Source organism: Candidatus Providencia siddallii (assembly GCF_964026685.1).
Classification (GTDB): domain Bacteria; phylum Pseudomonadota; class Gammaproteobacteria; order Enterobacterales; family Enterobacteriaceae; genus Providencia_A; species Providencia_A siddallii_A.
Map to the genome: position 1 here is coordinate 230,686 of NZ_OZ034688.1, position 57,671 is coordinate 288,356.

The 57,671-nt window shown below is 23.6% G+C and carries 56 protein-coding genes, 4 tRNA genes and 4 pseudogenes (2 of these 64 only partly in view); 12 read left to right on the forward strand and 52 right to left on the reverse strand.

The window, feature by feature from the left end; translation table 4 throughout:
* Nucleotides 1-658: the end of a Trk system potassium transporter TrkA gene (trkA, locus tag AAGD61_RS00930; RefSeq protein WP_341765168.1), read on the forward strand. It extends 716 nt beyond the left edge of the window; the window shows 658 of its 1,374 coding nt (coding positions 717-1,374); the start codon falls outside the window, past its left edge; the stop codon is at nt 656-658.
* 96 nt (nt 659-754) lie between these two features.
* On the opposite strand, the gene rplQ is transcribed toward trkA, so the two are convergent.
* The 33 genes and pseudogenes from rplQ to AAGD61_RS01095 all read right to left on the reverse strand — a co-directional run bounded on the left by rplQ (nt 755) and on the right by AAGD61_RS01095 (nt 16,371).
* Nucleotides 755-1,141: a 50S ribosomal protein L17 gene (gene rplQ / locus AAGD61_RS00935; RefSeq protein ID WP_341765169.1), complete on the reverse strand. Its 387-nt coding sequence runs from the start codon at nt 1,139-1,141 to the stop codon at nt 755-757.
* Nucleotides 1,142-1,166: 25 nt separating this feature from the next.
* Nucleotides 1,167-2,156, reverse strand: a complete 990-nt coding sequence (locus AAGD61_RS00940; RefSeq protein WP_341765170.1) for a DNA-directed RNA polymerase subunit alpha — start codon at nt 2,154-2,156, stop codon at nt 1,167-1,169.
* A 26-nt stretch (nt 2,157-2,182) separates the two neighbouring features.
* On the reverse strand, nt 2,183-2,803 hold the full coding sequence (rpsD, locus tag AAGD61_RS00945) for a 30S ribosomal protein S4 (protein ID WP_341765171.1): 621 nt from the start codon (nt 2,801-2,803) through the stop codon (nt 2,183-2,185).
* A gap of 34 nt (nt 2,804-2,837) precedes the next feature.
* A pseudogene (gene rpsK / locus AAGD61_RS00950) lies at nt 2,838-3,224 on the reverse strand (30S ribosomal protein S11); the annotation flags it as partial.
* 9 nt (nt 3,225-3,233) lie between these two features.
* On the reverse strand, nt 3,234-3,590 hold the full coding sequence (gene rpsM / locus AAGD61_RS00955) for a 30S ribosomal protein S13 (protein ID WP_341765172.1): 357 nt from the start codon (nt 3,588-3,590) through the stop codon (nt 3,234-3,236).
* A gap of 123 nt (nt 3,591-3,713) precedes the next feature.
* Nucleotides 3,714-3,830 carry a 50S ribosomal protein L36 gene (rpmJ, locus tag AAGD61_RS00960; protein ID WP_341765173.1) on the reverse strand — a complete coding sequence of 39 codons (117 nt, stop codon included), beginning with the start codon at nt 3,828-3,830 and terminating at the stop codon, nt 3,714-3,716.
* 29 nt (nt 3,831-3,859) lie between these two features.
* A complete protein-coding gene (secY, locus tag AAGD61_RS00965; protein ID WP_341765174.1) occupies nt 3,860-5,188 on the reverse strand; it encodes a preprotein translocase subunit SecY in 1,329 nt (442 codons plus the stop codon).
* The gene (gene rplO / locus AAGD61_RS00970) at nt 5,178-5,630 is read right to left on the reverse strand and encodes a 50S ribosomal protein L15 (protein ID WP_341765175.1); all 453 of its coding nucleotides are present in this window, start codon (nt 5,628-5,630) and stop codon (nt 5,178-5,180) included. Before rplO ends, secY begins: the two co-directional genes overlap by 11 nt.
* 4 nt (nt 5,631-5,634) lie before the next feature.
* Entirely contained in the window at nt 5,635-5,814 is a 180-nt protein-coding gene (rpmD, locus tag AAGD61_RS00975) for a 50S ribosomal protein L30 (protein ID WP_341765176.1), read from the reverse strand.
* A 4-nt stretch (nt 5,815-5,818) separates the two neighbouring features.
* Nucleotides 5,819-6,319: a 30S ribosomal protein S5 gene (gene rpsE, locus AAGD61_RS00980; protein WP_341765177.1), complete on the reverse strand. Its 501-nt coding sequence runs from the start codon at nt 6,317-6,319 to the stop codon at nt 5,819-5,821.
* A gap of 9 nt (nt 6,320-6,328) precedes the next feature.
* On the reverse strand, nt 6,329-6,682 hold the full coding sequence (gene rplR / locus AAGD61_RS00985) for a 50S ribosomal protein L18 (protein WP_341765178.1): 354 nt from the start codon (nt 6,680-6,682) through the stop codon (nt 6,329-6,331).
* Nucleotides 6,683-6,698: 16 nt separating this feature from the next.
* On the reverse strand, nt 6,699-7,238 hold the full coding sequence (gene rplF / locus AAGD61_RS00990; RefSeq protein WP_341765179.1) for a 50S ribosomal protein L6: 540 nt from the start codon (nt 7,236-7,238) through the stop codon (nt 6,699-6,701).
* Between the two features lie 14 nt (nt 7,239-7,252).
* On the reverse strand, nt 7,253-7,648 hold the full coding sequence (gene rpsH / locus AAGD61_RS00995; RefSeq protein ID WP_341765180.1) for a 30S ribosomal protein S8: 396 nt from the start codon (nt 7,646-7,648) through the stop codon (nt 7,253-7,255).
* A gap of 28 nt (nt 7,649-7,676) precedes the next feature.
* The gene (gene rpsN, locus AAGD61_RS01000; protein WP_341765181.1) at nt 7,677-7,982 is read right to left on the reverse strand and encodes a 30S ribosomal protein S14; all 306 of its coding nucleotides are present in this window, start codon (nt 7,980-7,982) and stop codon (nt 7,677-7,679) included.
* Between the two features lie 13 nt (nt 7,983-7,995).
* Nucleotides 7,996-8,535 carry a 50S ribosomal protein L5 gene (gene rplE, locus AAGD61_RS01005; protein ID WP_341765182.1) on the reverse strand — a complete coding sequence of 180 codons (540 nt, stop codon included), beginning with the start codon at nt 8,533-8,535 and terminating at the stop codon, nt 7,996-7,998.
* 15 nt (nt 8,536-8,550) lie between these two features.
* The gene (rplX, locus tag AAGD61_RS01010; RefSeq protein ID WP_341765183.1) at nt 8,551-8,862 is read right to left on the reverse strand and encodes a 50S ribosomal protein L24; all 312 of its coding nucleotides are present in this window, start codon (nt 8,860-8,862) and stop codon (nt 8,551-8,553) included.
* Between the two features lie 11 nt (nt 8,863-8,873).
* Entirely contained in the window at nt 8,874-9,245 is a 372-nt protein-coding gene (gene rplN, locus AAGD61_RS01015; RefSeq protein WP_341765184.1) for a 50S ribosomal protein L14, read from the reverse strand.
* Nucleotides 9,246-9,365: 120 nt separating this feature from the next.
* Nucleotides 9,366-9,620 carry a 30S ribosomal protein S17 gene (gene rpsQ / locus AAGD61_RS01020; protein WP_341765185.1) on the reverse strand — a complete coding sequence of 85 codons (255 nt, stop codon included), beginning with the start codon at nt 9,618-9,620 and terminating at the stop codon, nt 9,366-9,368.
* Entirely contained in the window at nt 9,610-9,807 is a 198-nt protein-coding gene (rpmC, locus tag AAGD61_RS01025; protein ID WP_341765186.1) for a 50S ribosomal protein L29, read from the reverse strand. The genes rpsQ and rpmC overlap by 11 nt, the downstream gene beginning before the upstream one ends.
* A gap of 2 nt (nt 9,808-9,809) precedes the next feature.
* The gene (rplP, locus tag AAGD61_RS01030) at nt 9,810-10,223 is read right to left on the reverse strand and encodes a 50S ribosomal protein L16 (protein ID WP_341765187.1); all 414 of its coding nucleotides are present in this window, start codon (nt 10,221-10,223) and stop codon (nt 9,810-9,812) included.
* A 12-nt stretch (nt 10,224-10,235) separates the two neighbouring features.
* A complete protein-coding gene (gene rpsC / locus AAGD61_RS01035; RefSeq protein WP_341765188.1) occupies nt 10,236-10,937 on the reverse strand; it encodes a 30S ribosomal protein S3 in 702 nt (233 codons plus the stop codon).
* Nucleotides 10,938-10,954: 17 nt separating this feature from the next.
* Nucleotides 10,955-11,287 carry a 50S ribosomal protein L22 gene (gene rplV, locus AAGD61_RS01040; RefSeq protein ID WP_341765189.1) on the reverse strand — a complete coding sequence of 111 codons (333 nt, stop codon included), beginning with the start codon at nt 11,285-11,287 and terminating at the stop codon, nt 10,955-10,957.
* A gap of 12 nt (nt 11,288-11,299) precedes the next feature.
* Nucleotides 11,300-11,578 carry a 30S ribosomal protein S19 gene (rpsS, locus tag AAGD61_RS01045; RefSeq protein WP_341765190.1) on the reverse strand — a complete coding sequence of 93 codons (279 nt, stop codon included), beginning with the start codon at nt 11,576-11,578 and terminating at the stop codon, nt 11,300-11,302.
* 16 nt (nt 11,579-11,594) lie between these two features.
* Entirely contained in the window at nt 11,595-12,419 is an 825-nt protein-coding gene (gene rplB / locus AAGD61_RS01050) for a 50S ribosomal protein L2 (protein ID WP_341765191.1), read from the reverse strand.
* 14 nt (nt 12,420-12,433) lie between these two features.
* On the reverse strand, nt 12,434-12,736 hold the full coding sequence (gene rplW / locus AAGD61_RS01055; RefSeq protein ID WP_341765192.1) for a 50S ribosomal protein L23: 303 nt from the start codon (nt 12,734-12,736) through the stop codon (nt 12,434-12,436).
* Nucleotides 12,730-13,338, reverse strand: coding sequence for a 50S ribosomal protein L4 (gene rplD / locus AAGD61_RS01060; protein ID WP_341765193.1), 609 nt, complete (start codon nt 13,336-13,338; stop codon nt 12,730-12,732). Before rplD ends, rplW begins: the two co-directional genes overlap by 7 nt.
* 16 nt (nt 13,339-13,354) lie before the next feature.
* The gene (gene rplC, locus AAGD61_RS01065; protein ID WP_341765194.1) at nt 13,355-13,984 is read right to left on the reverse strand and encodes a 50S ribosomal protein L3; all 630 of its coding nucleotides are present in this window, start codon (nt 13,982-13,984) and stop codon (nt 13,355-13,357) included.
* A 33-nt stretch (nt 13,985-14,017) separates the two neighbouring features.
* Complete coding sequence (gene rpsJ / locus AAGD61_RS01070; protein WP_341765195.1) at nt 14,018-14,329, reverse strand: 30S ribosomal protein S10; 312 nt, start codon at nt 14,327-14,329, stop codon at nt 14,018-14,020.
* 387 nt (nt 14,330-14,716) lie between these two features.
* Nucleotides 14,717-15,901: an elongation factor Tu gene (gene tuf, locus AAGD61_RS01075; protein WP_341765196.1), complete on the reverse strand. Its 1,185-nt coding sequence runs from the start codon at nt 15,899-15,901 to the stop codon at nt 14,717-14,719.
* Between the two features lie 95 nt (nt 15,902-15,996).
* Nucleotides 15,997-16,069: transfer RNA gene (locus AAGD61_RS01080), tRNA-Thr, on the reverse strand.
* A gap of 6 nt (nt 16,070-16,075) precedes the next feature.
* Nucleotides 16,076-16,147: transfer RNA gene (locus tag AAGD61_RS01085), tRNA-Gly, on the reverse strand.
* Nucleotides 16,148-16,191: 44 nt separating this feature from the next.
* Nucleotides 16,192-16,276 (reverse strand) — tRNA-Tyr (locus tag AAGD61_RS01090).
* A gap of 22 nt (nt 16,277-16,298) precedes the next feature.
* Nucleotides 16,299-16,371, reverse strand: a tRNA-Thr gene (locus AAGD61_RS01095).
* Nucleotides 16,372-16,682: 311 nt separating this feature from the next.
* Here AAGD61_RS01095 and coaA point away from each other — a divergent pair.
* A complete protein-coding gene (coaA, locus tag AAGD61_RS01100; RefSeq protein ID WP_341765197.1) occupies nt 16,683-17,642 on the forward strand; it encodes a type I pantothenate kinase in 960 nt (319 codons plus the stop codon).
* Here coaA and AAGD61_RS01105 read toward each other — a convergent pair.
* The 6 genes from AAGD61_RS01105 to purM all read right to left on the reverse strand — a co-directional run bounded on the left by AAGD61_RS01105 (nt 17,637) and on the right by purM (nt 24,309).
* Nucleotides 17,637-18,440, reverse strand: a complete 804-nt coding sequence (locus tag AAGD61_RS01105) for a biotin--[acetyl-CoA-carboxylase] ligase (protein WP_341765198.1) — start codon at nt 18,438-18,440, stop codon at nt 17,637-17,639. The genes coaA and AAGD61_RS01105 overlap by 6 nt on opposite strands.
* Nucleotides 18,441-18,530: 90 nt before the next feature.
* Nucleotides 18,531-19,565: a UDP-N-acetylmuramate dehydrogenase gene (gene murB, locus AAGD61_RS01110; RefSeq protein WP_341765289.1), complete on the reverse strand. Its 1,035-nt coding sequence runs from the start codon at nt 19,563-19,565 to the stop codon at nt 18,531-18,533.
* Between the two features lie 186 nt (nt 19,566-19,751).
* Nucleotides 19,752-20,588 (reverse strand): glutamate racemase, encoded by an 837-nt coding sequence (murI, locus tag AAGD61_RS01115; protein WP_341765290.1) that lies wholly within the window; start codon nt 20,586-20,588, stop codon nt 19,752-19,754.
* 316 nt (nt 20,589-20,904) lie between these two features.
* Entirely contained in the window at nt 20,905-21,534 is a 630-nt protein-coding gene (gene fabR / locus AAGD61_RS01120) for an HTH-type transcriptional repressor FabR (protein ID WP_341765199.1), read from the reverse strand.
* Nucleotides 21,535-22,633: 1,099 nt separating this feature from the next.
* A complete protein-coding gene (gene purN, locus AAGD61_RS01125; protein ID WP_341765200.1) occupies nt 22,634-23,266 on the reverse strand; it encodes a phosphoribosylglycinamide formyltransferase in 633 nt (210 codons plus the stop codon).
* On the reverse strand, nt 23,266-24,309 hold the full coding sequence (purM, locus tag AAGD61_RS01130; RefSeq protein ID WP_341765201.1) for a phosphoribosylformylglycinamidine cyclo-ligase: 1,044 nt from the start codon (nt 24,307-24,309) through the stop codon (nt 23,266-23,268). The genes purN and purM overlap by 1 nt, the downstream gene beginning before the upstream one ends.
* Before the next feature lie 835 nt (nt 24,310-25,144).
* Between purM and AAGD61_RS01135 the strand changes: the two genes are divergently transcribed.
* From AAGD61_RS01135 to purC, 4 genes are all read left to right on the forward strand, one after another.
* On the forward strand, nt 25,145-26,206 hold the full coding sequence (locus AAGD61_RS01135; RefSeq protein WP_341765202.1) for an AI-2E family transporter: 1,062 nt from the start codon (nt 25,145-25,147) through the stop codon (nt 26,204-26,206).
* Nucleotides 26,207-27,006: 800 nt separating this feature from the next.
* Nucleotides 27,007-27,891, forward strand: a complete 885-nt coding sequence (dapA, locus tag AAGD61_RS01140; RefSeq protein WP_341765291.1) for a 4-hydroxy-tetrahydrodipicolinate synthase — start codon at nt 27,007-27,009, stop codon at nt 27,889-27,891.
* 10 nt (nt 27,892-27,901) lie between these two features.
* Entirely contained in the window at nt 27,902-28,537 is a 636-nt protein-coding gene (gene bamC, locus AAGD61_RS01145; RefSeq protein ID WP_341765203.1) for an outer membrane protein assembly factor BamC, read from the forward strand.
* Between the two features lie 24 nt (nt 28,538-28,561).
* Nucleotides 28,562-29,266: a phosphoribosylaminoimidazolesuccinocarboxamide synthase gene (purC, locus tag AAGD61_RS01150; protein ID WP_341765204.1), complete on the forward strand. Its 705-nt coding sequence runs from the start codon at nt 28,562-28,564 to the stop codon at nt 29,264-29,266.
* A 43-nt stretch (nt 29,267-29,309) separates the two neighbouring features.
* Here the strand turns inward: purC and dapE are convergent, their stop codons facing one another.
* Entirely contained in the window at nt 29,310-30,440 is a 1,131-nt protein-coding gene (gene dapE / locus AAGD61_RS01155) for a succinyl-diaminopimelate desuccinylase (protein ID WP_341765205.1), read from the reverse strand.
* A gap of 366 nt (nt 30,441-30,806) precedes the next feature.
* On the opposite strand from dapE, the pseudogene AAGD61_RS01160 reads away from it, so the two are divergent.
* Nucleotides 30,807-32,090 (forward strand): annotated as a pseudogene (locus AAGD61_RS01160) (malic enzyme-like NAD(P)-binding protein); the annotation flags it as partial.
* Nucleotides 32,091-32,551: 461 nt separating this feature from the next.
* Here AAGD61_RS01160 and xseA read toward each other — a convergent pair.
* Nucleotides 32,552-33,901: an exodeoxyribonuclease VII large subunit gene (xseA, locus tag AAGD61_RS01165; RefSeq protein WP_341765206.1), complete on the reverse strand. Its 1,350-nt coding sequence runs from the start codon at nt 33,899-33,901 to the stop codon at nt 32,552-32,554.
* A 137-nt stretch (nt 33,902-34,038) separates the two neighbouring features.
* Here xseA and guaB point away from each other — a divergent pair, with 137 nt between their 5' ends.
* The 3 genes from guaB (at nt 34,039) to thiD (ending at nt 38,775) form a co-directional block, all read left to right on the forward strand.
* Nucleotides 34,039-35,502 (forward strand): IMP dehydrogenase, encoded by a 1,464-nt coding sequence (guaB, locus tag AAGD61_RS01170; RefSeq protein ID WP_341765207.1) that lies wholly within the window; start codon nt 34,039-34,041, stop codon nt 35,500-35,502.
* 19 nt (nt 35,503-35,521) lie between these two features.
* Nucleotides 35,522-37,099, forward strand: a complete 1,578-nt coding sequence (guaA, locus tag AAGD61_RS01175) for a glutamine-hydrolyzing GMP synthase (RefSeq protein ID WP_341765208.1) — start codon at nt 35,522-35,524, stop codon at nt 37,097-37,099.
* Between the two features lie 878 nt (nt 37,100-37,977).
* Nucleotides 37,978-38,775: a bifunctional hydroxymethylpyrimidine kinase/phosphomethylpyrimidine kinase gene (gene thiD / locus AAGD61_RS01180; protein WP_341765209.1), complete on the forward strand. Its 798-nt coding sequence runs from the start codon at nt 37,978-37,980 to the stop codon at nt 38,773-38,775.
* Nucleotides 38,776-38,829: 54 nt separating this feature from the next.
* Here thiD and yegQ read toward each other — a convergent pair whose 3' ends face one another.
* Complete coding sequence (gene yegQ / locus AAGD61_RS01185; protein WP_341765210.1) at nt 38,830-40,131, reverse strand: tRNA 5-hydroxyuridine modification protein YegQ; 1,302 nt, start codon at nt 40,129-40,131, stop codon at nt 38,830-38,832.
* Between the two features lie 703 nt (nt 40,132-40,834).
* Between yegQ and pssA the strand changes: the two genes are divergently transcribed.
* A complete protein-coding gene (gene pssA, locus AAGD61_RS01190; protein WP_341765292.1) occupies nt 40,835-42,190 on the forward strand; it encodes a CDP-diacylglycerol--serine O-phosphatidyltransferase in 1,356 nt (451 codons plus the stop codon).
* Nucleotides 42,191-42,613: 423 nt separating this feature from the next.
* Nucleotides 42,614-44,323, forward strand: a complete 1,710-nt coding sequence (locus tag AAGD61_RS01195) for a proline--tRNA ligase (protein ID WP_341765211.1) — start codon at nt 42,614-42,616, stop codon at nt 44,321-44,323.
* Between the two features lie 29 nt (nt 44,324-44,352).
* On the opposite strand, the gene tilS is transcribed toward AAGD61_RS01195, so the two are convergent.
* The 10 genes and pseudogenes from tilS to rseP all read right to left on the reverse strand — a co-directional run.
* Nucleotides 44,353-45,693: a tRNA lysidine(34) synthetase TilS gene (gene tilS / locus AAGD61_RS01200; protein ID WP_341765212.1), complete on the reverse strand. Its 1,341-nt coding sequence runs from the start codon at nt 45,691-45,693 to the stop codon at nt 44,353-44,355.
* 104 nt (nt 45,694-45,797) lie between these two features.
* The gene (gene accA, locus AAGD61_RS01205; RefSeq protein ID WP_341765213.1) at nt 45,798-46,736 is read right to left on the reverse strand and encodes an acetyl-CoA carboxylase carboxyl transferase subunit alpha; all 939 of its coding nucleotides are present in this window, start codon (nt 46,734-46,736) and stop codon (nt 45,798-45,800) included.
* 126 nt (nt 46,737-46,862) lie between these two features.
* A pseudogene (gene dnaE, locus AAGD61_RS01210) lies at nt 46,863-50,063 on the reverse strand (DNA polymerase III subunit alpha); the annotation flags it as partial.
* 45 nt (nt 50,064-50,108) lie between these two features.
* Complete coding sequence (gene lpxB, locus AAGD61_RS01215) at nt 50,109-51,260, reverse strand: lipid-A-disaccharide synthase (RefSeq protein WP_341765214.1); 1,152 nt, start codon at nt 51,258-51,260, stop codon at nt 50,109-50,111.
* Between the two features lie 45 nt (nt 51,261-51,305).
* On the reverse strand, nt 51,306-52,103 hold the full coding sequence (gene lpxA / locus AAGD61_RS01220) for an acyl-ACP--UDP-N-acetylglucosamine O-acyltransferase (protein ID WP_341765293.1): 798 nt from the start codon (nt 52,101-52,103) through the stop codon (nt 51,306-51,308).
* Nucleotides 52,104-52,110: 7 nt separating this feature from the next.
* A pseudogene (fabZ, locus tag AAGD61_RS01225) lies at nt 52,111-52,557 on the reverse strand (3-hydroxyacyl-ACP dehydratase FabZ); the annotation flags it as partial.
* 129 nt (nt 52,558-52,686) lie between these two features.
* Nucleotides 52,687-53,724: a UDP-3-O-(3-hydroxymyristoyl)glucosamine N-acyltransferase gene (gene lpxD / locus AAGD61_RS01230; RefSeq protein ID WP_341765215.1), complete on the reverse strand. Its 1,038-nt coding sequence runs from the start codon at nt 53,722-53,724 to the stop codon at nt 52,687-52,689.
* 3 nt (nt 53,725-53,727) lie between these two features.
* Nucleotides 53,728-54,222, reverse strand: a complete 495-nt coding sequence (locus AAGD61_RS01235) for an OmpH family outer membrane protein (protein ID WP_341765216.1) — start codon at nt 54,220-54,222, stop codon at nt 53,728-53,730.
* 63 nt (nt 54,223-54,285) lie between these two features.
* A complete protein-coding gene (bamA, locus tag AAGD61_RS01240; protein ID WP_341765217.1) occupies nt 54,286-56,697 on the reverse strand; it encodes an outer membrane protein assembly factor BamA in 2,412 nt (803 codons plus the stop codon).
* A gap of 22 nt (nt 56,698-56,719) precedes the next feature.
* Nucleotides 56,720-57,671, reverse strand: partial view of a sigma E protease regulator RseP gene (gene rseP, locus AAGD61_RS01245; RefSeq protein WP_341765218.1) — the 3' portion only. Its footprint extends 401 nt past the window's final position; 952 of the gene's 1,353 nt are visible here — the last part of the coding sequence; its start codon lies beyond the right edge, outside the window — the gene reads right to left on this strand; the stop codon is at nt 56,720-56,722.

A 57,671-nucleotide genomic window follows, 5' to 3' on the forward strand; every position in this document is an offset into this window, starting at 1 on the left:
AGGTGGAAATATTGGTTTTGGTTTAGCTAAAAAATTAGAAAAGAAATATAATATTAAACTTATTGAAAAAAATAAACAACGTGCTATTAAACTTGCTGAATTTTTACATAATACAATTATTTTTCATGGTAATGCATCAGATCAAGAATTACTATCTGAAGAACATGTTGAACAAATGGATATATTTATTGCATTAACTGATAATGATGAAATTAATATTATGTCATCTATGTTGGCAAAAAAGATTGGTGTAAAAAAAGTTGTATCGCTTATTCAAAATTCAGCTTATCTTGGTTTAATAAAAGATAAAACAATTGATATTGCTTTATCTCCTCAACAAGCTACTATTTCTTCTTTACTAAGACATGTTAGAAAAGCAGAAATTATTAATGTTTTTTCTTTAAAAAAATGTGCAGCAGAAGTAATTGAGGCTGTTGTTGATAAAAATAAAAATACATCAAAAATAATTAATAAAAAAATTTCAGATATAAAATTTCCTGAAGGAGTTATAATTGGAGCAATAATAAAGAAAGATGAAGTTATTATTGCATCAGATAATTATATTATTGAACATAATGATCATTTAATAATATTTATTTCAGATAAAAATTCTGTTTCAGATATTGAACAAATATTTCAATTTAATAATTTTTTATAAAAAACAAAAAAAATTATTAAATTGAAATATTTGTTTGTATATTTTTTAAAGAATAAAAAGTAAGAAGACCAAATATATGATCTTCTTTTTATTATATTAACTTTTATTATCTTTTTTATGTTTAATATTATAATTAGTAAAACTAATATATGCCATTGGTGCTTTATCACCAATTCGATATCCACATTTAAGAATACGAGTATATCCTCCAGTTCTATTTAAAAAGTTTGGTCCTAATATATTGAATAATTTAGTTACTGTTTTATTATTACGAATTTTAGCAAATGCCAATCGTCTATTAGATACATTATCTATTTTAGCAACAGTAATTATAGGTTCAATTATGCGACGTAGTTCTTTTGCTTTAGATAAAGTTGTTTTAATTAATTCATGATTAATTAAAGAATTTATCATATTTCTAAACATAATTTTTCTATGACTACTGCTTTTATTTAATTTGCAACGATTTTTACTATGACGCATAATTTAATCCTTAATTTCATTTTTATTAATCATCGGAAATACTTGCTGGTGGCCAATTTTCTAAACGCATTCCTAAAGAAAAACCACGAGATGCTAAAACATCTTTAATTTCAGTAAGAGATTTTTTTCCAAGATTAGGAGTTTTAAGTAATTCAACTTCTGTACGTTGAACTAAATCACCGATATAATGGATAGCTTCTGCTTTTAAACAATTAGCAGATCGTACAGTTAATTCTAAATCATCGACTGGACGTAATAATATTGGTTCAAATTCTGGTTTTTTTTCTTCAATTTCAGGTTGTTTTATATTACGTAAATCAATAAAAGATTCAAGTTGTTCAGATAAAATAGTAGCTGCGCAACGAATAGCTTCTTCAGGATCTATTGTACCGTTTGTTTCCATTTCGATTATTAATTTATCCAGATCAGTTCTTTGTTCAACACGAGCGGCTTCAATATTATATGAAATACGTTCTATAGGACTATAACACGCATCTACTAATAAACGACCAATTGATCGATTATTTTCTTCTAAATGGACTCTTGTGTATGCTGGAATATATCCACGTCCACGTTGTACTTTTATTTTCATATTAATAGATGCATTTTTGTTAGTAAGATTACAAATAACATATTTTGGATTAACGATTTCAAAATCTTCATTTTGATTTATATCATCTGCAGTCACAGGACCAATACCATTTTTATTTAATGTCAAAATAACTTCATTTTTATTAAAAACTTTTATTGCTAATCCTTTTAGATTTAAAATAATTTCAAGAATATCTTCTTGAACACCTTCTTTTGTACTGTACTCATGTAATATACCGTCTATTTCAACTTCTGTTACTGCGCAACCTGGTAAAGATGATAGTAAAATACGTCTCAATGCATTACCAAGCGTATGTCCAAAACCTCGTTCTAAAGGTTCGAGTGTTATTTTTGCATGTGTGGAACTTATTTGCTCTATATTTACTAAGCGTGGTTTTAGAAAATTTGTTACAGAATTCTGCATTGTCTCTTCTCCATTATGCTTAACATTTATTTAGAGTAAAGCTCTACTATCAGATGTTCATTAATATCTGCAGATAAATCAGTACGCTCTGGAATTCGTTTAAATATTCCTTTCATCTTTTTAGAATCTATTTCTAACCAAGATGGTTTTTCTCGTTGTTCTGATAAAAGTAAAGCTGATTTAATGCGAGTTTGTTTTTTAGCTTTTTCTCGAATGCTGATAATATCATTTTTTGAAACTAAAAAAGAAGGTATATTGATAATATTATCATTTACCATAATAGATTTATGATTTACTATTTGACGTGCTTCTGCTCGAGTTGAACCAAATCCCATACGATAAACTACATTATCTAAACGTTTTTCTAAAAGTGTGAGTAAATTTTCTCCTGTATTACCTTTTAATCTAGTAGCTTTTTTATAATAATTATGAAATTGACGTTCTAAAATACCATAAATACGTTTAACTTTTTGTTTTTCACGTAATTGAATTCCATAATCAGAAAGTCTATGTTTTTTAGCTCCATGTTGACCTGGTGCATGATTCAATTTACATTTAGATTCAATAGCGCAAATTCCAGATTTTAAAAATAAATCAGTTCCTTCACGACGACTTAATTTCAGTTTTGCTCTTAAATATTTTGCCATTTTTTTCTCCAATATTTCTTATGTAACATCATCAAACTCGTCGTCTTTTAGGTGGACGACAACCATTATGTGGGATAGGGGTTACATCAGTAATATTAGTGATACGAAACCCAGCTGTATTAAGTGCTCTAATTGTTGATTCACGACCAGGCCCAGGTCCATTAACCATAACTTCTAAATTTTTTATACCATATTCTTTTACTGATTCAGCACAACGTTCTGCAGCTACTTGAGCTGCAAATGGCGTTGATTTTCTAGAACCACGAAATCCTGAAGCAGCAGAAGAAGCCCAAGTTAGTACATTACCACTACGATCTGTAATAGTTACTATAGTGTTATTAAAAGAAGCATGGATATGAGCTATGCCATCTGAAAGTTGTTTTTTTGTACGTTTTCGTGTGCGCAATACTGCTTTTGCCATTTTAATACCTTATTTCTTGATTGATTTACGAGGTCCTTTGCGTGTTCTTGCGTTTGTTTTCGTTCGTTGCCCTCGCACTGGAAGATTACGTCGGTGACGTAATCCACGATAACATCCAAGGTCTATTAATCGTTTTATATTTAATGTATTTATTCTACGTAAATCACCTTCTATAATATATTTTGTAATTTCATCACGTATTTTATCTATTTCCTCATCGGATAAATCACTAATTTTAGTATATCTATTAATATTTTTTGTGTCGCAAATGTTTTGTGAACGACTTTTTCCTATTCCAAAGATCGATGTTAAAGCTATTACTGTATGTTTATGATCAGGAATATTTATGCCTGCTATACGGGCCATTTGTTTTGTTCCTAAGTTATTACATTATTGTGCTAAAAAGCCCGTTTCAATAATGTATTATATAAATAAAAGGTTAATTAGTTAATTTTATATTTTTTATTAAATTTTTAATAATAATATATTTTAACCTTGACGTTGTTTATGTCTTGGTTCAATTTTGCAAATTATTCGAATATTACCATTTCGACGAACAATTTTGCAATTATTACATAATTTTTTTACAGATGTTTTTACTTTCATTTTTTTTCCAATTAATAAATAAATTACATTTATTTACTTTTAAGGTTTGCTTTTTTTAATACAGATTCGTATTGACTAGACATCATTAATGTTTGTATTTGAGTCATAAAATCCATAATAACAACAACTACTATTAAAAGTGATGTTCCTCCAAAATAAAAAGGTACTTTCATTGCATCACGCATAAATTCAGGAATTAAACAAATAAAAGTAATATATAAACCACCTATTAATGTCAAACGAGTCATTACTTTATTTAAATATTTAGCAGTTTGTTCACCAGGTCTAATCCCTGGTACAAAAGCGCCAGATTTTTTTAAATTATCCGCTGTTTCTTTTGGATTAAATACCAAATTTGTATAAAAAAAACAAAAGAAAATTATTGATGATGCATAAAATAAAACGTATAACGGCTGTCCAGGTTGTAAATACATTGATATTGTTATTAACCAATTACATCCAATTCCATCACCAAACCAAGATGTTATTGTTCCTGGAAATAAAATTATGCTAGAAGCAAAAATTGCAGGAATTACACCAGCCATATTTACTTTTAGAGGTAAATGTGTACGTTGTGCTGCATAAATACGACGTCCTTGTTGACGTTTTGCATAATTAACTATTATTTTACGTTGTCCACGTTCCATAAAAATAACAAATGAAGTTACTGTTAGTATTAATATACTAACGAATAATAATAATATGAAATGTAATTCACCTTGACGTGTTTGTTCGATTGTATGTCCTATTGCTGGTGGTAATCCAGCTACAATACCAGCAAATATTATAATTGATATACCGTTACCTATTCCTCTTTCTGTTATTTGTTCACCAAGCCACATTAAAAACATAGTTCCAGTTACTAAACTAATAATAGCAACTGTATAAAATTGAAAACCTGGATTTATTATTATTTTTTGCATTCCTGGCATATTTGGTAAACCAACTGCAATTCCTATTGATTGAAAAATAGCTAATATTAAAGTGCTAAAACGAGTGTATTTATTTAGTTTTCTACGACCAGATTCTCCTTCTTTTTTTATCTCTGATAATTTTGGATGTATTACAGATAATAATTGTATAATAATTGATGCAGAAACATATGGCATAATTCCTAGTGCAAATATTGAAGCTCTACTTAGAGCACCACCAGAAAACATATTAAACATTTCAATTATTGTACCTTGCTGTTTTATTAATAATTTAGAAAGAACTCCAGCGTCTATACCAGGTATAGGGATAAAAGATCCAATTCTAAAAATAACTAAAGAAATTAATACAAATAATATTCTATTTTTTAATTCGTTAATTCCATTTTTAGAACTTTGAAAATATAATCCTGGTTGTTTAACAGTCATTATTAATTTTTTCCTCAATTTTTCCACCAGATTTTTTTATTGCTGCAATAGCACCTTTTGTAATACGAGTATTTCGTATAGTGATTGCACGATCTATAGTTCCTGATAAGATAATTTTTATATATTTTATATTATTATTAATAATTTTAGCTGATTTTAGTATATTTAAATCAATAATATTGCTTTCAATTTTATTGATATCTGATAAACGAATTTCTGAAGTAAATATTTTTTTTCTAGAAGTAAATCCAAATTTTGGTAAACGTCTATATAATGGCATTTGTCCTCCTTCAAACCCACGACGTATTTTACATCCAGAGCGGGATTTTTGTCCTTTGTGACCACGTCCACTTGTTTTTCCTAGGCCAGATCCAACGCCGCGACCTGTACGTTTTGATTTTCGTTTTGAACCTTTAGCAGGAGATAGTTCATTTAAAAACATTTTTTTATTCCTCAATTTTTATCATATAAAAAATTAAGTTAATCATACCGCGTATTGTAGGAGTATCATTACGTTCTACTGTATGAGATATATGTCGCAAACCTAAACCAATTAGCGTTGCTTTATGTTTTGGAAGGCATCCAATGGAACTGCGAATTTGTGTTATTTTAATAGTTTTTATCATTATTTTACCAAATAATTTCTTTTATAGTTTTATTTCGTTTAGCAGCGATCATTGTCGGTGTTTTTATATTACTTAAAGCTTTTAAAGTTGCGCGAACTACATTAATTGGATTAGTGGATCCATATGTTTTAGCTAATATATTTTTGATACCTACTACTTCTAAAACAGCACGCATTGCTCCTCCTGCTATAATACCTGTTCCTTCATAAGCTGGTTTCATAAATACATGTGAACTAGTATATGTTCCTTTTATTTGATGGAATAATGTTCCATTATTTAATATAATTTTTTTCATATTTCGGCGAGCTTTTTCCATTGCTTTTTGTATTGCTGCTGGAACTTCACGTGCTTTTCCATAACCTAACCCAACACGACCATGACCGTCTCCAACTACAGTTAATGCAGTAAAACTAAAAATACGACCACCTTTAACTGTTTTTGCTACTCTATTTACTGCAATTAATTTTTCTTGTAGTTCGTTAGCTTGTTTTTCAATATTAGTCATAATGCTACCTTAAAATTTAAGACCAGCTATACGAGCTGCATTTGCTAGTGTCTGGACTCTGCCATGATATTTAAAACCTGAACGGTCAAAAGCAATTTTTATTATACCTTTTTTTAGTGCTCGTTCTGCAATTAATTTACCAACTTTAAATGCAGCATCTTTATTTCCTGTATACTTTAGTTGTTTTTTAATATTTTTTTCTATTGTAGATGCTGTAATTAATGTTTCTGATCCGCTTGGTGCAATAATTTGTGCATAAATATGTCGTGGAGTACGATGGACAACTAGCCGATTTATATTTAATTCTTGTATTTTTCGTCTTGTACGTGTTGCACGACGTAAACGAGCTGCTTTTTTATCCATATTATTCCTTTTGATATTATTTTTTTTTGTTTTTAATTTCTTTTGTACGTATTATTTCATTAATATATCGTATACCTTTACCTTTATAAGGTTCAGGAGGACGATAATTTCGTAGTTTGGCTGCCACTTGTCCAACTATTTGTTTATCAATACCTTTTAATATAATTTCTGTTTGCGTCGGACATTCAGCTGTAATACCAGATGGTAAAATATATTTAATTGAATGTGAAAATCCTAAAAATAAATTTATTATATTATTTTCAATTGTAACTCGATAACCAACACCAATTGTTTGAAGTTTTTTTGTAAATCCTTTTTTTATTCCAAAAATCATTGAATTAAGTAATGAACGTGCAGTTCCTGCCTGCATCCAAGCATTATTAAAACCTTTTCTTATTGAAAAAGTAATATAACCATTTTTATATTTTACTTCAACTGCATTATGTATAATTTTAGTTAATTTATTATTTTTATCAAAAATTGAAACGATTTGTCCATTAATTATTACATTAACATCAACGGGTACAATAATATGTGTTTTAGCTACACGGGACATTATTTCCTCACTAATTAAGATACATAACAAATTATTTCGCCACCAAGTTTAGATTCTTTAGCTGTTTTTGCAGTCATAATACCTTTAGAAGTTGAAATGATTGCAATACCTAAACTAGAAATAGCTTGAGGTAATTCATCTGTTTTCTTATAAATACGTAAACTTGGTTTGCTTACGCGTTGAATATTTTCAATTACTGCTTTTCCTTTAAAATAACGTAAAGTTATCGAAAGATCTGGTTTTTTTATATTATTTTCAATTTTATATTCATCAATATATCCTTCTTCTTTTAAAATTTTACTTATAGCTAATTTTATTTTAGAATAAGGTATATTAACTTTAGTTTTATACGCATTTTGCGCATTACGAATACGTGTCAACATATCTGCAATTGGATCTTGTATACTCATTTACTACTCCTTATCTAATAGTTTAAAGTTACCAGCTTGCTTTTCTGAGACCAGGAATTTCACCACGCATTGCTGCTTCACGGACTTTAATACGACTTAAACCAAATTTTCTTAAAAAACCATGTGGTCGTCCAGTTTGTTTGCATCTGTTACGTTGTCTGCAAATACTTGAATCACGTGGCATAGTTTGTAATTTTAAAACTGCGTTCCAACGTTCTTCATTAGAAGAATTTATGTTAGATATAATAGTTTTTAGTTTTGTTCGTTTTTTTAAAAATTTTTTAGCTAATTTTATTCGTTTTATATCACGAGCTTTCATAGATTTTTTAGCCATGAATATTACCTATTTACTTACAAAAAGGAAAGTTAAATGCTTCTAATAGTGCATATCCTTCATTATCTGATTTTGCTGTAGTGGTAATTGTAATATCTAATCCTCGTATACAATCAATTTTATCGTAATCTATTTCAAGAAAAATGATTTGTTCATGTATACCTATACTGTAATTACCTTTACCATCAAAAGATTTAGGTGATAAACCACGAAAATCACGTATACGTGGTATAGCAATACAAATAAGACGTTCAAAAAAATCCCACATTCGTTCGCCATGCATAGTTACTTTACATCCTATTGGATGTCCTTGACGAATTTTAAAATTTGCAATAGATTTACGTGCTTTAGTAATTATAGGTTTTTGTCCTGATATTGCTGTTAGGTCAATCATTGCTTTTTCTAGTAGTTTTTTTTCGTTAATTGCTTTACCAACACCCATATTTAGTGTTATCTTCTTAATCTTAGGTACTTGCATGACAGAAGTGTAATTAAACTTAGATATAAGTTTATTAACTACTTTATTTTTATAAAAATCATGCAATTTTGACATTATATACTCCAAAAATTACTTAATAGTTTCGTTATTAGATTTGAAAAAACGAACTTTTTTTCCGTTTTCAAATTTAAAACCTATGCGATCTGCTTTGTTACTTGTTTTGTTAAAAATTGCAACGTTAGAAATTGAAATTGTTGATTCTTTTTCTATTATTCCACCTGGTTTGTTTGCAGATGGTATTGGTTTTTGATGTTTTTTTACTAAATTTATTCCTTTTACTATAATTTTATTAGAAAAAACTTTTATTACTTTACCTCGTTTTCCTTTATCTTTTCCGGTTAATATAATAACTTCGTCATTAAAACGAATTTTAGCTGCCATAATCACTCCATTTATAATACTTCAGGTGCTAGAGAAATAATTTTCATAAATTTTTCATTTCTAATTTCGCGAGTTACAGGTCCAAATATACGTGTACCAATTACTTGTTCATTAGTATTATTTAATAATACGCAAGCATTATCATCAAATCTAATTATAGAATAATCAGGACGACGTATACCTTTTTTTGATCGCACTATTACAGCTTTCATTACATCGCCTTTTTTAACTTTACCTTTTGGAATTGCTTCTTTAATAGTAATTTTTATAATATCTCCAATATTTGCATAACGACGTTTAGAACCACCTAAAACTTTGATACACATTACTTTACGTGCACCAGAGTTGTCAGCTACATTTAATACTGTTTGTTCTTGTATCATTGTTTTACTCCGTTTAAAAAGCAAACATTTTAAGTTATATTTTTATATAATAATATTATTTAATAGAAAAATAAACGGCTCTTTTTAATTGAGCCGTTTTGTTTATAAAAAATTGTTATTTTACATAATAGTTTTTTTTACAATTTTAATTAATATCCAAGATATAGTTTTAGCAATAGGTCGTGATTGTCGTATTTCTACTATATCACCAATATTACATTCATTATTTTTATCATGTACATGTAATTTTGTTGTTCTACGTATAAATTTACCATAAATCGGGTGTTTTATAACTCGTTCAATAGCAACAACGATTGATTTTTCCATTTTGTTACTAATTACACGACCTTGCATAGTATGTGTTTTATAGTTCATTACGTAATACCTTTTCTGTTAAAAAAGTTTTTACACGTGCAATATTACGTCGTGTTTTTTTTAAAAGATGAAAATTTTTTATTTGTCCATTTGAAGTTTGCATTCGTAAATTAAATTGCTCACGTAATAAACAAAAAAGTTCATTGTTTAGTTCTTCTTTATTTTTTTCTTTTAGTTTTTTTTTCATTTTTATTCTATTATTATTTTTTTTAAAAAAGTAGTTTTTATAGGTAGTTTAGCAGCTGCTAATAAAAAAGCTTCTCGTGCTAGTTCTTCTGATACATCATCCATTTCGTATAAAATTTTTCCAGGTTGAACCATTGCAACCCAATATTCTACGTTACCTTTTCCTTTACCCATACGAACTTCTAACGGTTTTTTAGTAATTGGTTTATCTGGAAAAATTTTAATCCAGATTTTACCTTGGCGTTTGATAGCACGAGTCATTGCACGTCGTGCTGATTCAATTTGTCGCGATGTTAATCTACCATGATTAATAGCTTTAAGTCCAAAAATACCAAAATTGATATTTGTATTATTTGCTATTCCACGATTTCTTCCTTTTTGCATTTTTCTGAATTTCGTGCGTTTAGGTTGTAACATTAGAATATCTCCTTATTTGTACTTTCGTCCTTTACGTTGTTTTTTAGATTGAGTTGTTTGTGTTTCTTGTTTTAATATATTAATATTACCTAAGATTTCACCTTTAAAAATCCATACCTTTATACCTATAACACCGTAAGTGGTATGAGCTTCTGAAGTGTTATAATCTATGTTTGCACGTAGTGTATGTAATGGTACTCTTCCTTCGCGATACCATTCTGTACGTGCGATTTCTGTTCCTCCTAAACGACCACTAATTTCAACTTTAATTCCTTTTGCTCCTACACGCATTGCGTTTTGTACTGCACGTTTCATAGCACGACGAAAGATAACTCTTCTTTCAAGTTGTGATGATATATTATCAGCTACTAGTTTAGCATCTAATTCAGGTTTTCTAATTTCTGAAATATTGATTTGTGAAGGTACACCTGTTATATTTGCTATTATTTTTCTTAATCTTTCAATATCTTCGCCTTTTTTGCCAATTAGAATACCTGGACGTGCAGTATAAATAGTAACTCGTATGCTTTTAGCAGGTCGCTCAATTATTATACGTGAGACAGATGCTTTTATTAATTCTTTTTTTAAAAATTGTCGTACTTTGAAATCGCTATTTATATTATCAGCAAAATCACTTGTATTTGCATACCATATAGAATTCCAAGATTTTATAACTCCTAAGCGAATACCATTTGGATGTACTTTTTGACCCATTATTGATCTCCAGAGATTTATAATTTTGAAACAATTACAGTTATATGGCTAGTTCGTTTAAGTATATGATTTACACGTCCTTTTGCACGTGGTATAATACGTTTCATAGTTGGTCCTTCATCTATAAAAATTTTTGTAATTTTTAATTCATCTATGTCAGCTCCATCGTTTTGTTCTGCATTGGATATTGCAGATTCAAGAACTTTTTTTATTAAAATAGCAGATTTTTTATTTGTATAAGTTAAGATTTCTAAAGCTCGTGAAACTTTTTTACCGCGAATTAATTTGGCAACTAAACGAGTTTTTTGAGCAGATGAATGTGCATGTCGTCGTATAGCTAAGGTTTCCATGTTTTCTACCTTTTAACGTTTTTTAATTTTCTTATCTGCTGTATGGCCACGATAAGTACGAGTTGGTGAAAATTCGCCGAGTTTATGTCCGATCATTTCTTCTGTTATGAAAACTGGAATATGTTGTCGTCCATTATGTATAGCTATAGTTAATCCTACCATATTAGGGAAAATTGTTGAACGGCGTGACCATGTTTTAATTGGTTTTTTATCGTAATTTTTAATTGATTTTTCTATTTTTTTTAGTAAATGTAAATCAATAAAAGGACCTTTTTTAAGAGAACGTGGCATTGTTGATCCCTATAATTTATTTTTTAGAACAATGACGTATAATAAATTGTTCAGTACGTTTATTATTTCGAGTTTTTTTACCTTTTGTTTGAACCCCCCATGGAGTTACAGGATGTTTTCCAAAATTTCGTCCTTCACCTCCACCATGTGGATGATCTATGGGATTCATTGCTGTTCCTCGTACAGTTGGTCTAATACCTCGCCAACGATTTGCACCTGCTTTACCTAAAATTTGTAACATGTGTTCAGAATTTCCTACTTCACCTAAAGTTGCACGGCATGTAGATAAAATTTTTCGTATTTCGCCAGAACGAAGACGAATAGAAATATAAGTATTTTCTCGTGCAATGATTTGTGCATAAGCTCCAGCTGAACGTGCCAATTGTCCTCCTTTGCCTGGTTTTAGTTCAATGTTATGAATTGTAGTTCCTATAGGTATATTTTTCATTGGTAATGTATTACCAATTTTAATTGGAGAATTAATACCAGATTGAACGTAATCGCCAATTTTTAAATTTTTTGGTGCTATTATATAGCGATATTCTCCATCTTTATATAGTAAAAGAGCAATGTTTGCTGAACGATTAGGATCGTATTCGAAACGTTTAACAATTGCTGTAATATTATCTTTATTTCGTTTAAAATCAATTTTGCGATATTGTTGTTTATGTCCACCACCAATATGACGTGTAGTTATGCGACCATTGTTATTACGGCCTCCTGATTTATTATTTTTTTCTAATAAAGAAAAATAAGGTTTACCGTTATGAAGGTTATGATTAATTATTTTAACAACATGACGACGACCTGGAGATGTTGGTTTGCATTTAACAATAGTCATTATTTAAATCCTTTTTATTCTGAGTTATTAAAGAAGTCCAAATTATACCCTTCTTTTATACGTATATAAGCTTTTTTCCAATCGTTACGATAACCAATATGTTTTCCGTGACGTTTGCTTTTACCTTTTATTAATAATGTATTAATACTTTTAACTTTAATTTCGAATAGTTTTTGTATAGATTTTTTTATTTCATTTTTGGTAGCATCTTTAATAACTTTAATAACAATTGTGTTATTTTTTTTTATTAACGAAGATGTTTTTTCAGATAAATGAGGTGTTTTTAATATTTTGAAGAGTCGTTCTTTATTTATCATGATAACATTTCCTCAATTTTTTTGATAGCATCTATCGTTAAGATTATTTTATTAAAAGTTATAAGATTAATTGGATTAATTTTATCCGAGCTACATACGTCAACATTATGTAAATTTCTTGAAGCTAAAAACAAATTTTTATTTAATTTAGCGGTTACTATCAAAACATTTTTAAAATTCATATCGTTAAGTTTTTTCATTAAAACTTTTGTTTTATGAGTTTTTAAAGTAAAATCATCAAAAATAATTATGCGATTTTTACGTACTAATTCTGAAAGAATACTTTTTAATGCAGCACGGTACATTTTTTTGTTGATTTTTTGTTTATATTTTTTTGGTTTTGCAGCAAAAGTAACACCACCAGATCTTCATATTGGACTATTTATTGATCCTGCACGTGCTCGTCCTGTACCTTTTTGACGCCAAGGTTTTTTCCCTGATCCAGAAACTTCCGCACGAGTTTTTTGAGAGCGTGTACCTTGACGAGCACCAGCTGTGTACGCAGTAATTACTTGGTGAATCAGCGATTCGTTAAAGGCGTATTCAAAAGTTGCTTTCGATAAAATTGTTGTTTTGTTAGTATCTCTTGTTAACAATTCCATATCATCTCCTAAGATATTAAGCTTTTATAGAAGGCTTAACAATTAGATTTTCACCAGTAGCACCTGGAACTGCGCCTTTGATTATTAGTAAATCACGGTTAGTATCGATACGTATTACATCTAAATTTTGAATTGTTACTTTTTCATTTCCCATATGTCCTGCCATTTTTTTACCTTTAAACACTCTTCCTGGTGTTTGATTTTGACCTATAGAACCAGGTGCACGATGTGATAAAGAATTTCCGTGTGTAGTATCTTGAGTTTTAAAATTCCATCGTTTAATTGTACCTGAAAAACCTTTACCTTTAGATATACCGGTAACATCTACTTTTTTTATTGTTGTAAAAAAATCTACGCTAATATTTTCTCCTATATTAAAATCGGAAATTTTTTTAGTTCTAAACTCATTAAGAATACGACCTGCTTCAACATTAAATTTGGCAAAATGGCCTGCTTCAGGTTTAGAGATATGTGTGTTCTTTTTGATTCCAGTAGTAATTTGAACAGCATTATACCCATCGGTTTTTACAGTTTTAATTTGAGTTATACGATTTTTTTTTATTTCAATAACAGTAACTGGTATGGATAAACCATCTTCAGTAAATATACGTGTCATTCCTATTTTTTTACCTACTAGACTAATCATATTTTTAATCTCTCGAATTAGTTATGCTTTTAATTAATCTAGGCTGATTTGTACATCAACGCCAGCAGCTAAATCTAATCGCATCAAAGCATCTACTGTTTTTTCAGTTGGTTCAACTATATCTACTAAACGTTTATGTGTTCTAATTTCATATTGATCACGAGCATCTTTGTTTACATGAGGTGATACTATGATTGTAAAACGTTCTATGTGAGTAGGTAACGGTATAGGGCCGCGTACTTGTGCTCCAGTACGTTTTGCTGTTTCTACAATTTCTGTAGTTGACTGATCAATTAATCTATGATCAAAAGCTTTTAATCGTATACGAATTCTTTGGTTCTGCATAAGATCAGAATTCCAGCTATTATGTAGTGTAATTAATACTTCAAAAAAAATATATACATTAATTTTATTTGAAAGCGAAATTGTTTTTTAATCAAAAATATATTATATATAATATATTAAAATTTAATAAAATAAAATATATTTATGATACAAAGTTATGTTTTAAAAAACAGAATACGAATTATACTTAGTTTTGTATAAATATGCAAATAATCATTTTAAAAAATATAAAATATTATTAATTATATTAATAATATTTTAATAAAATAAAATTGTATATTAAATTTTATTTGATTTTATAATAAAAATATTTTTTATAAATTTTGTTATAAATTTCAAAGGCATTTATATTGCACCTTTGAAATTTAAAAAAAATATTTGTAAAAATTAAGATATAATTTTTACAACAACACCGGCACCTACTGTACGTCCACCTTCTCTAATTGCAAAATGTAATCCATCATCCATTGCTATTGGGTGTATTAATGTTACTTTCATTTTTACATTATCACCTGGCATAACCATTTCTGTATTATCAGGAAGTTCTATGTTTCCTGTTACATCAGTAGTACGAAAATAAAATTGTGGTCGATACCCATTAAAGAATGGAGTGTGTCGTCCGCCTTCGTCTTTGTTCAAAATGTAAACTTCAGATTCAAATTGTGTATGAGGTTTTATTGATCCAGGTTTTGCTAAAATTTGTCCTCGTTCAATTTCTTCACGTTTAGTTCCTCGTAAAAGAACACCTACATTTTCGCCTGCACGTCCTTCATCAAGTAGTTTACGAAACATTTCAATTCCAGTACAAATTGTTTTTGTAGTTTCTTTTATTCCTATTATTTCGATTTCTTCACCAACTTTTATAGTTCCACGTTCAATACGTCCTGTTACTACAGTTCCTCTACCAGATATTGAAAAAACATCTTCAATTGGAAGTAAAAAAGGTTTGTCAATTATACGTTTTGGTTCTGGAATATAACTATTTAAATAATCTGCTAATTCAAGAATTTTTTTCTCCCATTCTGGAATTCCTTCTAGAGCTTTTAAAGCTGAACCGCGAATAATTGGTGTTTCATCTCCTGGAAAACCATATTGAGATAATAATTCACGTATTTCCATTTCAACCAATTCTAATAGTTCTTCATCATCTACCATATCACATTTATTTAAAAAAACAACGATATGAGGAACACCAACTTGACGTCCTAATAAAATATGTTCTCTAGTTTGAGGCATTGGTCCATCTGTAGCGGCAACAACTAAAATAGCTCCATCCATTTGTGCTGCACCAGTAATCATATTTTTAACATAGTCAGCATGTCCTGGACAGTCAACATGTGCATAATGTCTAGTTGAAGTTTCATATTCTACATGTGAAGTAGAAATGGTTATACCACGTGCTTTTTCTTCTGGTGCATTATCAATTTGATCAAAAGCACGTGCAGTACCGCCAAATGTTTTTGCAAGAACTGTAGTTATTGCAGCTGTTAAAGTAGTTTTACCATGATCAACGTGGCCAATTGTACCAACGTTAACGTGTGGTTTTGAACGTTCAAATTTTTCTTTAGACATTATATCCCTCTTAAACACGGAATCGATGGTTACATTAAATCGATAAAGTAATATTAACTTATATATTTTTATTTAATAAAGTCAATATAAATTTATGCTGATAGGCAGTTTTGAACTGCCTGCCTCACCCTTACCAAGGGTGTGCTCTACCAATTGAGCTATATCAGCAATATAAGCGGGCAGCGGGGATCGAACCCGCATAGTCAGCTTGGAAGGCTAATATAATAACCATTATATGATGCCCGCAAAAAACTTAAAATTATAACTCTTTTTAATTTATTATTTTTAATTGGTGGTGGGAGAAGGATTCGAACCTTCGAAGTCAATGACAGCAGATTTACAGTCTGTCCCCTTTAGCCTCTTGGGTATCCCACCTTAAATTGTATAATTATAAATATGCCGGCACCAAGAGTTGAACTCGGGACCTACTGATTACAAGTCAGCTGCTCTACCAACTGAGCTATACCGGCATAATTCTACTAATATTTTATGTATATAAATTATATGTTGCAACAAAAATAGTTTTTTTTTTGTTTATTTGATCAGATTTTATTCATTTTATATTTTTTATAATTTTTAAAAAACGAAATATTTAGTGTAATTAAGATAAAATAATATATTTTGTTTTTTAGTTATTTTATTTAAATAAATTATTTTATTCGATTTTAATTAATTTTTGTTTGTAAAAAATATTGTTTTAATTGTTTTTTTATATTTTTTTTTAAAAAAATTTTTTGATATATTTATAAATTTTAATTAAAAATTTTAAAATATTTTATTTATGAAAAATAAAGAATATTTTTACGATAGTTTATATTTAGAATTTGATAAAAAACGTTTAACTTCAATGTGTTATTTTATTCATTTTATGTTATCGTATAATGAACTTTTTAAAAAAATAGGTATTAATGAAGAATTATCAATAAATGAAGTTATTGATAATTATTTGCCTTTAGCTTATTTGTTAAATTTTTTTATTAATGATAGTTTTAATCGTAAAAAAATTTTATCTAAATGTTTTGATGTAAATAATTTTAAAGTACCATATCTTATAGGTGTAGCAGGAAGTGTAGCTGTAGGTAAAAGTACAACAGCTAGGTTGTTGCAATCGTTATTAAGTAGTTTTTATAAACATAAAAAGGTTGAGTTGATTACAACTGATGGTTTTTTGCATTCCAATAAGGTATTGTTAAATAGAAAAATTATGAATAAAAAAGGTTTTCCACAATCATATGATATGTGTAAATTAATAAAATTTATTTCTCAAATAAAATCAGGTGTTCGTAATTTAACTATTCCAATTTATTCACATTTAAAATATGATATTATCCCTAATAAAATGCAATTAGTTGATCAACCAGATATATTAATACTTGAAGGATTAAATGTTTTACAAAATAGTATTGATTATCAAGAATGTTCATATCATCGTGTGTTTGTATCAGATTTTATTGATTTTTCAATTTATGTCGATGCAGAACCACAATTGTTAAGAGAATGGTATATAAGTAGGTTTTTGAAATTAAGAAAAAGTGCATTTTTAGATTCTAATTCTTATTTTCATAATTATTCAAAAATAACAGAAAAAGAATCAATAGAAATTGCTGGTTTTATTTGGGATGAAATTAATGGTTTAAATTTAAAAGAAAATATTTTACCAACAAAAAAAAGAGCAAATTTAATAATAAGTAAAGGAAAAAATCATTCTATTCAAAATATTCACTTAAAAAAATTTTTATAAAAGTTTATTTGTGTTAAAAATTTTTCCATTTATGTAAGAATTAATTTTTCCATATGAGTTTTCTAGTAATAATTCACCATAGTTATTTATTCCTCTTTCTATTCCTGAATTAATACTATTATTAGTTAAAATGTTAATATTTTTATTAAAAAATTTATCTAAAATAATCCATCTATTAATAAAAGGTTTTAATCCATTTTTTTCAAAAATAATTATTGATTTTATTATTTCCTGTGTAATATTTGCAATAAGTTCGTTTCTTTCTATATTTTTTATTTTTTCTTTTAAATAAGTCCAATTATTATTAGTAAAATTTTTATTTTTGATATTATTTTTATTTTTTTCAATATTTATTCCAATTCCAATAATTGTATGTAATGAATTATCATTTTTTTTTATTGATTCAATCAAAATACCAGCGAGTTTTTTATTATTTATATATAAATCATTTGGCCATTTTAATTTTATTTTTTTATTTATTTTTTTGTTTAATATTTCAGCTATAACTACTCCAATTGTTAAGCTTAGTCCAATTGTTGTTATAGTATTTTTTAAAAAAAATTTTCAATATATAGAAAAATAAATATTACCAAATGGAGAAAACCATTTATGTCCTCTTCTACCTCTTCCTTCGCTTTGAGTTTCAGCTAAACAAATATCTCCAGATTTTAGTTTTGATAAATTATCTAACATATATTGATTTGTTGAATTAACAGAATTAAGAATAATGATATTTATATTATTTATATATTTCTGTATTTTTTGTTTATTTAATAAATTATTTTGTTGAAGTAACATTTTATCTTATATAATAAATTATTATGATTATTATAAAAATATTTTTTATAAAAAATATTTTTATAATAAAGTTTATATAAAAATAAATATTTATGAAATATATTTCATTGGATTTATTTCACCTTTTTTTCCAATAAATCTTACTTCTGGTTCTAAAAAAATATTAAAACGTGCAATTACTGATTTATTTAAAATTTTAGCTAAATTAATAATATCTTTCCAAGAAGCATTATTTTTATTAATTAAAATTAAAGATTGTTTTATATATACAGCAGCCCCTCCAAATTCAAATCCTTTTAACCCGCATTGATCAATTAACCATGCTGCAGAGATTTTTATCTTGCTGTTAGATTGTATATATTGTGGACAATTAGGATATTTTTGTTTAATTTTTTGAGCTTGTTCTATAGATATAATTGGATTTTTAAAAAAACTACCAGCATTTCCAATCACTGATGGATTTGGTAATTTGTTTTTACGAATTTTACATATTGTTTTAAAAATTTGTTGTGGTGTTACTGTTAATGGATTAAATTTTTTTAAAATATCATATGAAAGTTTAGGTGACCATATTTTTGAAAAAATTAATCCAACTGAAATTATTGCATGTGTTTGTTTGTATCTATATTTAAAAATACTATCACGATATTTAAAATTACATTTGCTTGCTGAAATCCTATTAATTTCTTTTGTTTTTAAAGAAATAATATCTACATATTCACATATATCTTTTAATTCTAGACCATAAGCTCCTATGTTTTGAATTGGAGCAGAACCAACACACCCAGGTATCATAGCTAAATTTTCAGCACCGTAGATTCCTTTTTTTAATAGTTTTATAATAAGTTTATGCCAATTTTCTCCAGAATATACATGTATATGCCAAAATTTATTTGTTTCACTTAATTTTAATCCTTTAATTCTGTTAATGATAACAATACCTTTAAAGTTATCAACAAATAGAACATTACTTCCGTATCCTAGTAATAAAATTGGTAATTGTTTATTTTTTGCATTAATGTATTGTTGATGTAGTGATTGTATATTTCTTGCAATATGTATTGATACAGCATTAGCTTTTATACCAAAGCTATTGAATAATTTAAGTTCAAAAGTCAAATTTATGTACCCTAAATAAATTGTAAACTATTTTATAAATTTATTAATTTAATTGTTTATATTAAGTATATTTTTAGTAAATTAAAAAAATAATTAATATATTAAGTTATTTAAGACTAAATATAATATTGTGTATTGTAAATAAATTACTAATTATAACTTAATATCAAGACAAGAATATTTCAATTTTATTTAATTATTTAATATTAATTGTTTTAATAAGTTAAAACCTTCGTTTTTAAGAACAAATCGTAATTTTTCTGATATTTTTGTTATTGATGAACAGTATGCAAAATTTTCTTCATTAGAATATTTAATTTCTGTTTGATTATTTAATAACCAAATAATTCTATTAGCAACAGCTAAACTTGAATCTATAAATTTTGTTTTTTTTGGAAAAATTTTTTCAAATTCTTTTATCAATAAAGGAAAATGAGTGCATCCTAATATAATTGTGTCAGGTTGTTCTGGTATTATTATTAGTTGTTTTATTGCATTAATTATTTCTTTTGAATTTAATTTTTCTTCGTATATTTTTTTTTCTGCTAATTGAACTAATTTTGTAGAATATAAAGAAATTATTTTGCAATTTATTACAAAACGATTGATTAATTCTGTAGTGTATTTACTTTTTATTGTGTTTTTTGTTGCTAGTAGACATATAATTCCATTACGAGTAAATTTTATTGCAGGTTTTATAGCTGGTACTACACCTACAATTGGAAAATGAAAAACAGCTCTTAATTTAGTCAAACCAATTGTACTTACAGTATTACAAGCAATAATTACGATAGTTAATAAATGTTTTAGAGATATATATTTTATGATTTTAAAAACTCTATTTAGAATAAATAATTCATTTTTTTCTCCATAAGGAAAAGCTTCATTATCAAATGCATATATAAAATGTGCATTTGGTATTTTTTTTTTAATTTCGCGATATATTGTTAAACCACCGACTCCAGAATCAAATATAAGAATTGTTGGTCTTGTTTTTAAAACATTTTTTGTTATTTTTTTGAAAAATATTTTTTTTTTGGAATATTAAACACTATAATTATCTCATAATTTATCTTATTAATATTTTAATTATAAGTATTTTAAATTTTAAAATTTTTGTATTATACTATTGTTTTATTTAAAATCAAATAATATTTTTTTAAGAAATAATTAATTGTAATTTTGTAAAAAAATATAATATAAGAGGTTATCTTTTGTTAATTATATATTTATATTTTATATATTTTTAAAAAAATATTTTGTTTTATAATTATTAAATTATTATTTAAAATATTTAAAATAATTATAAAATAATATATATTATTTTTTTTAATAAATAAATTAATTAAATTTTATTTGATTTTATTTTGTATAAATAAAAAGCTCCTATTGATATCATTTTTAATTGTGAAATCAATCGTTTTTTTAAATCACGATATTTTTTTTTATCTATATCAAGCGCTTCAGCTCCTGCACTGAATACGATTGTTACCATAAGTTCAGCTTGTAATTCAGTATATTTACGTGGTAATTTTATCTTTATTTCTATATATTCTGATAATTCTGTTACAACATATTGTATTTCTTTTGCAACAGCATTACGAAATTCAATTGAAGTACCTGAACGTTCACGTAGTAATAATCTAAAAGCGTTTGGATTATTGTTTATAAATTCTATAAAAGTTGATACTGATGTATTTATAACACTCTTTCCTTTTTTGATTCGTTGTTGTGCTTGTCTCATTAATCGTCGTAACATTAATCCGCTTTCATATACCATTGTAAGACCAAGTTCATTTATATTTTTAAAATGACGATAAAATGAAGTTGGTGCAATACCTGCTTCTCTTGATATTTCTCGTAAACTTAAATTAGTAAAACTACGCTCTGCACTTAATTGATTAAATGCCGCTTTAATAAGTGATCGTCTAGTTTTTTCTTTTTGTATTGCTCTAATACTATGAATATTATTCACGATTTTTTGATTTTATATAAGAAATAATTTTATTTATATATTTTTAAGTATATTATAAATAATATAATACTGTTATTATAATATTTAATTTTAATTTTTTTTATTAAAATAGAATAAAAAATAATTTATTGTATTTATTTTAAAAATAAATGTTTTATAAAATAAATTATTATTTTAATATATAAAGTTATTTTTTAATTTAAAATATTTTATTGAAATTTTATAATTATTTATAGTTTTAATTAATTTTTTTTATATTTAAGCTAGATATAAAAAATTTTTATGGATAATTATTTTTAATAATATATTTTTATACTAAATGTTATTTAATATTTTATTTCTTAAATAATTATTTTTTATTATATGTTTTTTATTTATATATAAAATATTATTTTAGTATAATAAATATATTATAATTTATTAAAATGTTTGTTTTTGTTATATTAAATTATATTTTTTTTAAAATATTTTAAAAAATAATTATTTTATTGTTTAATAATTAATTAAAAAAAATTTAGATTTTTTGATAAAAAAATCAATTGTAAATTTATATAATAGAAAATATATTTTTTATTATATCTATAATATTTTTAATAAATATAATAGTTAATAAATAATTTAGTATTTTATTAAAAAATATTTTAAAAAAAATCAAAAAAATATATTAAAAATTAAGTTTTAGTAATTATTTAAATATTAAATAAAGATTAAATCTTTTTGAAAAAATTAATTAATAAAATTATTATAAATATAATAAAATAGTTTTTATCTAAAAAATTTTAATATATTAAATTATTTAATATATTTATATCGATTATGAGTAAATATAATATTGATTTAAATTATATATTATATATAAGTATATATTTTATGTTTTATTAAGTTACATTGTTGTTAAAAACATTATTATTAAAGTTATTCTTTATAATAAGTTTTTATTTAATTTTATGATATTTATATTTAGAACATAAATTCTTTTTAAAATTTTTTTATTGTTTGTTTATTTTATTATTATAAAAAATAGTATAAATCGCGTTGTTTGTATTTTATATATATTTATATATATAATTTTATATAAATAATTATATTGATGTTTAAATTATTTTAAACCTTTTATAGATAAAACATGTCCGTCTAATATAGCTTTATTATTTTTCATAATTAAACGTCCTGAAATAAACCATTTAACTACTAACGGATAAATATTTTTTTCTTGTATTTTAATTCGTTTTATTAAGGTATCTTTAGTATCTTTTTTTGAAATTGTAATTTTTGATTGTAAAATAATTGGACCATTATCTAATATTTCTGTTACAAAATGAACAGTTGTTCCATGTTCTTTTTCGTTATTATTTATTACTTTATTGTGTGTATTTAAACCAGGATATTTAGGTAATAAAGAAGGATGAATATTTAAAATTTTTCCTTTAAAAAAATTTATAAAATCAAGTGATAATATATGCATAAAACCAGCAAGAACTATTAATTCTGGATTTAAATACTTTGTTATTTTTAATAATTTTTTATCATAAGAATTACGATTAATAAAATTTTTTTTATCAATGTAAAATGTTGGAATTTTAGCTTTTTTTGCTCGAAAAAGTCCGTAAGCATATTTTTTATTACTGATCACAGCAATTATGTTAGCTTTGATTAATCCATTTTTACAATTATTAATTAATGATTGTAAAATTTCCCCATTACCTGAAATAAAAACAATTATTTTTTTCATTATATTATGACAACTGTTTTTTGATCTTTATTTGTTATTTTATTAATTGTTCCTATATGCCATGCTTTTTCACCTAAACTAGTTAATAATTTTATTGCAATGTTTACTTCATTGTTTGGTAATATAATAATAATGCCAATGCCACAATTAAAAACACGATACATTTCATGTGTTGAGATATTACCTTTTTTTTGTATCCAATTAAATATAGTAGGTTTTTCCCAACTAGAACTGTTTATAATAGCTTGTGTATTTTTTGGTAAAATGCGAGAAATATTTTCAAATAACCCACCGCCTGTAATATGTGCAATACCATGAATGTTATTTTTTTTTATTAATTTAAGTATATTTTTTACATAAATTTTTGTTGGTGTTAATAAGTGATCTATTAATAATTTATTTTCGATTTTTATTTTTTTTGGATTTATTTTATTATTATTTAAAATTTTTCTTACTAATGAAAATCCATTTGAATGAAGTCCGTTTGAACCTAATGCAATTAATGAATCATTTATTTTTATTGTTGAACCATCAATAATTTTTGAACGTTCAGCTATACCTACGCAAAATCCAGCTAAATCATAATCATTGCAATGATATATACCTGGCATTTCTGCTGTTTCCCCACCAATTAGTGAACAATTAGATTGTTTACAACCTTCAATAATACTAGAAATAATTGTAGTAGCAATTTTAATATTTAATTTATTTGTAGCATAATAATCTAAAAAAAATAATGGCTCTGCATTATTAACGATTAAATCGTTAACACACATAGCAACTAAATCAATACCAATATAATTATGTTGTTTAAAATCGATTGCAAGACGTAATTTTGTTCCTACCCCGTCAGTAGTAGAAACTAAAATTGGATTGCGATATTTTTTTGGTAAAGAACATAATGCGCTAAACCCTCCTATTTTTCCTATAATTTCTGGACGATTTGTTTTTTTTGCTATTTTTGAAATATGTTTTATTAAAATATTCCCAGTATCAATATTAACACCAGCTTTTTTATAATTAAGAGAAATTTTATTAGACACTATAGTCTCCATTAATAATATATTTAAAAATAAAAATGATTTTAATTAAAATATTTTTATTTTTAAATATATTTATATTGATGATTATTTTAAATAAATTTGAGTTTATATATTATTTTAATGTTAATTAACTATAAAATATATTTTATATTATGCAACAATAAATATATGTTATTTATTTATTTTTTATTAATAGATGTATTTACTATTGCTTTAATTATTTACAAATGAATCTAAGTATAAAAATTGAATTTATTATAAAATAATATAAATTGATATTATTAAAAAAAATAAAAATAATACTATTATGTTAAATTTAATATTGTTTTTTAAAAATTTAATTTAATTTTATTTTATATTGAATTTGATTTTAATAAAAAATAAATTAGTACTTATAAATTAATTACTTAAAATATTTTATAATTATACTATTATATAAATAGTATTAAAAAATATAATTATATTTTTTTAAAAAAATTTTTATGATAAAAAGATTTTATCTTTTTATTAATAATTTTATAATTATTAATTATTTTAAAATAATATATTTATAATATATAATCATATGTAATATAAATTGTATATATTATATAAAAAGTAGTTTTTACTATATGTTTTTAAAAAATAAAAATTTTAACTTTAATTTATATTTTTTATAAAAAATTTATGTATTAAATAAATGTATTTTTCATATAATAAATGACATTTAAAAGATAAAATGTAATTTAAATATTAAAAAATACATATATAGTTTTTGATTAAAAATATTTTTTTAAGAAATTGTAATTTATTAAAAATTAAAATTCATTTGTAATTAAAATTTTGGAGTTTTAAAATGTTTGAATTATTAAAAAAATTGTATTATAAGAATTTTTCTAATCCACATATAATTGTACTTTTTATATCATTAATAATTTTTTTTATTATAATTTTCTTTTTTAATGAAATATTAACTCCATTATTAATTTCAATTATGTTAGCTTTTTTACTTGAATTACCAATTCAATTATTTGAACGTTTAGGTTTTTCTAGAATATTTTCGATTAGTGTTATTTTAATTTTATTTATTGGAATTAGTGCTATAGCAATTTTAATAATTGTACCAACTGTTTGGCAACAATGGGTAAAATTTATTAAAGATTTGCCTAATATGATTAATTATTCTAGTGAATTTATTCAAAACTTGTTGAAAAAATATCCTATTTTAGTAAATATTGGTATTATTGATATAATAATAAATAATTTTTGTAATCGTTTATCATTAATAGCAAATTCAGTTTTTACAGCATCTGTATCATCGTTAATTAGTATTTTTTATTTATGTGTTTATTTAGTTTTAGTGCCATTGATGACTTTTTTTTTATTAAAAGATAAAGAATATATTAAAAATAGATGTTTAAAATTATTATCGAAAAATCGATTTTTACTTAAAAAAGTATTAATTAAAATGAATCAGTATATAATAAATTATTTACGAGGAAGATTTATTGAAATAGTTTTTGTAGGTTTATTAACTTATATATGTTTTGCATATTTTAAATTAAGTTATGCAGTATTATTGTCTGTATTTGTATCTATATCTGTATTATTTCCTTATATTGGAACAATTATATCAATCATTCCAGTTGTTATTGTTGCATTATTTCAATATGGTATAACGAATGAATTTTGGTTATTAATGATTATTTATTTAATTATTCAAATTATTGATAGTAATATTATAATTCCATTGTTATTTTCTAATGCTGTTGATCTTCATCCTTTAATTATTATTTTATCTATTATTATTTTTGGTAGTTTATTTGGATTTTGTGGAGTGTTTTTTGCAATTCCATTGGCTGCTTTAATTAAAGTTGTTATTAATGTTTTGTATAGCGAAAAATTAACTGAATTTTAATATTATTATAAGATAATATATTGTTTTTTAACAAAAATTGTTATTTTTGATTTTACATATGATAATAAAAATATTATTATATTATTAATTTAAGATTATTAAATATTTGTTTAATTTTAATTATTTTATTTATTAAAAACTAATTTTATTTATTTTATTATATGATGTTTTTTAATAATTTGTTTTATATAATAAAATAAATTATTAATAAATTTTATTTTGTAATAATTCATTTTTTAATATTTTTTTAAGAAAATTAGTAATTTTTTGTTTTTTATATATATTAACATTTAATTTTTTAATATTTTAAATTTTTAATAAAATTATTTTATTATATAATTAAGGTATTTAAATAAAATAAGTTTATTTAGTTGATTTAAGATAAAATAAATTAATGTATAATAGTTTTTAACCATAAAAATTTTTTGATTATTATTTTGATTAAATAGACTAAATTTAAATTTTAAATTATTAATTTTTAAATATATTTATAATATTATTATTAATAATTTTATATTTTTATATAAAAAAGATAAAAATAATAAAATGTTTTTTAAAATATATGTATTATTTAATTTTATTATAATTTTGTTATATATTTATTTGTGATTGAACATAGTTAAGTATTTGTTATTAATATATAATATTATACGTAAGAATTTTTTTATATAATTTTTTTGAAATGATTATATAATAATAACATTTTTATATAAAAAATATATTTTAGTTAAAATTTTAAATATTAATTATTATTGAGGTATTATTTAGTGAATAATAAAAACATATTTTTTAAAAAAAAATTAACTGGAAGTATCGTTGCTTTAATAACTCCTATGGATTTAAAAGGAAATATTGACAAAATTAGTTTGAAAAAGTTAGTTAATTTTCATATAAAAAGTAAAACTACTGCAATAGTAGTTGTTGGAACTACTGGGGAATCTGCTACATTAAGACACGATGAATATATTGATATAATAAAAATGACTATTGATTTTGCAGATGAACGTATTCCAATTATTGCTGGTATTTCTGTTAGTTCAACTTCAAAAGCGATTTTTTTATCTAGAAAAATTGAAAATAGTGGAGTTATTGCTTCTTTAAGTCTTACTCCTTTTTATAACAAACCTTCTCAAGATGGTTTGTATCAGCATTTTAAAATTATTTCAGAAAATACAAGTTTATCTCAGATTCTTTATAATGTACCATCTCGTACTGGTTGTGATTTATTACCAGAAACAGTTGCTAGTTTATCAAAAATAGATAATATTATTGGAATAAAAGAAGCTACAGGTGATTTATCTAGAGTTTATCAAATAAAAGAGATGGTTAATGATAATTTTGTATTATTTAGTGGTGATGATTTAACAGCATTGAGTTTTATGCAATTAGGTGGTGATGGTGTTATTTCTGTTACTTCAAATATTGCAGCAGCTCAAATGGTAAAAATGTGTAATTTAGCGCTTATTGGTAAATTTGATGATGCTTATTTGTTAAATAAAAAATTAATGTCATTACATATGAAATTATTTATAGAACCAAATCCTGCTCCTATAAAATGGGCATGTTATCGCACTGGTTTAATTTTATCTGATTTTGTTAGATTACCTATAATGCAATTAATGGAATCAAATAAAAAAATAATTGAAGAATCATTAAATATTGCCGGGATATTTTTAAAAAAATAATTTTGATAATATGAATATCAGTAAATATATTTTTATTTTGTTTTTTTTATTAATAATATGTTGTTCAAAAAAACAAATAAAACATAGTTTTAATGGTAGTGATGAATATCTTAATACAAGTCCATTGAAAAAATTAATAATACCTAATGGTATAAAATTACCAAAAAAAAATAAAGAGTTAGAAATTTTTGATATATCTTCAAATGAAATGGTTGGTAAAGAACTTGATATCGCCCCACCTGTTACTGCAATTTCATTATTTGAAGATTCTAGAATTGAAAACATTGGTAATTTAATTAATTTATTTCTTAATAAAAATATAGAAAACCAAAAGTTATATTTAGAAATTTTAACAGTTTTAAAGCAAAAAAAAATTCCAATATTAATTAATAATAGTAAAGATTGTTTTATTGAAACAAATTGGATAGAATGGAATATTTCAAAAAAAAATATGTTAGTTAAAACTCGTCATAGACTTAAAATTAAATCTAATTTAGATAATATTATTCTTGTTGTTGAGATTTTAGATGTAAGTAATATTATTAATAGTTACAAAATAAAAGAATACAATATTATTTTTTTTAATGAATTAATAAATAACGTTTATATGTTACGCAATATTAAAAAAAACATTTATAATAGATAAAATTATAAAATAATGGTATTTTTTATGAAAAAATGTGTTGAATTATATAAAGGAAAATCAAAAACAATATATACTACAGATAACCCTGATTTATTAATTTTAAGATTTCGTGATGAAATAACAGCGTTTGATGGTAAACGTATTGAAAAATTTTTTAATAAAGGTTACATAAATAATAATATTAATTATTTTCTTATGAATGAATTAAGTAAATTTAGTATTTTTACACAAATAGAAAAAATATTATCTAAAAATGAAGTTTTAGTGAAAAAGTTAAAAATGATACCTATTGAATTTGTAATTAGAAATAGAGCTGCAGGATCTATAGTAAAACGTTTAGATATAATAGAAGGAAAAATTTTTAATCCACCATTATTTGAATTATTTTTAAAGAATGATTCCAAGCATGATCCAATGATTAATGAATCATATTGTAAAACTTTTAATTTAGTTAGTAAAAAAAATTTAGTTAATATTTATAAGATTAGTAAAAAAATAAATAATATTCTTACTGAAATTTTTAATTCAGTTGGACTTATTTTAGTTGATTTTAAACTTGAGTTTGGTTTATATAAAAAACAATTAACACTTGGAGATGAAATTTCTCCTGATAGCAGTCGTTTATGGGATCAAAAAACATTAAATAAAATGGATAAAGATCGTTTTCGACAATCTTTAGGAAATGTAATTGAAACATATCATGAAGTATTTAGACGTATATGTAAATAATATATTTATATATATTTATTAAAATTAATATTTTATATTTATATTATATCAAAAGTAATTCTATAATTCTTTCATATATAAGTGATAATTTTTTTAAATCTTTAATATTTATACATTCGTTTATAGCGTGAATAGTTGAATTTATTGGTCCTAATTCAATTATATTATTACATAATTTTGATATAAATCTCCCGTCTGATGTTCCTCCATCAGTTGATAGGTTTGGTGTTATTCCGGTTAATTCTTGTACAGATTGTATTGCAGTTGTAATTAATTTACTTTTTTTTGATAAGAAAGGTTTTCCTGATAAAACCCATTCAATTTTATAATTAAAGTTATAAATAGATAACATTTTAGTTATTGTTTTACGTATGATAACATCATTTAATTGTGTATTAAATCGAAAATTGAATTGTATGAATAATTCTCCTGGAATTACATTATCAGCTATACTATTAGAATAAATATTTGTAATTTGCATGTTTGTTGCTTGAAAATAATTATTTCCATTATCCCAAACAGTTGTAATTAATTTTTGTAAAAAATTAATTGAATTATGGATTGGATTTTTTGCAAGATCAGGATAAGCTACATGACCTTGTATGCCAAAAATAGTAAGTTTTGCTGTAATAGACCCGCGTCGTCCATTTTTAATTGTATCACCTAATTTATTTTTGCTAGACGGTTCACCAATAATACAATAGTTTATTTTTTCTTTGTTGTTTAATAAATTTTCAATTATTTTTATAGTCCCATTTGTTGCTTTTCCTTCTTCATCTGAAGTTATAATAAATGCTAATCGTCCATGATGTTTAGGTTTTTTTTTTATAAAACGTTCTACAGCAATTATCATTGCTGCAATAGAACCTTTCATATCTGTTGATCCTCGTCCATATAAATATTCGTTAATAATTATAGGTGTAAATGGTGGCGTTTTCCAATTTTTAATTTTTCCAGCTGGAACTACATCAGTATGCCCTGCAAAAGCTAATGTTTTTCCTTTTTGTCCATGGATAGCCCAAAAATTTGATGTTTTATTTTGTGATATATTTTTTATAATAAAACCAATTTTTTTTAAACGTTTTATTAATATTTTTTGGCAATTTTTATCGTTTGGACTTATTGATTCTTGTGAAATAAGTTCTTTTGTTAATTGAATAATTGGACAACACATTTGTTTTTTATTATTAGTAATTTTAATAAATCTTTGAATATTTATAAAAAATTGATAAAAATATTTTTTTTAATAACAATTAAATACTATATTGTATAGTTTTTTAATTTTTAACAAAATAAATAAAATTTAATTTTATTGAATATTATATTTTATAAACATAAAATAGTATTATTATATTTATAATTATATGTAGTATATAGTATTTTTTTATTTTTTATATTTAGTATAAAATAAAATTAATAAAGTAATTTTAAAAATAAAATATTTTATACTATTTATAGTGTATATTATGTTTAATATCTATAAAACATTAAATTCTATGATAGTTAAAATATGTATTTTAAAATTTGAAAGGATTAAATAATGGATAAAAGTTTTAGACGGAATGCACTCTATTATCATGAATTTCCTTATCCTGGAAAAATAAATGTAACATTTTCTAAACAATTAAAAACACAAAATGATTTATCATTAGCATATTCTCCAGGGGTAGCAATTCCTTGCCTTGAGATCGTAAAAAATCCATTAAAAGTATATAATTATACTTCAAAAGGAAATCTTATTGGTGTGATTTCTAATGGTACAGCTATTCTTGGATTAGGTAATATTGGACCTTTAGCTGGAAAACCTGTTATGGAAGGAAAATCGGTACTTTTTAAAAAATTTTCTAATATTGATGTTTTTGATATTGAAATTAATGAATCAAATCCAGATAAATTAATTGATATCATCGTATCTTTAGAACCTACTTTTGGAGGTATAAATCTTGAAGATATAAAAGCTCCTGAATGTTTTTATATAGAAAAAAAACTTTGTGAACGAATGAAGATACCTGTATTTCACGATGATCAACATGGAACAGCGATTGTTTGTGCTGCAGCTGTAATTAATTGGTTACGTATTGTAAAAATAAAAATAACTGAAGTACGATTGGTAGTTTCTGGAGCTGGCGCTGCATCTATTGCTTGTATTAATTTACTTGTTAAATTAGGATTAAAACATAAAAACATTATTGTTTGCGATTCAAAAGGAGTTATATATAAAAATAGAGATAAAGATATGGATATTACTAAAAAAAATTATGCAATTAATGATAATGGTATGCGTAGTTTATCTGATGTTATTCCTAATGCAAATATTTTTTTAGGTTGCTCTGTTCCTAATATATTAACTGAAACAATGGTTAAAACTATGGCTAATAATCCTTTAATATTAGCTTTAGCAAACCCAGAACCAGAAATTTTACCATTTTTAGTTAAAAAAGTAAGACCAGATGCTATTATTTGTACAGGTCGTTCAGATTATCCTAATCAAGTAAATAATGTTTTGTGTTTTCCATATATTTTTCGAGGCGCACTTGATGTTGGTGCTACAATTATTAATGAAGAAATGAAATTAGCATGTGTATATGCTATTGCAGATTTAGCATTATCTAAAAAAAATGAAAAAGTTGCTTCAATTTATGGAGATAAAAATTTAGTTTTTGGACCTAATTATTTAATTCCTAAACCATTTGATCCGCGATTGATTTTAAAGATTTCACCAGCTGTTGCTAAAGCGGCTATAAACTCTGGAGTGTCAACACGTCCTATTAATGATTTTTATTCTTATAAAATCAAATTAAATCAATTTTTATTTAAAACGAATTTTTCATAAAATCAATAAAATAAGATAGTATTAAATATATTGTTACAAATATTTATTTTGTTTTAAAAAAATATTTATTAATTAGTTAATATTAAAAAATATATAAATAATTATATCATATAATATTTATTTGAGATATTTTTTATAAAAAAATATTGTTTTTATTTTTTTTTTTTTTTTTTTTTTTTTTTTTAAAAAATTTATAAAATAAACATAATTTTTATAAAGAAGATTTTTAAGATAAAGTAGTATTAATGAATTTTATAAAGATAATTTTATTAATATATAAAAAAATTTTTTTAAACAATATAAAAATTTGTTTTTTTTAGTTTTTTATATAAAATTATTTAAGTCATGTATTTAATTAAGTTTTAAATATAAAATAGTTTTTTTAAGATGTAATTTTTTAAAAAAAATAATTATTTTTTTGTTAAAATTTAAATATAAAGCAATGATTAATTTTAAATTTTGTTTTTTATACGAAAAATTTTGCTTTCGACCCAACCATCACTAAGTCTTGTTAATAATGTCATTCCTAATTTTACTTGTTTTATTTTTTTTAAAATTGTACCATCTAAAGTTTGAGATATACTGAAACCTCTTGAAATAGTTAATAATGGACTTACTGTTTCTAATTTAGAATATATTGAAATAAATCTTTTATTATAATCATTTAAAAAAGTAATTATTAAATTTTGTATATGATATTTAGTTGATATTAAATTTTGTTGGTGTTTTTGTATTTTAGTTTGTAAATTATTTTGTAATAGATTATATTCATTTTTTTTAAAATTTAAAATAATAAGTTGTAATAGTTTTATTATGATTTGAATTAATTTTTGTTTTAATAAATTTAATTTATTTTTTTGTTTTATTAAGTTTAATTCTGGATGTTGTTGTTTTAAACGATGATAAAAAAAAGCAAATATACGTTGTTTATTTGATAAATAGTAATCCATAGCTATTTCAATATGTTGTTTAGATGATTTAAGTTGACGTATCATTTCAGATTGATCACGACTTACTAATTCTGCAGCAGCTGACGGAGTTGGAGCACGTATATCAGCTACATAGTCTGAAATTGTTACGTCAGTTTCATGTCCAACAGCGCTTATAATTGGTATTTTACTATTGAAAATAGCTCTCGCCACAATCTCTTCGTTAAATGCCCATAAATCTTCTAATGTACCACCACCTCTACCAATTATAATCACATCACATTCTTTTCTTAAATTCGCAATTTCTATCATATGAGAAATTTGATTAGCTGCATTATCTCCTTGTACCTGAGTTGGATAAATTATAATAGGTAAAGATGGATCACGTCTTTGTAAAATTTTTAAAATATCTTGTATAGCAGCACCTGTTGGTGAAGTTATTATCCCGATACTATTTGTTGGTGTAGGTAAGTGTTTTTTATGTATAATTTCAAAAAGTCCTTCTAACATAAGAGTTTGTTTTAATTGTTCAAATTTTTGTTGTAATAATCCTTCACCTGAAGGTTTCATATATTCAATAATTAATTGATAATCACCACGTGGTTCATATATTGTAAGAATAGCTTTAACTAATATTTGACTTCCATTTTGAGGACGAAATTGAAGTTTTAAATTTTGATTACGAAACATTGCCGCTCGTATTTGAGAACGATCATCTTTTAATGTTAAATACCAATGACCAGAACTTGGTTGAGAAAAATTAGAAACTTCAGCTGTAAGCCAAATTTGTCCAATTTGATTTTCAAGTAATTTTCTAGCATTTTTATTAATATTGCTAACAGAATAAATAATGTTGTTTTGTTTAATTGACATAATTAGTAATTTAAATTAGAAGTGTTAAATTAATTTGTAAGTTAAAAAAATGCTAGAAATAATATGTTATTATATATATAATATAAAATATTTAAATTTGTTATTTTATTTAATATATTTAATGAAAAATATTAATTATGTTACGAATAAAAAAAGATGCTTTAACATTTGATGATGTGTTAATTGTTCCAGCATATTCAACAGTATTACCAAATTCAGTTAAATTGTCAACTAAATTAACTGAAACAATTTGTATAAATATTCCTATAATTTCTGCTGCTATGGATACTGTTACAGAATCTAATCTTGCTATTGCTTTAGCTCAAGAAGGTGGAATTGGTTTTATACATAAAAATATGTCTATTAAACATCAAGTTGAAGAAGTTCGTCGTGTCAAAAAATACGAAAGTGGAATAGTAATAAATCCTGTAACAGTCAGTGTTGATACAACGATACGTAATGTAAAAGAATTGATTAATCGTAATGGTTTTGCAGGTTATCCTGTTGTTTCAAAAGAAAATTTATTAATTGGTATTATTACTAGTCGTGATATACGTTTTGTAACAGATCTTGATCAATCAGTTGCTTCAGTTATGACACCAAAAGAATTATTATTAACAGTAAAAGAAGGAGAAGCTCGTGAAGTTGTTCTACAAAAAATGCATGAAAAACGTGTTGAAAAAGCTTTGGTTATTAATGATAATTTTCGTTTGTTAGGTATGATTACTATAAAAGATTTTCAAAAAGCAGAACAAAAACCAAATGCATGTAAAGATTCGCAAGGTCGTTTAAGGGTTGGAGCTGCTATTGGTGTAGGAGAAGAAAGCGAAAGACGTGCTGATGCTTTAATTTCAGTTGGTGTAGATGTATTACTTATTGATTCCTCTCATGGTCATTCTAATAATGTATTAAAATGTATTAGAAAAATTCGAAAAAAATACCCAAAATTATCTATAATTGGTGGAAACATAGTAACCGCTGAAGGAGCAAAAGCTTTAATTGATTCTGGTGTAAATGCTGTAAAAGTCGGCATTGGACCTGGTTCAATTTGTACAACTCGTATAGTAACTGGTGTTGGTGTTCCGCAAATTACTGCTATTTCAGATGTTTCTGATGCTCTTAATGATACTGGAATTCCAGTTATAGCTGATGGAGGTATTCGTTTTTCAGGAGATATTTCTAAAGCTATAGTTGCAGGAGCTAATTGTGTTATGGTTGGCTCTATGTTTGCAGGAGCTGAAGAATCTCCAGGAGAAACTATATTATTAAAAGGTCGAGCTTATAAAGAGTATCGTGGTATGGGTTCATTAGGTGCTATGTCTAATGGTTCTTCTGAACGTTATTTTCAAAATAACAATTCGATAGATAAGTTAGTTCCAGAAGGTATAGAAGGTCGTGTTGCTTATAAAGGTTTTTTAAAAGAAATAGTTTATCAACAAATGGGTGGTTTACGGTCTTGTATGGGACTTACAGGTTGTAGTACTATTGAAGAATTAAGGACTAAAGCTGAATTTATAAAAATAAGTAATGCTAGTATAAAAGAAAGTCATGTTCATGATATTACTATTGTAAAAGAACCTCCAAATTATCATTTAAATTAAAATATGCAAATATAAATTTATGACAAAAAATATTTATGCAAGCCGTATACTTATTCTTGATTTTGGTTCACAATATACTCAAATAATAGTTCGTCGTATTAGAGAAATTGGTGTTTATTGTGAATCTTTAAAATGGAATATTACAGAAAAAGAAATTAATGATTTTTCACCAAATGGTATTATTCTTTCTGGTGGACCAGAAAGTGTAACTGAATTAAATAGTTCAAGAGTTTCTAATTATATTTTTAATATTGGAATACCAATATTGGGGATATGTTATGGAATGCAAATTATGGCGGTTCAATTAGGTGGAGTCGTAGAAATTTCAAATAAGCGTGAATTTGGTTATGCTAATGTAGAAATTATTGAAAATTGTGAATTATTTGATAACATTTCAGATGGAATAAATAAAAATGGAAATTATATTTTGGATGTATGGATGAGTCATGGGGATAAAATAATAAAATTACCTATTGATTTTAAAAAAGTTGCTAGTACAACAAATTGTTTATATGCTGTTATTGCTAATGATAAAAAAAAATTTTATGGTGTGCAATTTCATCCTGAAGTAACTCATACTTCTAAAGGTGTTAATATTTTAGCTCGTTTTGTTAAAAAAATTTGTAAGTGTAATTTATGTTGGACAACAACAACAATTGTTGATGATATAATTAATGATTTAAGAAATAAAATAAAAAATGATTATGTTTTATTGGCATTTTCAGGTGGTATTGATTCTTCTGTTACTGCGTTATTATTACATCATGCAATTGGTGATAAATTGTTTTGTGTTTTTGTAGATAATGGTTTACTTCGTTTAAATGAAGCAAAAGAAACAATAGATTTTTTTTCAAAAAAATTCGGGTTGAATATTATTAAAATTCAAGCAGAAGATCGTTTTTTAAATGCATTAATTGGTATTACAGATCCTGAAGAAAAACGAAAAAAAATTGGTAATATTTTTATTGAAATATTTAATGAAGAATCAATTAAGTATCCTAATATTAAATGGTTAGCACAAGGTACTATTTATTCTGATGTTATTGAATCTGGGTTTTCTTCTATTAAAAAAACTCATACAATAAAATCTCATCATAATGTTGGTGGTTTACCAAAAAAAATAAAATTAAGTTTGATTGAACCATTAAAAACTCTTTTTAAAGATGAGGTATATAAAATTGCTATAAAATTAGGTTTATCTAATAATGTATTATATAAACATCCGTTCCCAGGACCAGGTTTAGGAATTAGAATATTAGGTGAAATAAAAAAAGAATATTGTGATATTTTACGTAGAGCTGATTCAATTTTTATTGAAGAATTATATAAATCAAATTTATATAATAAAGTAAGTCAAGCTTTTGCTGTTTTTTTACCAATTTGTTCAGTTGCTGTTATGGGTGATACTCGTAAATATGATTGGGTTATTTCTTTACGTGCCGTTAAAACTATTGATTTTATGACGGCTCATTGGTATCAATTACCATATAATTTATTAAATAAAGTTTCAAATAGAATTATTAATGAAGTAACTGGAATTTCTCGTGTAGTTTATGATATTAGTGGAAAACCTCCTAGTACAATTGAGTGGGAATAGTTATAAAATATAAATTAAAAGATAGTATTTAATTTGTTTAATTAATATTATATTAATTTTTACAATTGTAAAAATTAATGCAGTAATTAAAAATTACTTTATTATTAATAATATTAAAAATTTTTATATATTTAAGTTTATATTTAATGATTTTATATTTTTTAATAATAATTTTTCTTATAAAATATTTTTGTATATTTTTTTAAAAAAAAATAAAATTTATGTTTACATATTTTAAAATATGTGTTACTACTTAAAAGTAAGTATTTTTACTGATCATAGTAATATTTAAAATAATTAATGAGGATTTTATATTATGCTTTTTATATTAATTTTATTACTTATTTAATTATGATTAATATAGTAATATATTTATTATATTAATTTAATATTAAAATTTAATATAGCATTTATTTTAAGAAATTGTTTTTTGTTTTTTTTAATATTAAAAATATATTTTATTAACAATATTTGAAATTAGATGTTAAAATTTGAAGTTTAATATTTTAAATATAATTATTTAAGATATAAAAAATTTTTTTAAAAAATATATTTTAAATAAAATGTAATATTTATATTTAGTAATATCATAAAACATGATTTTTATAAAAGTTGCAAAAAATTAAAAATTATTGTGACTTTTTTTATTTTTTATATAATGCACAAATATTTTTTATAAATAAATTTGGATTTTTTCATAGTATTTTATAGTAAAATTAATTTATTTTTATATAAAAAGTTTGTATATAATTTTTTTAAAAAATAACAAATTTTATCTAAAATATATTATAGCATTATTGCTTGTATAAAATATAAGTAAAAAGTAATAAATATTAAAAATTTTATTTGCTATTTTTTTAATTATTAAAGGCATTTAAGTGAAAATTAATGCGCTAACAATAGCTGGATCTGATCCTATATGCGGTTCTGGTATACAAGCAGATTTAAAAACATTTTCTGCATTGGGTGTTTATGGAGTTACTGTTATAACATCATTGGTTGCTCAAAATACGTTAGGAGTTCAATCAATATATGATTTACCATGTAATTTTGTAATTTCTCAACTTAATTCAATTTTTACTGATTTACGTATTGATACAATTAAAATTGGTATGTTATCGAATTGTGATAATATTTTTATTGTTTCGGATTTTTTAAAAAAATATAAAGTTTCTTATACAGTACTTGATACAGTTATACTTGCAAAAAATGGTAGTTTTTTATTGCAAAATAATGCTATTAATGATTTATGTAATGAACTATTACCTATTGTATCATTGATAACACCAAATCTATTAGAAGCTTCAATACTATTAGATGAACCAATAGCAAAAACAGAAGATCAAATGATAGATCAAGGTAAACGTTTATTAAAAAAAGGTTGTAAAGCTGTTTTGATAAAAGGTGGACATTTAAGTAGTTTAGAAAGCCCAGATTGGTTTATCACTAATAGTAAAGAATTTAGATTTAGTTCACAACGTATTAATACTAAAAATACTCATGGTACTGGCTGTACTTTATCTTCATCTATTGCATCATTTCGTCCTAGTTCTAATTCTTGGTATGATAGTATTTTAAAAGCAAAATCTTATTTACAAAATACATTAAAGTACGCTGATATGTTAAATATAGGAAAAGGCATAGGACCTTTAAATCATTTTTATAAAAAATATTAAGTTTTGATAAAATTATAAATTATTTTTATCATTATAAAAAATTTTAATTTTATATTATTTTTTTATATTTCGAATTAATAAAGCAAATTTTATATCTGTATTTTTTGGAATTTTTAAATATACAACATGTCCATCTCCAGGTGCTATATTAATTATTTCATTTTTATAATTTTTTAAAGTCTTTAATATAAATACAATATTTTTTGAAATCGTCATTATTTCTAAACTATCACCTATACTAAATTTATTTTTTACATTTAATTCAGCAAAGTTATTTAAGAATTTACCTGTGAATTCACCGACAAATTGTTGACTGCTAGAAATTGAATGACTAAAATCATAGTTTTGATAAGAAATATGGTTTGCATGACGATTTAAAAAACCTTCAGTATATCCACGATTAGATAATTTTTTAATCGAAGATATTAAAAAATTAGAAACTTGTTTTCCATTTATGACGCTATTAATTGCTTTTCGATATATTTGAGCTGTACGTGCACAATAATAAAAAGATTTTGTTCTTCCTTCTATTTTAAAAGAGTTTATGCCAATTTTTATTAATTTTTCTATGTATTTTATAGCACATAGATCTTTTGAATTTATTATATATGAACCATGTTCATCTTCAGATAGAAGCATATATTCTTTTGAAGTATTATTATTAATAGTAAAAGTTTTATTTATTATTTTATTTTTAAATATTGAAGAGTTTTCTATATTATTTATTCTATATTTTTTATATTCATATATGTTATATTTCCAACGGCATATATTTGTACAAGCTCCTTGATTAGAATCACGTTTGTTTATATAACTTGATAATAAACATCTTCCTGAATATGCCATACATAAGGAACCGTGTATAAAAACCTCTAATTCGATATCAGGAACTAGTTTTTTTATTTCAAAAATTTCATTTATAGATAATTCACGTGATAAAATAATTCTATTTAATCCTATTTGTTTTCAAAATTTAACTGAAGCCCAATTTATTGTATTTGCTTGAACAGATAAATGAATTTTTATTTCAGGAAATAATTCACGTGTTATCATTATTAACCCAGGATCTGATATAATTAATGCATCTGGTTTTAATTTTACTATTTTTATTAAATCCTTAGAAAAAGTTTTTAATTTATCGTTATGAGGAATTATATTTATAACAATATAAAATTTTTTATTCAAATTATGAGCTTCTTTAATTCCTTGTGATAAATTTTTATAATTAAATTCGTTATTTCGCACGCGTAAACTGTAACGTGGTTCACCCGCATAAACAGCATCTGCTCCATAAGCAAATGCATATCTCATGTTTTTTAATGAACCTGCAGGTGATGATAGCTCTGGTTTTAACATTATTAGTTATTTTAATTTTTTTTAATATTATTAATATACTAAAATTTATTTTTTGTAAAAATATTTAAATAAATAGTAATATATTATTTTGTTGATTATAGTATATTATAAAAATATTATTTTTTTATTAATATTTTATAAAAAATATATTTTTTATAATATATGTTTATTCTCGATGTATTATTATTAATAATATATCATATATTTATATATAATTTTGTTTTTTTAATCGTTTATTGTTTTTTGATTTAAAAAACAATATATTATTTTATATTAATAATATATTATATATTATTAATAAATACTAATATAAATGTTATTTTTTTAATTATATTATGTTTTTATATCATAATATTTTATTTTTAATATTTTAAATTTGTTAAGTTTTATTTTTTATTTTTAAAATCATTTAAAAATGTTTAATTCAAAAATTTTTTAAAAATATTTTTTTGAATTTTTTGAATTTATGTAAAAATATTTTTTTGTTAATAATTTTAATTATATTATCAATATTTATTTTTTTAAATTGCGATGATATTTTTAATTTCTATTAAAAATGTAATTTTATTTATTTTTTTATAAATAAATTGATTATTTATATTAAATAAATAAAAATATTTATATATAAATATTTTTATTTAAATAAAATATTTTATAAAATAAATCAATTTTATATGGTTTAATGAGATAAAATTTTATTGTGATATCGTTAAAATTTAAACAAATAAAATGTCAGCAATATTTAATTAATTTACCTAAAGTTTTTCAATCAGTTTCTGATATAAATATATTATATAGTACAAAAGACTTTAAAAAAATTTTATTAAAAAAAATTTCTCAAGCAAAAAGTATTATATATATAACTGCATTATATTTAGAAAAAGATGATGGAGGTAAAAAGATAATGCATGCATTATATGCAGCAAAAAAAGCTAATCATTTTTTAGATATAAAAATTTTTGTAGATTGGCATCGTGCTCAAAGAGGATATATTGGAAGTAATACAAAATTAACAAATGCAGAATGGTATTGTAAATTATCAAGATTATATCCAAATATAAACATTTCTATTTTTGGTGTTCCTATTAATACAAGAGAAGCTTTAGGTGTTTTCCATTTAAAGGGTTTTATTTTTGATGATGTGTTGATATATACAGGAGCTAGTATTAATAATGTTTATTTGCATATGTACGATAAATATCGATATGATAGATATTTATTAATAAAAAATATTCAATTAACAACAATTATGAAACAATTTATAGATAATATTTTGTTAAAATCAAATGCAATTAATTTACTTAATGTTTCAAATCGTCCAAAAACTATAAAATTAAAATCTTTAATTAAAAAATTTCGTTTTAATTTGAAAAATACATCTTATAATTTCTTAAATAATGCAACAAATAATGTACTTTCAATAACACCTTTTATTGGGTTAGGTAAAAAAAATAATTTAAATAATTTAATAATTAATTTAATTGGGTCAACTAAAAATAATATAATAATATGTACACCATATTTTAATTTTCCTTCTATATTAGTAAAAATAATTACAAAATTGTTATACAATGGTAAAAAAGTCGAAATTATTGTCGGCGATAAAACAGCTAATGATTTTTATATTTTACCAGAAAAAAAATTTAAAATAATTTCTATTTTACCTTATTTATATGAAATGAATTTACGTTTTTTTGTTAAAAAATTACAATTTTTTATAGATAAAAAACAACTTATTATTCGAATATGGAAATGTAATGATAATACTTATCATTTGAAAGGTATATGGGTTGATGATAGTTGGCAGTTGATTACAGGAAATAATTTAAATCCTAGAGCATGGAAATTAGATCTTGAAAATGCAATTCTTATCCATGATCCTAAAAAAGAATTAGATAATCAAAAATGTTATGAATTAAAATGTATTCGTACTTATACTAATATAATTAATCATTACAATGAATTAGATGATATACATATATATCCAATAAAAATAAAAAAGATAATACGTAGAATACGTCGTATTAGATTAGATAAAATTATTAATCAAATTTTATAATTAAAATAATAATGAATAAATTATTTTTAAAATTAAATATTTATTTACAAAATATTTTCTTTTTTTTATAAAAAATGTTAGAATAATCCACTAATATTTATTAATAAATATATTTATTATACTTATTTGTTTTTATAATGATATTATTTTTTTGTTATTATAAATAATAAAATTTATTTTAAATAATTTTTGATTATAAAATTATTTATTTTTATATACTAATATATATGATTTTTATATTTTTATTAATTTTAATTAAATTTAATTTATAATGATATTATATATTAATAATTATTTTATTATTTTTTTTAATATTTTTATAAATATATAGTTTTTAATATATTAAATTTAAATTTTATAAATAAAAACATTAAATATTTATTTAATAGAAATAATTTTTATATATTTTAGATGAGAAAAATAATGCGTGCTAGTAAATATTTATTTTTAACTTTAAAAAAAACATCTAATGATTCTGAAAATATTATTTATGAACTAATGCTACGTGCAGGAATGATTTATAAGATTTCATCAGGAATTTATAGTTGGTTGCCAACTGGTTTACGTGTTTTACATAAAATAAAAAACATTATTCGTGAAGAAATGAATAATATAGGTGCTATTGAATTATCTTTACCGATTGTTCAACCAATAAAATTATGGGAAAAAAGTGGAAGATCAGAACAATATGGTTTTGATTTATTTCGTCTTTTTGATAGAAGAAAAAGATCTTTTATACTCGGTCCTACTCATGAAGAAGTTATTAGCGATTTAATTAGTAATTTTATAACATCTTATAAACAATTACCAATAATTTTATTTCAAATTCAAACAAAATTCCGTGATGAAACTCGTCCTCGTTTTGGTGTTGTTCGTGCACGTGAATTTTTAATGAAAGATGCGTATTCTTTTCATTTTGATCAAGAGTCGTTAAAGAAAACTTATAATATAATGTATAATGTTTATAGTAGAATTTTTACACGTATTGGGTTAAAATTTTATGTTGTTAAAGCTGATACAGGTTCAATGGGTGGTAATTGTTCTCATGAATTTCAAGTTCTTTCAAAAAATGGTGAAGATAATATAGTTTTTTCTAATAAATCTAATTTTGCAGCAAATCTTGAATTTGCAGAATCTGTTAAATTATCATTAAAACCTAATAAACCAAAAGAAAAAATGTGTCTTATTGATATTAAATCTACTTCTGATTTAATAAATAAATTTAATTTTTCTATAAAAAAAATAATAAAAACATTAATTGTTCATGGAAGTAAAAAATCATCTCATTCATTAATTGCATTATTAATTCGTGGTGATCATGATGTTAATGTATTAAAATTAGAAAAACATCCTTTGATTTCAAAACCATTAAAGTTTGCAACTAAAAAAGAAATTGAAACAATATTAAATATAAAACCTGAATTTTTAGGTCCAATAAATATTTCTGTTCCTATTATTGCTGATTATAGTGTTGCTTTAATGAGTGATTTTATTATTGGTTCAAATATAGAAGGTAAATATTATATTGGTGTCAATTGGGTTCGTGATATTCATTTGCCTTCTACTTATGATTTACGTAACGTTTCTGAAGGAGATCCAAGTCCTGATGGAAAAGGCATATTACAAATAAAACGAGGAATTGAAATTGCTCATATTTTTCAATTAGGTACTAAATATTCTGAAAGTATGAAAATTTTTGTACATGATAAAAAAGGGATTAATAAATTTATAACAATGGGATGTTATGGTATTGGTATAACTAGAATTATTGCTGCTATAATTGAACAAAGTTATGATGAACATGGAATAATTTTTCCTGATATTATTGCTCCATTTCAAGTAGCAATTTTACCTGTTAATATGAATCTTCATTTTGGTATTAAAAAAATTGTGGAGACATTATATATTGAGTTAAAACAAAGTGGTATTGATGTTATTTTGGATGATCGCGATGAACGAATAGGTGTTATGTTTGCTGATGTAGAATTAATTGGTGTTCCTCATATTATTATTGTAGGTAATAATAATTTAAAAATAAATAAAGTAGAATATAAATTTCGCCCAGATAAGAACAAAGTTCTTATTGATCTTAATAATATTGTTAATTTTCTAAAAGAAAAAATTTTAAATTAAATATATATTTTAGAATTTTGCAATTAATATTAAATAATCAATCATTTTAAAACTTTTCAATTTATTGAAATACCTATCTCTTTATTTTTTGATATTCCTTCTAATGTTATAAAATAATTAACAGCTGTAATTAATGTTTCGTTATAAAAAATTAAAGGTATTCGATTACGCATTCATGGTGCAACTTTATATTCTTGTCATATTTTTTTGATTTTTTTCGAATATATTTTATCAAAAATTTTAATTTTATTTTTAAAATCAAAACGTACTGTTACTTTTTCATAACAAAAAGGTGGTCTGATTTTTCCGTATTTAATTATTTCTAATATTCCTAAAGATTCAGGTAATTTAAAAGTATCAGGATAATTCCAATTATAACATTTTTTTGATAAATTTTTTATATAATTTACTATCCATAAAAAATTTTGATATCGTCTAATTTCAATTTTATCTAAATAACAAATAGGATTAGCATTTTGTTTTGCTAATGCTATCTCTAACCAAATTATTTCTAATTTTTTTAAAGATGGAACATGTATTTTATGATGTTTTATCCATCTACGTATTAAAGCATTTCTTTTTTGAGGAGAGCATTCTAAAAGACCTTTAATTGATATTGCGCCATCATAATTCATTAATGTAGTTAGTTTATTTTGTAATAATTCGTCAATTAAAAGTTCTTGTTCTTTACATAAATAAGCACTACGTGCTACCATTTTTGAAAAATGTGGCCATCTTTTATGTAATAAAGGCATAACATATAATCTAATGTAATTTCTATCAAAACGAATATTATTATTACTGTCATCTTCAATATAATTTAAATTATTTTTTTCTATATAATTTTCTAAATCAGAGCGCATAATATTTAATAGAGGTCGAATAATAAACGTAGTTTTATTTTGAATATCAAAGGGAAATACTTCATGAATGGATGATAACCCAGCAGGGCCACTACCACGTTTTAGAGATAATATAAATGTCTCTGATTGATCGTTTAGATGTTGAGCTGTTACAATAATTTCGTTTAATAGAAGTTCTTTTTTATAAGTTTGATAACGAACTTTACGTGCATTTGATTCAATATTGTTTTTCTGATCTATAACAACACGACGACATATAAAAGGTATTTTTCAATTCATACAAATTGTTTTGCAATGCTTTTCCCATTGGTTTGCTTTGTTATGTAATCCATGATTAATATGAATAGCACGAATATTTAATTCGGGTTTTTTTGAATTTTTTAATTTTAATAAAATATGTAATAATGATGTGGAATCGATCCCTCCACTAAATCCAACTAATAAATTTTTAAAAGAACAAATTTTGTTATATACTTGATGAATTATTTTTTCTGGTTCTTTTAACATGATATTTTTTTATAAATTAAAAATTAATATTATTAGTTAGAATTTTATATTAATATATATAAAAATTTTTTTAAAAAATGATATTTTTAATAAAAAATATGAATTTAGCAGTATCCGTATCCCATTAATCGTTTATATCGTAATTTTTTTAAATCTTTAATGTTTAAATTATCTAATTCAATTAAATCTTCTAAAATACGTTTTTTTAATGATAATGATATTTCTTTATAATTACGATGAGCCCCGCCTAATGGTTCTATTATTATGTTATCAATTAATTTTAATTTTTTTAAACGTGTTGAAGTAATACACATTGATTCAGCAGCTAATGGCGCTTTATCTGTAGTTTTCCATAAAATTGAAGCACATCCTTCTGGAGATATAACTGAATAAGTACTATACTGCAACATATTAATTTTATCACCAATACCTATTGCTAAAGCACCACCTGATCCGCCTTCACCAATAATAGTGCATATTATTGGTACAGATAAACGAGACATTTCACGTAAATTTTTAGCTATTGCTTCAGATTGTCCTCTTTCTTCTGCTTCAATACCTGGATAAGCACCTGGTGTATCAATAAAAGTAATAATAGGAAGTTTAAATCTGTTAGCAAGTTTCATTATTCGTAATGATTTTCTATATCCTTCAGGTGTTGGCATTCCGAAATTACGAATGATTTTTTCTTTTATTTCACGACCTTTTTGATGACCAATAATTATGATAGGTCTACCTTCTAATCGTGCTATTCCAGAGATAATTGATTTATCATTTGCATATGTACGATCACCAGCTAATTCGTAAAAATTTGTAAAAATATTCGAAATGTAATCTAAAGTATGAGGACGTTGCGGGTGTCTGGAAAGTTTAGTGATTTGCCAAGCATTTAAGTTTGAAAAAATTTTTTGTGTTAATTCAATATATTTTTTTTGTAATCTTGTTATTTCTTTTTGGTTGTTTTGATTATTGATCAAAGTTAAAGAACTAATTTTTGTTTCTAATTCAACAATTGGTTGTTCAAAATCAAGAAAATCTATCATATCATTCCTGCATTGATTTTTTTATTTAACTTTTTATTAATATATTTTTAAATATTTTTGATATGTATGTTTTTAAAATAATTTTTTAATAAATAAAATAATATATTATTAATTATATGTTTTAAAGTTTATTAAGTTATTAACTATCATTTTATAACTAGAATTAAATTTATCAATATTTATTTTACCTGTAGCTATTAGAATATTATTATATTTAAGTATTTTTTGATATTTATTTAATAAATCAGAAAAAATTATTAAATCTAATCGTCCTGAATTATCGTCAATTTTGCATATGCAAAATTTATTTTTGTTTTTAGTATAAATTGTTTTTATTGAAATAATTAAACCAACAACAGTTATTGTTTTTTTATAACTAATTTTGTCTATATCTTTTAATTTAAATCTATTTGTAATATTTTTAATTTCATTTTTATATTGAGATATTGGGTGTTCTGTTAAATAAAAACCCAAAGCTTCTTTTTCTTTATCAAGAATTATTTTTTTATTTAATTTTAGAATATTATCAATTTTTATGTTTTTAAAAAAATCACTATTTATTTCAAACATATTAATTTGGTTAATATTTTTGTTATGTTGTTTTGCAAATTTTAATGCAGAATCAATTGATTCTATTAATTTTATTCTATTTTTATCAAGATTATCAAAAGCTCCAGATACAATTAATTTTTCTATAATTTTTTTATTAATTTTTTTTGTATAAACACGAGAACAAAAATCAAATATTCCTTTGAATTTTCCATTTTTTCTTATATTTATAATAGATTCAACATGTGTTTTACCAATTCCTTTAATTGCACCAATACCATAAATTATTTCATTTTTATTATTTACAGTAAAATTATATAATCCATTATTTATATCTGGTGGTAATATTTTTAATTTAAGTCTCCAGCATTCATTTATAAGATTTATAATTTTTTCAGTATTATCTATTTCTGTAGTCATAATTGAAGACATAAATTCAGCTGGATAATGTGTTTTTAACCATAAAGTTTGATAAGATATCAATGCATATGCAGTAGAATGTGATTTATTAAATCCGTAACCTGCAAATTTTTCTACTAAATCAAATATTTTCATTGATAGATTTTCATCTATTCCTTTTTTAATTGCACCTTTTTTAAAAATAAAACGTTGTTTAGCCATTTCATCTGGGTTTTTTTTACTCATTGCTCTTCTTAAAATGTCAGCTTCCCCAAGTGTATATCCAGCTATTGTTTGTGCAATTTGCATAACTTGTTCTTGATATAAAATAATACCATATGTAGATTTTAAGATTGGTTTTAATAATTCATGTTGCCATTTTTTATCAGGATAAAATATTTTTTCTTTTCCATGTTTACGAGCTATAAAGTTATCAACCATTCCTGATTGTAATGGTCCAGGGCGAAATAATGCTATAAGTGCAATTATATCTTCAAAACAATCTGGCTTTATGCGTTTTATTAAATCTTTTATACCATTTGATTCTAATTGAAATATTGCAGTTGTTTTTGCATATTTTAATATATTGAAACTTTTCCGATCATTTAATGTAATTTCTTTTATTTTAATTGGTTTTAATTTTTTTTTTATACGAATTGAATTAATCATATTTAATGTTAAATCAATAACAGTTAATGTACGTAAACCGAGAAAATCAAATTTTATTAATCCTACATGTTCAATATCGTTTTTATCAAATTGAGTTACTGGATTTAAACCTTTTGAATCATAATATAATGGAGAAAAATCAATAATTTTTGTAGGTGATATAACTACACCACCAGAATGTTTACTAACATTACGTATAATACCTTCTAACTTTTGTGCTGTATTAATTAATATTTTTACTTCTTCATCTTTTTCATAAATTTTTATTAATTGAAGTTCTGTTTTTAATGCTTCATTAAGTGTGATTCCAATATCGTTAGGAATTAATTTAGAAATTTTGTTTGTAAAACTATATGAGTAACCAAGTACACGGCCTACATCTCTAATAGCTGCTTTTGCTGTCATTCTTCCAAAAGTAATAATTTGTGAAACTGAATCTCTACCATATATTAATGAAACATGTTCAATTACTTTATCTCGTTTTTCAGTGCAAAAATCAATATCAAAATCTGGCATTGAAATACGTTCAAGATTAAGAAATCTTTCAAAGATTAAATTAAATTCTAATGGATCTATATCTGTTATTTTTAATGCATATGCTACAAGTGATCCAGCTCCAGAACCACGACCTGGTCCTACAATAATATTATTATCTTTTGCCCATTGTATAAATTCCATTACTATAAGAAAATAACTAGAAAAACCCATCTGATTTATAATATTTAGTTCAATTTTTAAACGTTTATCATAATTAATACGTTTTTCAATTCTATTTTTTTTATTTGGAAAAAGTAATTTAAGACGATTTTCTAATCCTTTTTTAGATTGAATAATTAAAAAATTTTCTGTTTTTATATTATTAGTTTGAAAAACAGGTAAAAAATGTTTTCCTAAAGAAATAATAACATTGCAACGTTTTGCGATTTCTACGCTATTTTTTAATGCTTCTGGAATATCTTTAAATAATTCACACATTTCATTTTCTGAACGTAAATATTGATATTTACTATATTTTTTTAGTAATTTAGGTTCATTAAGAAGAGTTCCTTCATATATTGCTACACGTGTTTCATGTGCATCGAAATCATTTGTATCAATAAAACATACTTCATTAGTTGCAACAACAGGTAGATTTTTTTTTATTGCTAATTTAATAGCTTTTTTTAGATATTTTTCTTCATTATGGCGTCCTGTTCTAATTAGTTCTAAATAATAACAATTAGGAAAATATTTTTTATAAAAATCAATAGTTTTTTCTATTAAATCATAGTTATTTTGTAATAAAAATTGACCAATATCTCCTTCACGACCACCAGAGAGCAGTATTAATCCTTTTTTATGTGTTATTAACCAATCACGATGTATAGTTGGTCCGATTTTGTTATATCCTTTTTTATAAGCTTTTGAAATTAATATATTAATATTTTTATATCCATCATTATTTGAAGCTAATGCTGTTAAATGAAAAGTGTTGTTTTTTGAAAAATTATCTTCAACATTAAAGTCGACACCTATAATTGGTTTTATACCTGAATTATATGATTCATTATAGAATTTAATTAAACCAAAAAAATTAGAAAAATCAGTTATTGCAATTGAAGGCATTTTCATGTCAATAGTTTTTTTAATTAATGTTTTTATTTTTATTAAACCATTAATTATTGAATAATCAGTATGTACTCGTAAATGAATAAATTTTGGATTAGCCATATATTTAATAATATGTATTATTAAGAATTATTTTTTTATGTAATTTTATATTTTTATTAGTTTTAATATTTCATTTACAGCTTTTTCATCTGCATTATGACGTATTGTTTTATGTAATTTTAAAAAATTTTTTTTTAAAATTTTACAATATTTTTCATTATTTAATAGTTGAATTAATTGATTGCTTAATTTATTTGGTTGACATTCTTTTTGTAAAAACTCTTTTATTATTTCTTTTTTTGCTAATAAATTAGGTAATGAAATATAAGGTGTTTTTATTAATATTTTTGCAAATAAAAAAGTAAAAAAATTCATTTTATAACATACTACCATTGGGCATTTTGCTAACATGCATTCTAATGATGCGGTTCCAGATGCTAATAATGTAACATCTGCAGATATCATTGCATCTATAGATTGTCCGTTTAAAATGGTAATAAAAACATCTGGAAAATTTTTTTGTTTTATTAATTCAAATTGTTGTCTACATTTTTCATTCGCTGTTGGTACAATAATATATAAATCTTTAAAATATTTTTTTAATATTTTTGCGGTTTTTAAAAAAATATTACTCAACTTTTTTATTTCAGAATACCTACTACCAGGTAATATTGCTAAACATTTTGCTTTTTCAGGGATATTTAATCGTAATCTTGTTTTTTGTTTATTTGGAATTAATGGTATTTTATCAGCCATTGTATGTCCAATAAAACAACATGGTATATTAAATTCATCATAAATTTTTTTTTCAAAAGGTAAAAATACTAAAATTAAATCAGTTGCTTTTTTTATTTTTATTATTCGTTTTTTTCTCCATGCTCATATTGATGGACTAATATAATGAATTGTTTTTATTCCTTTTGATTTTAATTGCATTTCAATATTTAAATTAAAATCTGGTGAATCGATACCTATAAAAATGTCTATTTTATTTTTAATAAATTGTTTAATAATGTTTTTACGAATTAATATTAGTTTAGGTAAATATTTTAAAATTTCAATAATTCCAATAATTGATAGAATTTCAATTCCATATAAAGCTTTACAACCTTCTTTTTTCATTAAAGGTCCTGCAATACCAATAAAATGTATATTAGGATTTTTTTTTTTAAAATTTTTAATTAATCTTGCTCCAAGAATATCACCAGATATTTCGCCGGCAATAATTCCAATATTAATTTTACGATTGTTAATCACAAATTCTCCTTAAGTTCAATTATTTAATTAATTATAAGATTGTAATTAACGAATAATACCACGTTTAGATTGTGATGACTTTTTTAAAAAATCACTAAAAATTTTTACATGCTTATTTAATTTAGCTATTTTATCAATTTCTTCTCGAGCAGATTTTAAAGATTTTCCTGAACAGTATAATATTTTATATGCATTACGAATATATTGTAACGATTCTTTTTTAAATCCGTGACGTTTTAGTCCTTCAATATTTAATCCAAAAGGTGTTGCGTGATTACCTTGTGCTATAATATATGGAGGAACATCTTGAGACACACCAGAACATCCACCAATCATTGCATAAGATCCTATTTTGCAAAATTGATGAATTGCGCTCATTCCACCTATGATAGCAAAATCATCAATTATAACATGACCACCTAATGTACCATTATTTGCTATAATACAATTATTTCCTATAATACAATCATGAGCTATGTGTACATTAACCATTAATAAATTATCATTACCAATTTTAGTTAAACCACCTCCTTGCATTGTTCCTCTATGAATTGTCACATTTTCTCTAATACAATTTCTATCACCAATTTCAAAGCGTGTAGGTTCTCCATTGTATTTAAGGTCTTGATTGATTTCTCCAATAGAAGAAAATTGAAAAAAAATATTATTTCGACCAATTTTTGTGTATCCATTAATAACTATATGAGATTTTAATACGGTTCCTTCGCCAATTTCTACATTATCTCCTATATAACAGAATGGACCTATACGAACATTAGTTCCAACAATAGCTTTTTTTTCTATAATAGATGATGGATGTATGTAAGTTGTATTCTCAATCATATCAGTTTTCACGACGACGAGCACACATCATTTCTGCTTCGCACGCTATTTCTCCATCAACTTTTGCTATACCTTTAAAACGAGCAACTCCACGACGTTCTTTAATAAATTCTACTTCTAAAATCATTTGATCTCCAGGTAAAACAGGACGTTTAAAACGGGCATTATCAATTGCTGCGAAATAATATAATTCGTCTTGTTCTAATTTTCCTGTGCTTTTAAAAGCAAGAATACCTGTTGCTTGTGCCATTGCTTCTAATATTAATACTCCAGGAAAAATTGGTTTACCAGGAAAATGTCCTTGAAATAAAGATTCGTTATATGAAACATTTTTTATTGCACACAATGATTTACCTTTTGTAAAATTTAATACACGATCCACTAAAAGAAATGGATAACGGTGTGGAAGCAGTTCTAAAATTTCTTCTATATTCAGAGTATGAATATCACTCATCGAAATAATTTTCCTGTTTATTATCAATTAATTAATGAATCGGCCTGCTGTATAACCTTTTAATTAGGTTAATTTTGCAGGCCGGAAAACGTAATTCAAATTATTTTTTAATTTGAATTACAAATGTAATTATTGTTTTTTTTGATTTTTACTATTAACTATATGTTCAATTGTTTTTAATCGTTTATTAATAGTATCGATATTTAAAATTAAAACAGTTGTTTTACGCCAAATTTTATTAGGTTGCAATGGAATACCAGAAGAATATATGCCTGGTTTATTAATTGAACGCATAACCATCCCCATTCCTGTTATAGTTACTTTATCACATATTTCTATATGACCGTTAAATACACTTGCGCCGCCAATTATGCAAGATTTACCAATCTTAAGTCCTCCAGCCATAATTACGCCACCAGCAATTGCTGTATTATCGCCAATTACAACATTATGCGCAATTTGACATTGATTATCTATAATAACTCCATTGCCTATTATTGTATTATCTAATGCACCACGATCAATTGTAGTACTTGCACCTATTTTTACATTATCACCTATAATTACTGTACCTAATTGAGGAATTTTTATCCAATTTCCTTCTTTATTAGCATAACCAAACCCATCAGATCCAATAACAGTATTAGAATGAATTATACAATTTTTACCTATTTTAACATTGTGATAAATAGTAATATTTGCCCAAAGATATGTTTTTTTTTTAATAAAAACATTTTTTCCAATAAAACATCCAGCTCCAATTTTTACATTATCGCATAATACTACTCCTGTTTCTATAACAGTATTAGCACCGATTGATACATTTTTTCCTATTTTTACATCGTTATTAATAATTACAGATGTATGAATATTTTTTGCTGGTGATGGTGTTGTATCCATAATTTGTGCTATATATGCATAAGCAACATAAGGATCTTCTACAACTAATGCAGTAATATTGCAATATTTAAGATTTTTCTTTGTGAGTATTACTGCGGCTGCTTTGCAATTTTTAAGATTATTAATATAATGGTTATTTGATAAAAAAGTTATTTGTTTATTATTTGCTAAATGTATTGGTGCTATTCCATTAATTATAATATTGCCATTGCCATGTAATTGTGCATTTAATTGTTTTGCAAGGTCAATTAATTGAATTGAAAACATTTGTTATTTAATCTTTTTTTGAATATAGTTTGTAATATCTAAATTATTTTTTGCATAAGCTATTGCATTTGCATCAATAAGAATATCGTATCCTTCTTTATTTGCTATTGATTTAATAGTTTCTTGAATACGGTGTAATATTTTATCACGTTCTTCAGTTTGTCGACGTTTAGTATCTTCTTCAAATTTATTAGCTTTTTCAGTAAATTGATTGCGTTTTGCAATTAGTTCTGATTCGAGATTTTTACGTTCAAATTTTTTCATAGATGAACCGTCACGATGTAATTTTTTTATATGTATTCGTAAATCTCTTTCTAAATTTTCTAATTCTGTTGCACGACTTTGAAATTCATCTTCAAGTTGTTTAACAATAATTTCTCGATCAGGCATAGATTTAAATATTTCATTAATATTTACAATAGCAATTTTTTCAGCAAAAATATTTTTTGATGTTAGTAAAAAAATGCTAATAATAATTTGAAAAAATAATTTTTTCATACTACTCTCCTTAATAATTTGTGTTTTTAAAAACTATTTATTTTAAAAAATATTTTTTTAAAATTACCATGTTCTACCAATATTAAATTGAAATTCTTCTATTTTATCATTTTTAAAATTTTTTATTGGTTTTGCATATGAAAAAATTAATGGACCAACAGGTGATATCCATTGCAAAGAAACACCAATAGAACTGCGAATATGTGTTGGTTTATTATGATTAGATTCGTTAATATGCCAATTAGAATTAGTATATTTCCAATTAGTATCCCATACAGTTCCTGCATCAATAAAAATTGAAGTACGTATAGAATTTGAATTTTCTTTATTTAAAAATGGTGTTGGGGTTATTAATTCAAATGTTATTGTATATATAGCGTTTCCACCTATTGCATCATTTGATGGACTATTAAATTCAGGTTCAATTATTTTATTTATTTTATTTAATTGTAAATAAATAGCTTTTGGTCCTATATTATTTAATTGAAAACCACGAATACTATTTAAACCACCTGCATAAAAATTTTCAAAAAATGGTAATTGTTTATTATAGAACCCATTACCATAACCTGTTTGTAGTTTGCTTAATATAATCCAAGTTTTATTTTTATTTAACGGATAATATTGTATTGTATTAAAACATAATTTATAATATTTATTTTTAAAACCAGGTGTAGTTATTTTACTTGATAAAACAGTTTTGTTTCCATTAGTAGGAAAAAAAATATCATTTAGTGTATTAAAAGTCCATCCTAAATTCAAAGCAACTTCATTTGAATTAAAATTTTCTTCACTTCGACCATTTTCATTAATTGTAGGATTTAACCCAATTGAATTAAAATAGTTCCACATTGCAGCTTGAGGGCGTATATTATATATATTATTATTTATATAATTTATACCTAGTTTAATTTTATTTTTTTCATTAAATGGAACGTTAAAAAAGTTATCAAATCCATATGATTTATTATTAAAATTAGATAAATCAGCATTTAATGCATTGAAATCATTGTAAAAAATTTTGTTGTTTATACTAATTCCATTATTTGTTAGATATGGATTTGCGAATGATAATTCAATATTATTTAAATAATTATTTTTATTAGCATTAATTTCAATTTCTTTACCTGAACCAAACAAGTTAATTTGTTTTATACTAATTTGATAACTTATACCACTTTCTGTTCCAAAACCTAATCCTAAGTTTATAGAACCTATGTTACGTTCTTTTACTTTATAAATAATATTTACTTGATTATTAGGTATGCGTTGTATTTCAACATCAATTGTTTCAAAAAATCCAGTTTTATTTAAACGCTCCTTTCCTAATTCAATAAGATTGATATTTAACCAAGTTCCTTCCATTTGTTGAAGTTCACGTCGTAAAATAGAATCTTTAGTAATATAATTACCTTGAAAATATATTCTGCGAACATAAATTTTATTTCCAGTGTTAATATGTAAATATAATTTCACAGTTTTATTTTTGTCATTAATTTCAGGTTGAATTATTATATGTGGATAAGCATAACCATAGTAAGATAATATTGTTTTAATTTTATTTTCTATGCTTGTTATATAATTTTCATTATATAACATATTATTTGTTATTGTTGTGATTTTTTTAATATCATTTAAATGGTCTAAATTATTAATATTAGCTTTTATATCAGATAATTTATATTGATTTCCTTCTGTAATATTTATTGTTATATAAATATTTTTTTTATCTGGTGTTACATTAATTTGACTAGAATTAATTTGAAAACGAATATATCCTCTATTAAGATAAAAATTACGTAATTTATTTAGATCATCTGCTAATTTTTCTTGTTGATATTTTTTACTAGAAAAAAAATTCCATAAATTAATATTATCTTTTAAATTTAATTCGTTTAATAATTCTGAAGTAGAATAATGTTTGTTTCCTATAATATTAATTTGTTGAATTTTTGCGTATTTACCTTCAAAAAAAACAAATTTTAAATTAACTTGATTTTGTTGTGATTTAATAATAATTGATTTTATTTTTGCTTTATATTTACCAATACTAAAATAAAAATTTTCTAATTCTTTTTTAAATTTTAAAATTTTTGTGTTATCAAGTGTTTCTCCAATTTTTATATTTAATAAATTTAAATTGTTTTGAATAACATCATTTTTAATACTTTTATTACCTTTAAAAATTATATTAGTTATTATTGGTCGCTCTTTTATTTGATAAATTAATATATTTTTATCATTTAGTACTTTTATTGATTCAAATTCACCTGTTGAAAATAGTATACGAATTGAATTGCTAATGTCTTCATTATTTATAAAATCACCAATTTTAAATGGTAAATTTAATAGTGTTTTATTGATTGCAACTCTATGCAGACCTTCAAGATGAATATCTTTAATTTGAAAATTATTTGATGCATATGTATTAATTATGTTAATTAATAATATTATTAGCATTTTTCTTATAAACATTATTATATATTTTATTAAAAAATTAAAATCGAGATAAATCATTAAAAAGTGCAAGAGTCATTAATATTATTAAAATTAAAATGCTTATTTTAAAACTAATATTTTGTATTTTAGCAGATACTGGTTTTCCTTTTATTTTTTCAATAAGTAAAAAAAATAATTGTCCACCGTCCAATACAGATAATGGAAACAAATTTACTACACCTAGATTTATACTAATAAGTGCAATAAACATTAGATAATATACTAAACCCAATTCTGCAGAAACACCTGCTCCTTTTGCAATAGATATAGGTCCATTTAAATTATTTAGTTTTATATCACCGATACATAATTTGCTTATCATATTAACAGTAATTTTTATTAATTGCCATGTTTTTTTAATTGATTTATAAAAAGCTAAAAATGGTTCATATTGTTCAATTATTTTATATTTATTTTCTAAAGGTTTAACTAAAAATTCTATACCAGCGAATCCTACTTGTTTATTATTTTGTTCTTTTTTTATGTCTGGTGTTAATGTCAAAAATATAATTTTTTTATTTCGTTCTATTTTTAATAATAATGGGATATTAGGGTTATTATAAATAATATTATTAATTGTATTCCAATTATTTAGATTTTTACCATTTACATTTATTATTTTATCATTAGGAATTAATCCTGATCTATCCCCAGCAGTTCCGATTTTTATTTTTTTTATTATATTATTAGTTTTTGATGATATCGGCATGATTCCTATAGATATTATAGGATCTTGTTTTTCTGGGTCAAAATTCCAATGTTTTAAATTTATAATTTTAGTTAAAGGTTTTTTAGAACCTTCAACTAAAATTTTAGTTTTTATTTTAGAATTACCAATTTTAGCAATTAAAGCCAACCTAACTGTATTCCAATTAGGTGTGTCTATATCATCAATTGATATTATTTCCATTTTTGGTGTTAATTTTGCAAACTCTGCAATAGAACCTGGT